This window comes from Couchioplanes azureus (assembly GCF_014648355.1).
Lineage (GTDB): Bacteria > Actinomycetota > Actinomycetes > Mycobacteriales > Micromonosporaceae > Actinoplanes > Actinoplanes azureus.
The window spans coordinates 976063-1033733 of record NZ_BMQY01000001.1 but is presented as its reverse complement, the minus strand read 5'-3'; the positions used below and the strand labels follow the sequence as shown (position 1 = coordinate 1033733).

The 57671-nt window shown below is 73.1% G+C and carries 50 protein-coding genes and 1 tRNA gene (1 of these 51 running past the window's edge); 35 read left to right on the top strand and 16 right to left on the bottom strand.

The window, feature by feature from the left end:
* A protein-coding gene (locus IEY99_RS04810; protein WP_189199616.1) for a hypothetical protein crosses the window boundary here: on the top strand, nt 1–1071 show its 3' portion. The gene continues 366 nt to the left of window position 1, outside the view; only the last 1071 of its 1437 coding nucleotides appear in the window; the start codon falls outside the window, past its left edge; its stop codon occupies nt 1069–1071.
* 56 nt (nt 1072–1127) lie between these two features.
* Here the strand turns inward: IEY99_RS04810 and IEY99_RS04805 are convergent, their stop codons facing one another.
* Nucleotides 1128–2252, bottom strand: coding sequence for an NADH-quinone oxidoreductase subunit D (locus IEY99_RS04805; protein ID WP_189200636.1), 1125 nt, complete (start codon nt 2250–2252; stop codon nt 1128–1130).
* A gap of 74 nt (nt 2253–2326) precedes the next feature.
* Nucleotides 2327–3289 carry an SAM-dependent methyltransferase gene (locus IEY99_RS04800; protein WP_189200634.1) on the bottom strand — a complete coding sequence of 321 codons (963 nt, stop codon included), beginning with the start codon at nt 3287–3289 and terminating at the stop codon, nt 2327–2329.
* A gap of 138 nt (nt 3290–3427) precedes the next feature.
* On the opposite strand from IEY99_RS04800, the gene IEY99_RS04795 reads away from it, so the two are divergent.
* The 9 genes from IEY99_RS04795 (at nt 3428) to IEY99_RS04755 (ending at nt 15219) form a co-directional block, all read left to right on the top strand.
* A complete protein-coding gene (locus tag IEY99_RS04795) occupies nt 3428–4321 on the top strand; it encodes a Rossmann-like and DUF2520 domain-containing protein (protein WP_189199614.1) in 894 nt (297 codons plus the stop codon).
* Nucleotides 4318–5151, top strand: coding sequence for a pantoate--beta-alanine ligase (gene panC / locus IEY99_RS04790; RefSeq protein WP_189199612.1), 834 nt, complete (start codon nt 4318–4320; stop codon nt 5149–5151). The genes IEY99_RS04795 and panC overlap by 4 nt, the downstream gene beginning before the upstream one ends.
* Nucleotides 5151–5579 (top strand): aspartate 1-decarboxylase, encoded by a 429-nt coding sequence (panD, locus tag IEY99_RS04785; RefSeq protein WP_189199610.1) that lies wholly within the window; start codon nt 5151–5153, stop codon nt 5577–5579. Before panC ends, panD begins: the two co-directional genes overlap by 1 nt.
* A gap of 118 nt (nt 5580–5697) precedes the next feature.
* Nucleotides 5698–6756, top strand: coding sequence for a septum formation family protein (locus IEY99_RS04780; protein WP_229798113.1), 1059 nt, complete (start codon nt 5698–5700; stop codon nt 6754–6756).
* Between the two features lie 62 nt (nt 6757–6818).
* A complete protein-coding gene (locus IEY99_RS04775; protein WP_189199608.1) occupies nt 6819–8465 on the top strand; it encodes an L-aspartate oxidase in 1647 nt (548 codons plus the stop codon).
* The gene (gene nadC, locus IEY99_RS04770; RefSeq protein WP_373293283.1) at nt 8462–9343 is read left to right on the top strand and encodes a carboxylating nicotinate-nucleotide diphosphorylase; all 882 of its coding nucleotides are present in this window, start codon (nt 8462–8464) and stop codon (nt 9341–9343) included. The genes IEY99_RS04775 and nadC overlap by 4 nt, the downstream gene beginning before the upstream one ends.
* A 428-nt stretch (nt 9344–9771) precedes the next feature.
* Nucleotides 9772–10533 (top strand): type III pantothenate kinase, encoded by a 762-nt coding sequence (locus IEY99_RS04765; protein WP_189199606.1) that lies wholly within the window; start codon nt 9772–9774, stop codon nt 10531–10533.
* Between the two features lie 1270 nt (nt 10534–11803).
* A complete protein-coding gene (locus tag IEY99_RS04760; RefSeq protein ID WP_189199604.1) occupies nt 11804–12157 on the top strand; it encodes a histone-like nucleoid-structuring protein Lsr2 in 354 nt (117 codons plus the stop codon).
* Nucleotides 12158–12696: 539 nt separating this feature from the next.
* Entirely contained in the window at nt 12697–15219 is a 2523-nt protein-coding gene (locus IEY99_RS04755) for an ATP-dependent Clp protease ATP-binding subunit (protein WP_189199602.1), read from the top strand.
* An 86-nt stretch (nt 15220–15305) separates the two neighbouring features.
* Here the strand turns inward: IEY99_RS04755 and IEY99_RS04750 are convergent, their stop codons facing one another.
* Both IEY99_RS04750 and IEY99_RS04745 read right to left on the bottom strand, forming a co-directional pair.
* Complete coding sequence (locus tag IEY99_RS04750; protein ID WP_189199600.1) at nt 15306–15518, bottom strand: hypothetical protein; 213 nt, start codon at nt 15516–15518, stop codon at nt 15306–15308.
* Nucleotides 15519–15528: 10 nt separating this feature from the next.
* Nucleotides 15529–16431 carry an HhH-GPD family protein gene (locus tag IEY99_RS04745; protein WP_189199598.1) on the bottom strand — a complete coding sequence of 301 codons (903 nt, stop codon included), beginning with the start codon at nt 16429–16431 and terminating at the stop codon, nt 15529–15531.
* A gap of 25 nt (nt 16432–16456) precedes the next feature.
* On the opposite strand from IEY99_RS04745, the gene IEY99_RS04740 reads away from it, so the two are divergent.
* The 4 genes from IEY99_RS04740 (at nt 16457) to IEY99_RS04725 (ending at nt 19051) form a co-directional block, all read left to right on the top strand.
* Nucleotides 16457–16960: a glycine cleavage system transcriptional repressor gene (locus IEY99_RS04740; RefSeq protein WP_189199596.1), complete on the top strand. Its 504-nt coding sequence runs from the start codon at nt 16457–16459 to the stop codon at nt 16958–16960.
* Complete coding sequence (locus IEY99_RS04735) at nt 16957–17508, top strand: peptide deformylase (protein ID WP_189199594.1); 552 nt, start codon at nt 16957–16959, stop codon at nt 17506–17508. Before IEY99_RS04740 ends, IEY99_RS04735 begins: the two co-directional genes overlap by 4 nt.
* An 81-nt stretch (nt 17509–17589) precedes the next feature.
* A complete protein-coding gene (locus IEY99_RS04730) occupies nt 17590–18324 on the top strand; it encodes an adhesin (protein ID WP_189199592.1) in 735 nt (244 codons plus the stop codon).
* Between the two features lie 19 nt (nt 18325–18343).
* On the top strand, nt 18344–19051 hold the full coding sequence (locus IEY99_RS04725) for an MOSC domain-containing protein (protein ID WP_189199590.1): 708 nt from the start codon (nt 18344–18346) through the stop codon (nt 19049–19051).
* On the opposite strand, the gene disA is transcribed toward IEY99_RS04725, so the two are convergent.
* From disA to IEY99_RS04705, 4 genes are all read right to left on the bottom strand, one after another.
* A complete protein-coding gene (disA, locus tag IEY99_RS04720) occupies nt 19028–20131 on the bottom strand; it encodes a DNA integrity scanning diadenylate cyclase DisA (protein ID WP_229798111.1) in 1104 nt (367 codons plus the stop codon). The genes IEY99_RS04725 and disA overlap by 24 nt on opposite strands.
* Before the next feature lie 211 nt (nt 20132–20342).
* Nucleotides 20343–21752 carry a DNA repair protein RadA gene (gene radA, locus IEY99_RS04715; protein WP_373293282.1) on the bottom strand — a complete coding sequence of 470 codons (1410 nt, stop codon included), beginning with the start codon at nt 21750–21752 and terminating at the stop codon, nt 20343–20345.
* A gap of 38 nt (nt 21753–21790) precedes the next feature.
* Nucleotides 21791–22570 carry a hypothetical protein gene (locus IEY99_RS04710; protein ID WP_189199584.1) on the bottom strand — a complete coding sequence of 260 codons (780 nt, stop codon included), beginning with the start codon at nt 22568–22570 and terminating at the stop codon, nt 21791–21793.
* 98 nt (nt 22571–22668) lie between these two features.
* The gene (locus IEY99_RS04705) at nt 22669–23505 is read right to left on the bottom strand and encodes a UbiA family prenyltransferase (RefSeq protein ID WP_189199582.1); all 837 of its coding nucleotides are present in this window, start codon (nt 23503–23505) and stop codon (nt 22669–22671) included.
* 46 nt (nt 23506–23551) lie between these two features.
* Between IEY99_RS04705 and IEY99_RS04700 the strand changes: the two genes are divergently transcribed.
* From IEY99_RS04700 to IEY99_RS04690, 3 genes are read left to right on the top strand one after another with little or no spacing between them, the layout of a single operon-like run.
* Complete coding sequence (locus IEY99_RS04700) at nt 23552–24289, top strand: methyltransferase domain-containing protein (protein ID WP_189199580.1); 738 nt, start codon at nt 23552–23554, stop codon at nt 24287–24289.
* Entirely contained in the window at nt 24286–25443 is a 1158-nt protein-coding gene (locus tag IEY99_RS04695; protein ID WP_189199578.1) for an acyl-CoA dehydrogenase family protein, read from the top strand. The genes IEY99_RS04700 and IEY99_RS04695 overlap by 4 nt, the downstream gene beginning before the upstream one ends.
* Before the next feature lie 44 nt (nt 25444–25487).
* Complete coding sequence (locus IEY99_RS04690) at nt 25488–26549, top strand: type III polyketide synthase (protein ID WP_189199576.1); 1062 nt, start codon at nt 25488–25490, stop codon at nt 26547–26549.
* A gap of 19 nt (nt 26550–26568) precedes the next feature.
* Here IEY99_RS04690 and IEY99_RS04685 read toward each other — a convergent pair whose 3' ends face one another.
* Nucleotides 26569–27348 (bottom strand): hypothetical protein, encoded by a 780-nt coding sequence (locus IEY99_RS04685; RefSeq protein ID WP_189199574.1) that lies wholly within the window; start codon nt 27346–27348, stop codon nt 26569–26571.
* A gap of 334 nt (nt 27349–27682) precedes the next feature.
* Here IEY99_RS04685 and IEY99_RS04680 point away from each other — a divergent pair, with 334 nt between their 5' ends.
* The 5 genes from IEY99_RS04680 to IEY99_RS04660 all read left to right on the top strand — a co-directional run bounded on the left by IEY99_RS04680 (nt 27683) and on the right by IEY99_RS04660 (nt 31272).
* Nucleotides 27683–28168 (top strand): CarD family transcriptional regulator, encoded by a 486-nt coding sequence (locus IEY99_RS04680; RefSeq protein ID WP_041832964.1) that lies wholly within the window; start codon nt 27683–27685, stop codon nt 28166–28168.
* A gap of 46 nt (nt 28169–28214) precedes the next feature.
* Nucleotides 28215–28961, top strand: coding sequence for an IspD/TarI family cytidylyltransferase (locus IEY99_RS04675; RefSeq protein WP_189199572.1), 747 nt, complete (start codon nt 28215–28217; stop codon nt 28959–28961).
* A gap of 4 nt (nt 28962–28965) precedes the next feature.
* Entirely contained in the window at nt 28966–29436 is a 471-nt protein-coding gene (gene ispF / locus IEY99_RS04670; protein ID WP_189199570.1) for a 2-C-methyl-D-erythritol 2,4-cyclodiphosphate synthase, read from the top strand.
* Between the two features lie 87 nt (nt 29437–29523).
* Nucleotides 29524–29913 (top strand): PPOX class F420-dependent oxidoreductase, encoded by a 390-nt coding sequence (locus tag IEY99_RS04665; protein WP_189199568.1) that lies wholly within the window; start codon nt 29524–29526, stop codon nt 29911–29913.
* An 18-nt stretch (nt 29914–29931) separates the two neighbouring features.
* Nucleotides 29932–31272: a tetratricopeptide repeat protein gene (locus IEY99_RS04660; RefSeq protein ID WP_189199566.1), complete on the top strand. Its 1341-nt coding sequence runs from the start codon at nt 29932–29934 to the stop codon at nt 31270–31272.
* Between the two features lie 10 nt (nt 31273–31282).
* Here the strand turns inward: IEY99_RS04660 and IEY99_RS04655 are convergent, their stop codons facing one another.
* Entirely contained in the window at nt 31283–32518 is a 1236-nt protein-coding gene (locus IEY99_RS04655; RefSeq protein WP_189199564.1) for an ROK family transcriptional regulator, read from the bottom strand.
* Between the two features lie 265 nt (nt 32519–32783).
* Between IEY99_RS04655 and IEY99_RS04650 the strand changes: the two genes are divergently transcribed.
* The 3 genes from IEY99_RS04650 to IEY99_RS04640 all read left to right on the top strand — a co-directional run bounded on the left by IEY99_RS04650 (nt 32784) and on the right by IEY99_RS04640 (nt 35330).
* Complete coding sequence (locus IEY99_RS04650; RefSeq protein WP_189199562.1) at nt 32784–33632, top strand: hypothetical protein; 849 nt, start codon at nt 32784–32786, stop codon at nt 33630–33632.
* A 78-nt stretch (nt 33633–33710) separates the two neighbouring features.
* Nucleotides 33711–34169: an SRPBCC family protein gene (locus IEY99_RS04645; RefSeq protein ID WP_189199560.1), complete on the top strand. Its 459-nt coding sequence runs from the start codon at nt 33711–33713 to the stop codon at nt 34167–34169.
* A gap of 15 nt (nt 34170–34184) precedes the next feature.
* Nucleotides 34185–35330, top strand: coding sequence for an outer membrane protein assembly factor BamB family protein (locus tag IEY99_RS04640; RefSeq protein WP_189199558.1), 1146 nt, complete (start codon nt 34185–34187; stop codon nt 35328–35330).
* Here the strand turns inward: IEY99_RS04640 and IEY99_RS04635 are convergent.
* The 4 genes from IEY99_RS04635 to IEY99_RS04620 form a co-directional block, all read right to left on the bottom strand.
* Nucleotides 35327–36439: an ROK family protein gene (locus IEY99_RS04635; protein WP_189199556.1), complete on the bottom strand. Its 1113-nt coding sequence runs from the start codon at nt 36437–36439 to the stop codon at nt 35327–35329. The genes IEY99_RS04640 and IEY99_RS04635 overlap by 4 nt on opposite strands.
* 148 nt (nt 36440–36587) lie before the next feature.
* Nucleotides 36588–37664 carry a histidinol-phosphate transaminase gene (gene hisC / locus IEY99_RS04630; RefSeq protein WP_189199554.1) on the bottom strand — a complete coding sequence of 359 codons (1077 nt, stop codon included), beginning with the start codon at nt 37662–37664 and terminating at the stop codon, nt 36588–36590.
* Complete coding sequence (locus tag IEY99_RS04625) at nt 37661–38617, bottom strand: RDD family protein (RefSeq protein ID WP_189199552.1); 957 nt, start codon at nt 38615–38617, stop codon at nt 37661–37663. The genes hisC and IEY99_RS04625 overlap by 4 nt, the downstream gene beginning before the upstream one ends.
* Entirely contained in the window at nt 38614–39249 is a 636-nt protein-coding gene (locus IEY99_RS04620; protein WP_229798109.1) for an RDD family protein, read from the bottom strand. The genes IEY99_RS04625 and IEY99_RS04620 overlap by 4 nt, the downstream gene beginning before the upstream one ends.
* A 99-nt stretch (nt 39250–39348) precedes the next feature.
* Between IEY99_RS04620 and IEY99_RS04615 the strand changes: the two genes are divergently transcribed.
* From IEY99_RS04615 to IEY99_RS04605, 3 genes are all read left to right on the top strand, one after another.
* Nucleotides 39349–39834 (top strand): Lrp/AsnC family transcriptional regulator, encoded by a 486-nt coding sequence (locus tag IEY99_RS04615; RefSeq protein ID WP_189199550.1) that lies wholly within the window; start codon nt 39349–39351, stop codon nt 39832–39834.
* Between the two features lie 62 nt (nt 39835–39896).
* A complete protein-coding gene (locus IEY99_RS04610) occupies nt 39897–41216 on the top strand; it encodes a PQQ-binding-like beta-propeller repeat protein (protein ID WP_189199548.1) in 1320 nt (439 codons plus the stop codon).
* A gap of 70 nt (nt 41217–41286) precedes the next feature.
* A complete protein-coding gene (locus IEY99_RS04605) occupies nt 41287–42963 on the top strand; it encodes a fumarate hydratase (RefSeq protein WP_189199546.1) in 1677 nt (558 codons plus the stop codon).
* A gap of 133 nt (nt 42964–43096) precedes the next feature.
* Here IEY99_RS04605 and IEY99_RS04600 read toward each other — a convergent pair whose 3' ends face one another.
* The gene (locus IEY99_RS04600; protein WP_189199544.1) at nt 43097–43615 is read right to left on the bottom strand and encodes a hypothetical protein; all 519 of its coding nucleotides are present in this window, start codon (nt 43613–43615) and stop codon (nt 43097–43099) included.
* A 284-nt stretch (nt 43616–43899) separates the two neighbouring features.
* Between IEY99_RS04600 and IEY99_RS04595 the strand changes: the two genes are divergently transcribed.
* The 6 genes from IEY99_RS04595 (at nt 43900) to IEY99_RS04570 (ending at nt 55782) form a co-directional block, all read left to right on the top strand.
* Nucleotides 43900–46848 (top strand): AfsR/SARP family transcriptional regulator, encoded by a 2949-nt coding sequence (locus IEY99_RS04595; RefSeq protein ID WP_189199542.1) that lies wholly within the window; start codon nt 43900–43902, stop codon nt 46846–46848.
* 44 nt (nt 46849–46892) lie between these two features.
* Nucleotides 46893–48302, top strand: coding sequence for a class II fumarate hydratase (locus tag IEY99_RS04590; protein ID WP_189199540.1), 1410 nt, complete (start codon nt 46893–46895; stop codon nt 48300–48302).
* 66 nt (nt 48303–48368) lie between these two features.
* On the top strand, nt 48369–50018 hold the full coding sequence (locus IEY99_RS04585; RefSeq protein WP_189199538.1) for a S8 family peptidase: 1650 nt from the start codon (nt 48369–48371) through the stop codon (nt 50016–50018).
* 93 nt (nt 50019–50111) lie between these two features.
* Complete coding sequence (gene cysS, locus IEY99_RS04580; protein WP_189199536.1) at nt 50112–51530, top strand: cysteine--tRNA ligase; 1419 nt, start codon at nt 50112–50114, stop codon at nt 51528–51530.
* Entirely contained in the window at nt 51530–52645 is a 1116-nt protein-coding gene (gene rlmB, locus IEY99_RS04575) for a 23S rRNA (guanosine(2251)-2'-O)-methyltransferase RlmB (protein WP_189199535.1), read from the top strand. The genes cysS and rlmB overlap by 1 nt, the downstream gene beginning before the upstream one ends.
* 194 nt (nt 52646–52839) lie before the next feature.
* Nucleotides 52840–55782: an Hsp70 family protein gene (locus IEY99_RS04570; protein ID WP_189199533.1), complete on the top strand. Its 2943-nt coding sequence runs from the start codon at nt 52840–52842 to the stop codon at nt 55780–55782.
* Nucleotides 55783–55830: 48 nt separating this feature from the next.
* Here the strand turns inward: IEY99_RS04570 and IEY99_RS04565 are convergent, their stop codons facing one another.
* Nucleotides 55831–56916: an ABC transporter ATP-binding protein gene (locus IEY99_RS04565; RefSeq protein ID WP_189199531.1), complete on the bottom strand. Its 1086-nt coding sequence runs from the start codon at nt 56914–56916 to the stop codon at nt 55831–55833.
* A gap of 182 nt (nt 56917–57098) precedes the next feature.
* On the opposite strand from IEY99_RS04565, the gene IEY99_RS04560 reads away from it, so the two are divergent.
* A tRNA-Thr gene (locus tag IEY99_RS04560) sits at nt 57099–57172 on the top strand.
* Nucleotides 57173–57671: the final 499 nt, after the last annotated feature.

Below are 57671 nucleotides of genomic sequence, written 5' to 3'. Positions count from 1 at the left end.
GCCTCCGCCTCGGTGTCCCCGCCCGTGGCCGGCGCGGTCCCTCCGCCGCCCGTCGCCACGGCAACCGTTCCCGGCGCGGCGCCTCTTGCGCCGGTCGCCACGGCGACCGTTCCCGGCGCGGCCCCTCTTGCGCCGGTCGCCTCGGCAACCGTTCCCGGCGCGGCGCCTCTCGCGCCGGTCGCCTCGGCCACCGTCGCCGGGGCGGCTCCGGTTGCGACGGCTGCCGTGGCCGGGATGGCGCCTCTGCCGCCGAAGCCCGCGTCGGCGGTCGTCAGCGCGGCGGCGGTCATCGGAGCCGCGGCGCCTCACCGGCAGCGGGGTGCGGCCTCGGTTCCGGCGCCCCGGACGGGATCGTTCCGCGACCATCTTCCGCACGCCGCCGCTCCCGAACGCCGGTCCCGGCGGCGGCACGCGGCCCCGGACACCGGCACGGACATCGCCGGCTCGGGTTCGGTCACCGGCCCCGGTCACGGCTCCGACGCCGAGCCGGCCTGGTCCCGGACCGCCGGGGACGGTTTCGAGCCGGACGTACGCTGGTCCCGTTCCGGACAGGCTTGGCCCGGCCATTCCACTGAGGAGCCGGGCGGGCCGGCGGGCGCCTACGGCCTCACCACCGGCACCTTCGGCTCCCCGGCGGACGAGGCCGCGGCGCCGGGCGGCTACGACCACGGCTACCCGGCAGAAATCTACGACAACGACGGCGCGGGATACGGCACGAGCTACGGCGACGGCGGCGCAAGCTACGGCAACGGGGATGTGGGCTACGGCGACGGCGGCGCGGGCTTCGGCCATGGAAATGCGGGTTACGGCGACGGCGGCGTGAGCTACGACGACGGGAATGCGGGCTACGGCGACGGCGGCGTGAGCTACGACGACGGGAGTGCCGGCTACGACGACGGGAGCGCGAGCTACGACCGGGGCAGCGGGAGCTACCGCGGTGGGGCGGGCTACCGGGATGGTGGCGTCGGCTACGGCGGGGCGGGCCACGGCTACGGGCGGGTGGGCGGTAACGCCGACGGCCTCGGCCGGCGCTACGTCCCGGACAACGATCGGCGCCGCCGCGGCTGGTGATCCACGGGCGTCCCCCGCGCTGCGGCGCCGGCGGGACCGGCGCCGATTCCCGCCGCCTACTTGTCGATGTCGCCGACCACGAAGAACATCGAGCCGAGGATCGCGATCAGGTCCGGCACGAGACACCCGGGGATCAGCGTCGCCAGCGCCTGGACGTTCGCGTACGACGCGGTGCGCAGTTTGAGCCGCCACGGCGTCTTCTCGCCGCGGGACACCAGGTAGTACCCGTTGATGCCGAGCGGGTTCTCCGTCCACGCGTACGTGTGGCCCTCGGGCGCCTTGACCACCTTGGGCAGCCGCACGTTGACCGGCCCGCCGATGCTGTCCACCCGGTCCAGGCACTGCTCCGCCAGGTCGAGCGACACGTAGACCTGCTCCAGCAGCACCTCGAACCGGGCGTGGCAGTCGCCCGCGGTCCGGGTCACCACGGGCACGTCGAGCTCGCCGTACGCCAGGTAGGGCTCGTCGCGGCGCAGGTCGAGGTCCAGGCCGCTGGCGCGGGCGACGGGTCCCGAGGCGCCGTACGCCGCCGCCTGTTCGGCGGTCAGCACGCCGACGCCCACCGTACGCGCCAGGAAGATGTCGTTCCTGCGGATCAGGCGGTCGATGTCCGGCATCCGGCTGCGGACCAGCGCGATGGCCTCCCGGGCGCGGCGCGTCCAGCCGGCCGGCACCTCTTCCTTGAGGCCGCCGACCCGGTTGAACATGTAGTGGATCCGCCCGCCGGAGACCTCCTCCATGACGGCCTGCAGCGTCTCCCGCTCGCGGAACGCGTAGAACATCGGGGTGATCGCCCCGATCTCCAGCGGGTACGACCCCAGGAACATCAGGTGGTTGAGCACCCGGTTGAGCTCCGCGAGCACCATCCGCAGCCAGGTGGCGCGCTCGGGCACCTCGATGCCCATCAGCCGTTCCACGGCGAGGACGACGCCGAGCTCGTTGGAGAACGCCGACAACCAGTCGTGCCGGTTGGCGAGCACGATGATCTGCCGGTAGTCGCGGACCTCGAACAGCTTCTCGGCGCCGCGGTGCATGTAGCCGACGATCGGCTCGCACTCGACGACCCGTTCGCCGTCGAGCTTCAGCCGGAGCCGGAGCACGCCGTGGGTGGACGGGTGCTGCGGACCGATGTTGAGCACCATGTCGGCGGTGTCGAGCCCGGCGCCGGTTCCGACCGTCATCTCCCGCAAGTCACTCACGGCTCAGATCGTCCCACGAAGCTCACCGCCGCTGCCTGCGGCAGCCGCCGAGCGGCTCAGATCGTCCCACGAAGCTCGATGCCCACCTCGTGCAGCAGCCACCAGTGGCCGCCCAGCCCGGCCGGGTCGGTCAGCTCCGCGGCCGCGCCGGCCGCGCCCAGCGCGCGCAGATAGCCCGCCGGGTCGGTGCGGGCAAGATCCAACGGTGGCCGGGCGCCGTCCACCCCCAGGGCCCGGAGCGCCGCCCGCTGCGTCATGATCCGGTACGGCGTCCCGCCGGCGGCCGCGGCCGAGTCGAGGGCCACGTGCGCGGTCACGTCGCAGCTTCCGTCGGGAACGGGGTCGACCTCCCGCCCGTCGCGGAATCCGGTGAGCGTGCCGAACGCCGGTCGCGCGCCGCGCAGGTGCCCGTAGTCGACCGCCAGGGCGCAGCCCCGGCGCACCGCGGCGACCGCGTCCGCCCAGACCACGTCGCGGGGCCAGCCGATCTCGACGCGGTCGCCCAGCCCGGCCCCGGGCCACCAGCGGGCGAGCCAGAACCGGTCCGCGGGGTTCACGTCGGCGCCCAGCGACTCCGCGCCGGTGACGAGATCGACCAGCAGCCGGCGTGCGCGTCCGTCGGAGTCGATCTCCGCCACGTCGAGCGGGACGTTGTCCAGCCATTCGGTGGCGAGCAGCACGCCCTCGATGGCGGAGGGGATGCCGGACCGCCAGGCGATCGCGTCCGGGAGCCCGGCGGGCCGGGGCGCCAGCTCGACGCCGGTGAACCGGACCCGGCCCGCGAGCGGCGTCCCGGCGGTCGAGGCGGCCAGGGCGGCGAGCAGTTCCCCGCGTCCGGCCCCCACGTCGACCACCTGCAGGACCGGGGGCCGGCCGAGCCGCGCGTCCACCGCCTCGATCAGGCGCAGCAGGGCGCCGGCGAACAGCGGGGACGCGTGCACGCTGGTCCGGAAGTGGTCGGCCGGGCCGGAGGCCGGGCCCGTGAAGAACCCCTCGGGGCCGTACAACGCGTGTTGCATGGCGAACCGCCAACCCACCCTGGTCACAGGAAGCAATCTACGGGCGGTGCAGTTGTTCACACGCCCTTGTCACGGGTGTGTTACGGGGGCGCATACTTTCCCTCGACCGGTACCCCTTGTCGAGGACTGGATCTGCATATGAGCGCAGTGCCGCGTGTCGCCTCGCGCGCGTACCCGCTGGTCGTCGGCGTCGTCGGCGCGGGCCGGGTGGGTGCCGTCCTCGGCGCCGCCCTCGCCGCGGCCGGGCACGACGTGGTCGCCGCCGCGGCCGTCTCCGCCGCCTCCCGGGAACGAGCCCGCCGCCTGCTGCCGCGGGCCGAGATCCTGCCCGCCGACGAGGTCGCCCGCGCCGCCACCGACCTGCTGCTCCTCGCCGTGCCCGACGACGCGCTCGGCGGCGTCGTGGCCGGGCTGGCCGCGACCGGGGCGCTCGATGACCGTACGGTCGTCGCGCACACCTCCGGTGCCCACGGCCTCGCGATCCTCGGCGACGTCGACGGCATCGCGCTGCATCCGGCGATGACCTTCACCGGCGCGGACGGCGACCTCGACCGCCTGCCCGGCATCGCGTGGGGCGTGACCGCCCGCGACCGTGCCTTCGCCGCACGCCTGGTCACCGACCTGGGCGGCGTCCCGGAGTGGATCGCCGAGGACGCCCGGCCGCTGTACCACGCAGCGCTGGCGCACGGTGCCAACCACCTGGTCACGCTCGTCAACGAGGCGGCCGACGTGCTGCGCGCCGCCGGGGTGCGGCACCCGGCGACCGTGCTGTCGCCGCTGCTGCACGCGGCCCTCGGCAACGCCCTCGAGCTCGGCGACGCCGCGCTCACCGGGCCGGTGTCGCGGGGCGACGCGGGCACCGTACGCAAGCATCTCGACCGGCTGGCGCCGGAGTCGGCGCCCGCCTATCTCGCCCTGGCCCGGCGCACCGCCGACCGGGCCGTCGCCGCCGGACGCCTGCGCCCGCAGGACGCGGCCCTGCTGTTGGATGTCCTGGCCTCCGCCCACGCGACCGTTGGGAGCCCGTCATGACCGTTCTCGTCCATACCCGGGCCGGGCTCGCCGCCGCCCGCGCCGCCGCACCGGGCCGGGTCGCCGTGGTGATGACCATGGGCGCCCTGCACGAGGGGCACCGGCAGCTCATGCGGCAGGCCCGCGAGCGGGCCGACTACGTGATCGTCACGGTCTTCGTGAACCCGCTGCAGTTCGGCCCGAACGAGGACTTCGACAAGTACCCGCGCACGCTTGCCGCCGACGTCGAGGCGTGCACGGCGGAGCGCGCGGACCTGGTGTTCGCCCCGGACCGCGAGGAGATGTACCCGGGCGGCACGCCGTCGGTGACCCTCGATGCGGGCGCCCTCGGCACGATCCTCGAGGGTGCCAGCCGGCCCGGCCACTTCTCCGGCATGCTGACCGTCGTCGCCAAGCTGCTCCAGCTCACCCGCGCCGACGTCGCGTTCTTCGGCGAGAAGGACTACCAGCAGCTCGCGCTGATCAAGCGCATGGTCACCGACCTGGAGATCGGCGCCGAGATCGTGGGCGTGCCCACCGTACGCGAGCCCGACGGCCTGGCCATGTCGAGCCGTAACCGGTACCTCTCGGCCGAGCAGCGCGAGGCCGCTCTCGCCCTCTCGCACGCGCTGCGCGAGGGGGCGCTGCAGGACGACGGCAGGCGCATCCTCGAGGCGGCGAGGAAGATCCTCGACGACGAGCCCGGCGTCCAGGTCGACTATCTTGCGCTGACCGACCCGCTGCTCGGGCCCGCGCCCACGACCGGCCCCGCCCGCCTGCTGGTGGCGGCGAAGGTCGGCACCACCCGCCTGATCGACAACGTTCCGCTGCTCCTGGGAGAGGCCGCCTGATGCTCCGCACCATGCTCAAGTCCAAGATCCACCGGGCCACCGTGACGCAGGCCGACCTGCACTACGTGGGGTCGGTGACCGTGGACCTCGACCTGCTGGAGGCGGCGGACCTGCTGCCGGGCGAGCAGGTCGCGATCGTGGACGTGACCAACGGCGCGCGCCTGGAGACGTACGTGATCCCGGGCGAGCGCGGCAGCGGCGTGATCGGCATCAACGGCGCGGCGGCCCACCTGGTGCACCCGGGCGACCTGGTCATCCTCATCTCCTACGGGCAGATGGACTCGGCGGAGGCGCGCTCGTACCAGCCGCGGATCGTGCACGTGGACGCCGACAACAAGATCATCGAGCTGGGCGCGGACCCGGCGGCCGCCGTCGAGGGCATGGCCGACGATCTGGTACGGGGCGATCTGACGCTGTCCGCCCGCTGAGGGCGGTCCGGTCCTCCTCGCGGGGACCGGCCGGTCTCCCGAACGGCGCCTGACGCCCGGGTCGATTGCCATATCATCGGCAAATCGGACATCGTGCGGCGCTCGGGGGGCTCGGTTCATGCGTCACTTCTCCCGGCGGCACTCCGGGCGGAACATCTCCCGGTGGCTCGCCGGGCGGCACTCCGGGCGGAACGCCTTCGGGTGGCTCGCCGGGCGGCACTCCGGGCGGAACGCCTTCGGGTGGCTCGCCGGGCTGCACCCCGGGCGGACGCGCCGGTGGGGCGTCGCCGGGGCGCTGAGCCTGCTGGTGGCCGCGTCCCTCGCCGGGTGCGCCAACCCCGCCGGGGTCGACGGCAACCTCACCAACCAGTGGGCCGCGCTCGGCGTGCCGACCGGTTTCACCCCGACGGCCGGAACCTGCCACCTCGCGAACTTCTCCACCTCCGGCCCGCGGGCCTCGTACGAAGAGGTCGACTGCCAGATCAAGCACCGCACCGAGACGGTGCACGTCGACACGTATCCGAGCCCGGCCGCGGAGGCGCCCGAACCTCCGGCGAACGCGTCCGCGGCGGCGCGCGCGGCGTACGCGACCTGCGACAAGAAGACCACCGAGTACGTCGGCGGGCCGTGGCGCACCGCCCGGCTGTGGATCGGGGTGACCCAGCCGACCCGGGCCGCCTGGGCCGGGGGCGCCCGCTGGTTCCGCTGCGAGGTCGTGGTCAGCAGCTCGGTCGAGGACGACGGCGGGCTCGTCCAGCGGGTCGGGAGCCTGCGGGGGGCGCTGGCGGAAGTCGCGTCGCCCCTGCTGCTCACCTGCTACACCGTGAAGCTCGGCAAGGACGGTGAGATCGGCACGATGCCCGCCGCGCCCTGCCACGCCCCACACAACGCCGAGTTCGTCGGGGTCTGGGACGCCGGCGACCGTCCGTACCCGAAGACCGCCAAGCAGTGGGACGAGTACCACGACGGGTGCCGTGGCCTGATCGCCTCGTACGTCGGGGTACCCGACGACGCCGACCTGCAGTACCGGGCCGGCGTGGTGTCGCTGCCGGGCGGAGACGACGTGTGGGAGCTCGGCGACCGGGGTGTGCGGTGCTACCTGTGGGTGGACACGAACAAACTGAAGTCTTCGGTCAAGGGCAAGGGCCAGAAGGCGCTTCCGGTCCAGTACCAGTAACGCTGAGCACTTCTTGGCGCCCCGGCCGTGATTTCGTCGTACGGGCGGGGTTGACTGATCACATGTCGCATCTCGCCGGCCTGCCGGCGCTACCCCGCCGCCTGGCCGCCCCCGAACCGGGCTGGAGCGAGTCCACCGACGTGCTGGTGGTCGGCTCGGGGATCGCGGGCCTGACCGCCGCGCTGCACCTGCGGGAGCAGGGCCTGCACGTCACGGTCGTCACCAAGGTCAACATCGACGACGGCTCCACCCGCTGGGCGCAGGGCGGCATCGCCGCCGTGCTGGACCCGCTCGACACCCCCGAGGCGCACGCCTTCGACACCGAGATCGCCGGCGTCGGCCTCTGCGACCCGGCGGCCGTGCGCGTGCTGGTCGAGGAGGGGCCGACCCGGATCAAGGAGCTGATGCGGCTCGGCGCGGAGTTCGACCGCAACGCCGACGGCTCGCTCATGCTGACCCGCGAGGGCGGCCACCGCGCCGACCGCATCGTGCACGCCGGCGGCGACGCGACCGGGGCCGAGGTCCAGCGTGCCCTGCACGCGGCGGTGCGCCGGGACCCGTGGATCCGCCTGGTCGAGCACGCCCTCGTGCTCGACCTGCTGCGCTCCGCCGACGGCCGGGCCTGCGGCCTCACCCTGCACGTCCTCGGCGAAGGCAGCGAGGACGGCGTCGGCGCGATCCTGGCGCGGGCGGTCGTGCTGGCCACCGGCGGCATGGGCCAGATCTTCGCGTCCACCACCAACCCGGCCGTCTCCACCGGCGACGGCGTCGCGCTCGCGCTGCGCGCCGGCGCCACCGTCACCGACGTGGAGTTCGTCCAGTTCCACCCGACTTCCTTCGTCACCGCGAGCGTGACCTCGGTGCAGCGGCCGCTGATCTCCGAGGCGCTCCGGGGCGAGGGCGCCCACCTGGTCGACGAGGCCGGCAAGCGGTTCATGGTCGGCCAGCACGAGCTGGCGGAGCTCGCGCCCCGCGACGTCGTCGCCAAGGGCATCCACCGCGTGCTGCGGGCCGCCGGCGAGGACCACGTCTATCTGGACGCCCGCCACCTCGGCAAGGACTTCCTCGAGCGGCGCTTCCCGACCATCGTGGCGTCGACCCGCGCGGCCGGCGTCGATCCGGCCACCGAGCTCATCCCGGTGGCACCCGCGGCCCACTACGCCTCCGGCGGCGTCCGCACCGACCTCCACGGCCGTACCTCCATCCCCGGCCTGTACGCCTGCGGCGAGGTCGCCTGCACCGGCGTGCACGGCGCCAACCGGCTGGCCAGCAACTCCCTGCTGGAGGGGCTGGTCTTCTCCCGCCGCATCGCCGACGACATCGCCCGCCACCTGCCGCCGCAGGCCGACCCGGCCCCGCGGGCCGGCGAGCCGGGCTGGGTGGCGCATCCGGAGATCCGCGCCAAGCTCCAGCGCGCGATGACCCTCGGTGCGGGCGTGCTGCGCTCGGCCGAGTCCCTGGAGAGCACGGCGGGCGAGCTCGGCCGCCTCGGTGAGCAGCGCGGCGAGCCCCGCAACGCCGCGTGGGAGGCGACCAACCTGCTCACCGTGGCCGCCGCCCTGGTCGCCTCGGCGCACGCCCGCCGGGAGACCCGCGGCTGCCACTGGCGCGAGGACCACCCGAACGCGGCCGACGAATGGCGCGGGCACCTGCTGGACTCGGTGGACCGGCACGGCATGCTGGCACAGACCTTCGAGGAGATGGCATGACCGACGAGATCCCGCAGGCGGCAATGGTCGAGGGCCTGAACCTCGCCGAGGTGGAACGCGTCGTCTACACGGCGCTCGCGGAGGACCTCGGCGATCCGCCGCGGGACGTGACCAGCGAGGCCACCATCGGCGCCGAGCAGACCGGCACCGCCGAGCTGGTGGCCCGCGCGGACGGGGTCGTGGCCGGGCTGCCGGTCGCCGCCGAGGTCTTCGCGGTGACCTCGGGCGGCACCGCCCGCTTCGACCAGCGGGTGCCGGAGGGCGCCCGGGTCACCCGCGGCGACGTGCTCGCGGTGGTCACCGGACCGACCCGCGCGCTGCTGACGGCGGAGCGTACGGCGCTCAACCTGCTGTGCCGCATGTCCGGCGTGGCCACGCACACCCGCAAGTGGGCCGACGTCCTCGCCGGCACGAAGGCGACCGTGCTGGACACCCGCAAGACCACCCCGGGCCTGCGCGCCCTGGAGAAGTACGCGGTCCGCGTCGCCGGTGGCACCAACAAGCGCATGGGCCTCTACGACGTCGCGATGATCAAGGACAACCACAAGCTGGCGGCGGGCGGCATCGCGGCGGCATACCGGCTGGTCCGCGAGAAGTTTCCGGACGTCGCCGTGCAGGTCGAGGTGACGACCGTCGCCGAGGCGGAGGAAGCGGTCGAGGCCGGAGCGGACTTCCTGCTCTGCGACAACATGAGCCCGGAGCTGCTCCGCTCGGTCGTCGACCGGGTCGGCGGCCGCGCCGAGCTGGAGGCCACCGGCAACCTGACCCTCGAAACGGCGACCGCCTACGCGGCGACTGGGGTGGATTATCTCTCGGTGGGTGGTTTGACGCATTCCTCCCCGATTCTCGACATCGCCATGGATTTGCGAGTCGACTGACGCCGGCTCGGCGGGACGGCTTGAGGCGGCGGCCGGCTGCTGGGGGCGGCGACCGGGCTGCTGGAGGCGACCGGGCTGGGCTGCTGAGACGGTGAGGCGGCCGGGCGGCTGAGGCGGCCGGGCGGCCGGGCGGCTGAGGCGGCCGGGCGGCTGAGGCGGCGCCGGGGCCGCTGAGGCGCGGTGCGGCGGCTGAAGGAGGCTGCTGTGCCTTCGGTGCTCTGCCACCCTCACGGGTTTTGCCGTGGCGCGGCGAGCTGCCGGAGGAGTGGCACGGGGATGTAGCCCGGCAGTGAGGGCGATGGGCTCGCGGCGGGGGCTGCGTGTGCCGGTGGGGGTGGTGTTGCGGTTGTGGGCGCCAACGGCCGTACCCGGAACGGTTTAAGGTTTTGATCGTCGCCCGGACCCGTCCCCCACCTAAGGTTCTGATCGTGCTTCTCTGCATCGACATCGGTAACACCAACACCGTCCTCGCCACCTTCGACGGCGACAAGCTGGTGCACAGCTGGCGGATCAAGACCGACGCCCGGTCGACCGCGGACGAGCTCGGTCTGATGTTCCGCGGGCTGCTGGCCGGGGACGCGGTGGAGATCAGCGGAGTGGCGGCCTGCTCGACCGTGCCCGCCGCGCTGCGGTCGCTGCGCACGATGCTGGCGCGCTACTACGGCGATCTGCCGAACGTGATCGTCGAGCCCGGCGTGAAGACCGGCGTGCAGCTCGCGATCGACAACCCCAAGGAGGTCGGCGCCGACCGGGTGGTCAACACGCTGGCCGCGCACGCGCTCTACGGCGGTCCGTCGATCGTCGTCGACTTCGGTACCACCACCAACTTCGACGTGATCAGCGCCAAGGGGGAGTTCCTCGGCGGTGCCTTCGCGCCCGGGATCGAGATCTCCTTCGACGCCCTCGCCGCGCGGGCCGCGCAGTTGCGCAAGGTGGAGCCCACCAAGCCGCGGTCGGTCATCGGCAAGAACACGGTCGAGTGCCTGCAGTCCGGCCTCTATTACGGCGTCGCCGGGCAGGTCGACCGCATCGTCGAGCTGATGACGGCCGAGCTGGGCCCGGTGCGGTCGGTGATCGCCACCGGCGGGCTGGCCTGGCTCGTCAAGGACGAATGCCGGACCATCACCGCGTTCGAACCGATGATCACGCTGATCGGCCTGCGCATGGTCTATGAGCGCAATGTCGGTTGATCGGATGGTCCGGCCCTGATCGCGCTGATCGTCCCGATCGCGCGCCGCGGGCTTCTCGCCGGGGCGGCCGCCCGGCGTATTAATTGCGGTCAGAACAGATCCTCCGGCCAGGGTTTGTAACGCACAGCGACGCGTTGTTCACGGATCTCTATCTTTTCGGCCGGTGGAGCGGTTGATCATCGTTGCAATTGCACCAACCCGAGGCATGTCGCATGCGGCCGTGGGACGGGAAGTTGCCGATTTCCCGGGCGCGGGATCGGCACGCGCCGACGACCTGCTTTCGCGGGGGCGGGGGCGAGCTGCTTTCGCCGGGCCGGGCCAGCTGCTTTCGCCGGGCCGGGCCAGCTGCTTTCGCCGGGCCGGGCGAGCTGCTTTCGCCGGGCCGGGCGAGCTGCTTTCGCCAGGCCGGGCGACCTGCTTTCGCCAGGCCGGGCGAGCTGCTTTCGCCGGGTCAGGCCACCTAGTTTCACGGATCCTCGGCGACTGTCGGTGACTTCGCCGGATTAGGTCTCGGTCGTTTACCTCGGCCGGCGGCCCCGACTTGCACGCATGGCAGCTTGCCGGGGAGCAAGCGGGCGCACGGGAGCGGATGGCCGGGAGCAGCCTGCCTGGAACGACGGCGCCGGGCCGAAACCCGGGCGGAAAGCCGGGGTCGGCAGCCGGCCGGAAGGCCGGCGTTCGGTGTGCGGCCCGGCACTCGGCGTGCAGCCACGCAGTCGGCGTGCGGCCCAGCGCTCGGCGTTCGGCGTGGGGCCGGGCGTGTGGCCGTCCTGGGTGGCGCTGGGCGTGGGCCGGGCGTGTGGTCGTCCGGGGTGGCGCTGGGCGTGGGGCCGGGCGTGTGGTCGTCCGGGTGGCGCTGGGCGTGGGGCCGGGCGTGTGGCCGTCCGGGGTGGCGCTGGGCTTGCGTCCGGGCGTGTGACGTCCGGGATCGCGTTCGGTGTGCGGCCGGGCGTGTGGCCGTCCGCGGTGGCGCTGGGCTTGTGGCCCGGCCTGTGGGCCGTCCGGGATCGCGCTCCGCGTCTCGGCGGGTGGCCCTCCCGGGTCTCGCTCGGCGCGATTTCCGGGGCCCGCACGGGAATCGGCGGCCCAGGCCCCGCCGGAATGGGGAAACGGGCCGCTCGCTGAGCCGGGCATTCACGAAACACTCCGTTCGATGCCGGTGCGCGTTCAAGTCGATATCGAGGCCCGCATTGACGGAACACGCGGGCATAGCGTTATTGTTCTCCACAGGGCTTTGTCTGAGAACCTGTGTTCGGAAGGATAACGGCGCGTGGCCAAGCAGATCATTCACAAGCTGGTCGACGATCTCGACGGTGGTGATGCCGACGAGACCGTCAAGTTCGCCCTCGACGGCATTCAGTATGAGATCGACCTGTCCGACAAGAACGCGGCGAAATTGCGGGAAGTCTTCGCGCAGTACGTCGCCGCCGGATCGAAGGTCGCCCGTGGCGGGGTGGTCGTGGGCGGTCGGGCGGCCCGGGGCCGCGGCGGCGCCACCGCCGACCGCGAGCAGAACAAGGCCATCCGCGAGTGGGCCAAGAAGAACGGCAAGGACATCTCCGACCGGGGGCGGATCCCGCAGGAGATCGTGGACGAGTTCCACGCCAAGGGGCCGGGCCGCTGAGGCTCGTCGCTCCCGGCCTGCCCGAGCTCGGCCGCCGGCCCTCATCCGGGGTGGGCCCGGCGGCATCGAGGTAGGGCCGGCCGCCGGGGTGGGTCCGGCGGCGCCGAGGTAGGGCCCTCATCCGGGGTGGGCCCGGCGGCATCGAGGTAGGGCCGGCCGCCGGGGTGGTCTCCCGGCACACCGCTTTCCACAGGGTTCGTAGCGCTCCGGCGCTGCGGACCCTGCTGCTTTTCACTCCTTCCGCGCTCGGCGTGCGTAAGTTATCCACAGGGGTGTACGGCGTTGTCCACAGGCTGTGGACAGGGTCGCCGCCGCCGATGATCGCGCCTGGGATTTCGCTGTCCGCGTACTCCGCGGGGGTGGGGAACAGCCGTTGAGCGTGCGAAGTTGGGGAAATCATCGGCGCAGGACGTCCCGAGAGGGCTCGAGGGCCCAGCAGAGTCACCCGGCGGCGATAGAGTTACAGCACGGGTATCACCGATGCCCGTGCGCTGGCCCCGCCAGTTCATTGGCGCACGGCACGTGAGGAGCACGAGGGCATGTTCGAGCGGTTCACCGACCGAGCGCGACGGGTTGTCGTCCTGGCCCAGGAAGAGGCCCGGATGCTCAACCACAACTACATCGGGACAGAGCACATCCTGCTCGGCCTGATCCACGAGGGTGAAGGTGTCGCTGCCAAGGCTCTGGAGAGCCTGGGCATCTCCCTCGAGGGTGTGCGCCAGCAGGTTGAGGAGATCATCGGCCAGGGTCAGCAGGCGCCCAGCGGGCACATCCCGTTCACGCCGCGGGCCAAGAAGGTGCTGGAGCTGTCGCTGCGCGAGGCTCTGCAGCTGGGCCACAACTACATCGGCACGGAGCACATCCTGCTCGGGCTGATCCGTGAGGGCGAGGGCGTGGCCGCGCAGGTGCTGGTCAAGCTCGGCGCCGACCTGAACCGGGTCCGCCAGCAGGTCATCCAGCTGCTCTCGGGTTATCAGGGCAAGGAGCCGGCCGCGGCCGGTGCGGCGGCGGGCGAGGCCGCGCCGTCGACGTCGCTGGTGCTGGACCAGTTCGGCCGTAACCTGACCCAGGCCGCCCGGGAGGGCAAGCTCGACCCGGTCATCGGCCGGGAGAAGGAAATCGAGCGGGTCATGCAGGTGCTGTCGCGCCGGACGAAGAACAATCCGGTGCTGATCGGCGAGCCGGGTGTCGGCAAGACCGCGGTCGTCGAGGGGCTGTCGCAGTCCATCGTCAAGGGTGAGGTGCCCGAGACGTTGAAGGACAAGCAGCTCTACACCCTCGACCTGGGCGCGCTGGTCGCCGGCTCGCGCTACCGCGGTGACTTCGAGGAGCGCCTCAAGAAGGTGCTCAAGGAGATCCGCACCCGCGGCGACATCATCCTGTTCATCGACGAGATCCACACCCTGGTCGGTGCGGGTGCCGCCGAGGGCGCCATCGACGCGGCGTCGATCCTCAAGCCCATGCTGGCCCGCGGCGAGCTGCAGACCATCGGCGCGACCACCCTGGACGAGTACCGCAAGCACCTCGAGAAGGACGCGGCCCTCGAGCGCCGCTTCCAGCCGATCCAGGTGGGCGAGCCGTCGCTCGCGCACACCATCGAGATCCTCAAGGGTCTGCGGGATCGTTACGAGGCACATCACCGGATCAGCATCACCGATGCCGCGCTGGTGGCGGCGGCGACGCTGGCCGACCGCTACATCTCGGACCGGTTCCTGCCGGACAAGGCGATCGACCTGATCGACGAGGCCGGTGCCCGGATGCGGATCCGCCGGATGACCGCGCCGCCGGACCTGCGCGACTTCGACGAGCGCATCGCCCAGGTGCGCCGGGACAAGGAGTCCGCGATCGACGCGCAGGACTTCGAGCGGGCCGCGCAGCTGCGCGACAAGGAGAAGCAGCTGCTGGGTCAGAAGGCGCAGCGGGAGAAGGAGTGGAAGGCCGGCGACCTGGACGTGGTGTCCGAGGTCGACGACGAGCAGATCGCCGAGGTGCTGGGCAACTGGACCGGTATCCCGGTGTACAAGCTGACCGAGGAGGAGACCTCCCGGCTGCTGCGCATGGAGGACGAGCTCCACAAGCGGGTCATCGGCCAGGAGGACGCGGTCAAGGCCGTGTCGAAGGCGATCCGGCGTACCCGTGCCGGTCTGAAGGACCCGAAGCGGCCCTCCGGCTCGTTCATCTTCGCCGGCCCCTCGGGTGTCGGTAAGACCGAGCTGTCCAAGGCCCTCGCGGAGTTCCTGTTCGGCTCCGAGGACGCGCTGATCCAGCTGGACATGTCGGAGTTCCACGACCGGTACACCGTGTCGCGGCTGGTCGGTGCGCCGCCCGGATACGTCGGCTACGACGAGGGTGGCCAGCTGACCGAGAAGGTGCGTCGTAAGCCGTTCTCGGTGGTGCTCTTCGACGAGATCGAGAAGGCGCACCCGGACGTGTTCAACACGCTGCTGCAGATCCTCGAGGACGGCCGGCTCACCGATGGTCAGGGCCGCATCGTGGACTTCAAGAACACGGTGATCATCCTGACCACCAACCTGGGCACGCGGGACGTGGCCAAGGCGGTGTCGCTGGGCTTCCAGGCCTCCGAGGCCGAGGAGTCCAACTACGAGCGGATGAAGGTCAAGGTCAACGACGAGCTGAAGCAGCACTTCCGCCCGGAGTTCCTCAACCGCATCGACGACACGATCGTCTTCCACCAGCTGCGCCAGAACGAGATCCTGGAGATCGTCGACATCTTCACCTCGCGGATCGAGACCCAGCTCAAGAACAAGGACATGGGCCTCGAGCTGACCGACAACGCCAAGAAGTACCTGGCGAAGAAGGGCTTCGACCCGGTCCTGGGCGCCCGGCCGCTGCGCCGTACGATCCAGCGCGACCTGGAAGACACCCTCAGCGAGCAGATCCTGTTCAACGAGCTGCGCCCCGGCCAGATCGTCGTGGTCGACTGCGAAGGCGACCCGGAGAACACCGACAAGTCCAAGCTGGTGTTCAAGGGAGCCGACCGCGGATCCGTGGTGCCCGACGCCGTCCCCGCCGACCTCGGCGCGGCCGCATCGGACGAGTAGCCGAGCACGACACAACCGAGCACGACGCAACGGCCCGGCGCGAAAGCGCCGGGCCGTTGCGCGTCCACCCTCGTCGGTGGCGGTGGTCAGTGCCGGCGATGCCGGGAGGGGTACCAGATGACGATGTTGCGCACCTTGCGCGTGCGCAGGAACGTCTCGGCGCCGCCGACCCAGAACGCCGCTCCGTCGAGCTCGCAGGCGAGCGGCACCACGTCCGGTTGGTCGTCGTCGCCGAGTGTCGCCATCCGTACCAGCGGCCGGGACCGGGTGAACTCGATCTCCCGGTCGTCGAAGCCCATGGCCGGGAACCTAGCCGATGGCCGGGTAGCGGGGCGGGTGGTCGCCGGCGAGCACGAAGCGGTCCGCGTCGGAGTCCAGGGGTTCCACCAGGCCGTCGGTGACCAGCCCGGCGAGGGCGCGGGCGCGCTGCACGTCGTCCGCCCAGACGACGTCGATGCGCTGCCGCGGCACCGGCCCGGTGGCCTGCCGCAGCACTTCGAGGATGAGGCCGCGGACCTGGCGGTCGGTGCCGGCGTACCGCTGGGGCCGGCGGGTCGGACCGGCCGGCGCCGGGGCCCCGCTCTGCCGCCACGCGCAGACCGGCTCGAACGGGCACTCGGCGCACCGCGGCCACCGTGCCGTGCAGACGATGGCGCCGAGCTCCATGAAGGCGATGCTGGCCCGGGCTGCCCGGGCCGGCTCCTCGGGCAGCAACTCGGCCATGGCGGCCAGGTCGGCGGCCGTGGTCGCCGGGCCGGCGTCCGGATCGCCGGCCACCGCCCGGGAGACGACGCGGCGCACGTTGGTGTCCACGACCGGGTGACGCTGGCCGTACGCGAAGGTGGCCACGGCCCGGGCGGTGTACGTCCCGACGCCCGGCAGCGCGAGCAGCTGGTCGAGGTCGTCCGGCACCCGCCCGTCGTGCCGCTCGACGAGCGCGACCGCGCACGCGTGCAGCCGCATGGCCCGGCGCGGGTAGCCGAGCCGGCCCCACATCCGGATCGCCTCGGACGGCGGGTCCTGCGCCAGGTCGGCCGGGGTCGGCCAGCGGTTCATCCAGGCGTGCCAGGCGGGCTCCACGCGCACCACCGGGGTCTGTTGCAGCATCACCTCGCTGACCAGCACCGCCCAGGCGCTGGTTCCGGGGACCCGCCAGGGCAGGTCGCGGGCGTTGCGGTCGTACCACTGGATGGCTGAGTCGGCGAGCGTCATAACCGGGCAAGCTTAAGATGCCGGCATGAACGAGCTCGCCATCACCGTCATAGGCCCGGACCGCACCGGCATCATCGCCGACGTCTCCGAGGCCCTCGCCGGCGTCGGAGCCAACCTCTCCGACTCCACGATGACCAGGCTGCGCGGCCACTTCGCCATGACGCTGATCTGCACCGGGCCGTCCGCCGAGGACGTCGAGAAGGCGCTGGAGCCGCTCAGCGGGCTGCTGGCCACGGTGCGGGCGGTCGAGCCGGAGGCGGAGGCGGGGGCGGCCGGCGAGCCGTACCTGGTGAGCGTGCACGGCGCGGACCGGCTCGGCATCGTCGCCGCGGTCACCCGGGTGGTGGCGGCGGCCGGCGGCAACATCACCGACCTGACGACCCGGCTCAGCGGCCCGCTGTACGTGCTGGTCGCCGAGGTGGACCTGCCCCCGGGCAGCGCCGACGAGCTGGCCGTACGCCTCGCCACCGCGGCCGGCGAACTGGGCGTCGACGTGACGTTGCGCCGAGCCGAGACGGACGTCCTGTGAGCGACGCCCTGGCCGGCTGGAAGCCCGACCTGCTCGGCGTCGACGGCCGGGTGCTGCCGGTCGTCACCGCCCCCGCCGAGGTGCTGAGCCGCCCGGGCGCCGAGGTCGATCCCGCCGACCCGGAGGTCGTCCAGCTCGCGGCGGACCTGGTCGCCACGATGCGGGTGTCGCCCGGCTGCGTGGGCCTGGCCGCGCCGCAGGTCGGCGTGGGTGCCCAGGTCTTCGTCGTGGACGTCACCGCGCATCCCAAGGCCGCCACGTCGCACGGCACGTTCGTGTTGTGCAACGCCCGGGTGGTGGAGGCGAGCCGCTGGCGGCCGGGCCGGGAGGGCTGCATGTCCGTGCCGGACCTGACCGGCGACGTGAAGCGCGCCGGCCGCATCGTGGTCGAGGCCGTCCTTCCGGGTACGGGCGAAGCCGTCCGCCTGGCCACCGATGCCTTCGAGGCCCGCGCCCTGCAACACGAGATCGACCACTGCGCGGGAAAACTCTTTCTGGACCGGGTGGCCGGCGCGCACGCCGTCTACCAGCGCAAGGTCTATCTCTAACGATCAGTAAACGAGTCCGTGTCGCATAACCGGCGCGTCGCGGCCGTGTCGGCGCCCGGACGGCGATACGGTGCTCCCATCATGCGTACGACGGTTGGTCCGCTTCCCGCCGCCGTGTACTGGCGGCGTCGAGCTGTGGTGCTGGGTGCACTGCTGCTCGGCGTCATCGTGCTGTTCGTCTCCTGCTCCGGCGGCGACGACAGCGGCGACAAGCAGGCCACCGGCGCCGCCCGGGGCCCCGCCTCGACGCCGGCCTCCGCGGCGGCGGAGCCCGAGCCGTCCTTCGAGGACGCGCCGCCCGGGGCGGGCACCCCGTCGCGGCCGAGCCCGGAGGAGATCCGGTCCGAGGCCCCGGCCGGTCAGCCCGACACCGAGGATCCGCAGGCCGGCACGGACACCAACGTGACCGTGCCGACCGACGGCTCCTGCACCGACCAGGAGATCTCGGTGACCCCGATCCCCGCCGGCACGACCGCCCGCCGTGGCGCCCCGGTCGAGATCCGCCTGAAGATCAAGAACGTGTCGGCCCGTACGTGCTCCCGCGACGTGGGCGCGGACCTGCAGGAGCTCTACATCGAGTCCGGCGCGCAGAAGCTCTGGTCGTCGGACACGTGCAGCAACGCCAAGGGCTCCGACGTCCGCGACTTCCCGCCGAACGGCGAGCGCGAGTACAACGTGACCTGGAACGGCCGCCAGTCGAACAAGTGCGCGGCCGGGCTGGCCGCGGGCACGGCCCCGCCCGCGGGGCAGTACCAGGTGCGCGGCCGCCTCGGCGCCAAGGTCAGCGCGCCGGTCCTGCTGACCCTCACCCCCTGACGGTGCGAGCCGCCGGGTCGTGAAGGTCGCCGAGGTTCGTCGTTTTCCGGTGAAGTCCATGCTCGGCGAGGTGGTGCCGGACGTCCGGGTCGACCGGCGCGGCGTCGTGGGGGACCGGTTGTGGGCGGTGCGCGACCCGGACGGCAAGCTCGGGAGCGGCAAGAACACTCGCCGATTCCGCCGGATGCCGGGTCTCCTGGGGTTCCAGGCCCACTCCGGCGCGAACGTCCCCGTGGTGGAGCTGCCCGACGGACGCCGCTTCGCCGCCGACGACCCGGCCGGGCATCAGGTGATCGGGGAGGTGCTCGGTCGTACGGTGACGCTCGTCGCCGAGACGGCGGTTCCGCACCACGACGAGGGCCCGGTCAGTCTGATCTCCACGGCCGCGCTGCGCGCCCTGACCGGGATGTGCGGCGGCGAGCCGGGCGGCGGGGGCGTGGATCCGCTGCGGTTCCGGGCGAACTTCCTCGTCGAGGTGCCGGGGAGCGGATTTCCGGAGGACGGCTGGTCCGGGCGCCGGCTGCGCGTCGGGCCCGACGTCGTGCTGCGCGTGGTCCGGCCGCTCACCCGCTGCGTGATGATCGACATGGCGCAGGCCTCCGCCGCCGGGCGCAACGACCTGCTCAAGGCGCTGGCCGAGCGGCACGAGATGACCTTCGGCGTGTTCGCCACCGTGGAACGGCCCGGCCGGGTCGCCGTCGGCTCAGACGTAGCGTTCGAGGATTGACGCCTCGGCGAGCCGGGACAGGCCCTCGCGGACGCCGCGGGCCCGGGCGTCGCCCACGCCCTCGACCGCCTGGAGATCCTCCACCGTGGCGCCCAGCAGCCGCTGGAGGCTGCCGAAGTGGTCGACCAGCCGCTCGACGATCTGGGCGGGAAGCCGGGGCACCTTGGCCAGCAGCCGGAAGCCACGGGGGCTGACCGCCGCGTCCAGCGCGTCGGAGGCGCCGGCGTAGCCGATGGCCTTGGCGACCGCGACCAGGTCGATCATCTCGGTCGCGCTGAGCAGGTCGAGCTCGACCAGGGCCTCGTCGAGGGTGCGCGCCTTGCGGCCGGTGGGCAGATAGTCGCGGATGACCAGGGTGCGGTCGGAGTCGACGCCGGCCATCAGCTCGTCGAGCTGCAGGGCGAGCAGGCGGCCGTCGGTGCCGAGCTCCACCACGTATCCGGAGATCTCGTCGGCGATGCGGCGCACCATTTCGAGGCGCTGCACGACCGCCACCGCGTCACGCACGGTCACGAGGTCTTCTATCTCCAGCGCCGACAGCGTGCCCGACACCTCGTCGAGCCGCAGCTTGTAACGTTCGAGCGTGGCCAGCGCCTGGTTGGCGCGGGAGAGGATGGCGGCCGAGTCGTCCAGGACGTGGCGCTGGCCGTTGACGTAGAGGCCGATGATGCGCATCGACTGGCTCACCGAGATCACCGGGAAGCCGGACTGCTTGGCGACGCGCTCCGCGGTGCGGTGCCGGGTGCCCGACTCCTCCGACGGGATGCCGGGGTCGGGCATGAGGTGCACGGCCGCGCGGACGATGCGGGTGCCGTCGCTGGAGAGCACCACGGCGCCGTCCATCTTGCACAGCTCGCGCAGCCGGGTGGCGGAGAACTCGACGTCGAGCGGGAAGCCGCCGGTGCAGATGCGCTCCACGACCTCGTCGTGGCCGAGCACGATGAGGGCGCCGGTCCGGCCGCGCAGGATCCGCTCCAAGCCGTCGCGCAGGGCGGTGCCCGGGGCCATCAGAGCGAGGTTGGCGCGCAGCGGATCGCCGCTGAGTCCGCCGCCGGTGAGACCGGGCGCGGTGGGGGTCATCGGACGCGCTGCCGATCCGCTGATGCCCGGGGCAGCCCCGTTGGCAGGACGGTTGGTGGAGGCATCGCGGTCGAGCGGCACCTGTACATCCTACGGACTGTCATCCAGCTCAACGACCCGCGGTTCGGCCGATGCTCCATAGCGTGATCGGTGCTCACTCTCCGTGATAGAAGCGGCCGCCCGGCCATGGTGGCGGGGGCCCCGGTGATCGTCATTCCGCGGAGGCCCGGGCCGCCCACTGGACCGCGGTCTGCAGGTCGCCGACCTCGACGACGCGCATCCCCTTGGGCGGGCTGTCGCCCTCGGCCGGACCGCAGCCGGGCGGCACCAACGCGAAGCGGAAGCCCAGCCGGGCCGCCTCGGCGAGCCGCCGGCCGACCGCGCCGACCCGGCGCACCTCGCCGGTCAGGCCGACCTCGCCGATGGCGACCAGGTGCGGCGCCATCGCCAGGTTGAGCGCGCCGGAGGCCACCGCCAGGGCCATCGCCAGGTCGGCCGACGGCTCCGTCACGCGGATGCCGCCGACCGTCGCGGCGAAGACCTCGCGGTCGTGGAGTTTGATCTTCTCCATCCGGCGCTGGAGCACGGCCAGCACCATGGCCAGCCGGGCGCTGTCCAGGCCGGAGACCGTCCGCCGCGGCGAGCCCTGGACCTGCGCGCCGATCAGCGCCTGCACCTCGGTCACCATCGCCCGGCGGCCCTCCATCGCGACCGTGACACAGGTGCCCGGCACGGGCTCGTTGTATCGGGTCAGGAACAGCCCGGAGGGGTCGGCCAGGCTGACGATGCCGCTCTCGTGCATCTCGAAGCAGCCCACCTCGTCGGCCGCGCCGAAGCGGTTCTTCACGCCGCGCACCAGGCGCAGCGACGAGTGTTTGTCGCCCTCGAAGTGCAGGACGACGTCGACGAGGTGCTCCAGGACCCGGGGGCCGGCGACCGAGCCGTCCTTGGTGACGTGACCGACGAGGACGGTGGCGATGCCGCGCTCCTTGGCGACGCTGACCAGGGCGGCCGTGACCGCGCGCACCTGGGTGACGCCGCCGGGCACGCCCTCGGTGCCGGGAGCCGAGATGGTCTGCACCGAGTCGATGATGAGCAGGCCGGGCCGCACCGCGTCGAGGTGGCCGATGACCGCGCCCAGATCGCTCTCCGAGGCGAGGTAGAGCCGGTCGTGCAGGGCCCCGAGCCGCTCGGCGCGCAGGCGCACCTGGCTGACCGACTCCTCGCCGCTGACCACGAGGGAGGGCGTGCCGGCGCCCGCCGCCCACTGCTGGGCCACGTCGAGCAGCAGGGTGGACTTGCCGACCCCGGGCTCGCCGGCGAGCAGCACCACCGCCCCCGGCACCAGGCCACCGCCGAGCACGCGGTCCAGCTCGGTGACGCCGCTGGGCACGGCCTTGGCGGGGGCGGCGCTGATGGTCGCGATCGGACGCGCGGGCTCGGACGGCAGCCGCGAGCTGACCACCCGTCCCGACACCACCGGACCGGTCATCGTGGACTCGATCACGGAGCCCCACTCGTGGCACTCCGGGCAGCGCCCCAGCCACTTGGGCGGCTGGTGCCCGCACGCGTCACATTGGTAGGCCGGGCGCGGGTCCGTGCGGGTGCGGGAAGTCGTCACAGGCGCCACGCTAGCCCGACCGTATGACAATCCCGGGACTACTCGTGGGTGTTGTCCTGCTCCTCACTCTCGGCGTGCTCGCCCGGGACGGCCGGTCCCCGGGAGGCAGGCGAGAGCGGGATGCTGACCGGCGCCTGGACGACGAGCGGCTGCGCGCCGTTGCTGAACTCGAACACCAGGGTGAGGGCGTTGCCCGGCATGAGCTTGCCGGTGAGGCCGATGGCCGTGAGCTGCTCCGTGTCGCCCGGCTGGAAGGTCACCGAGCCCAGCGGGGCGATCTCGATGCGCGCCGGGCGGGCCGCCGCGGCCGGGGCCGCCGGCGCGGTGCTGGGCGTCTGACCGGGCGCCGGAGCGCTCGCGTCCGCCGACGGGACCTGCTCGCCCTCGTCCTCGAGCTCGGTCGCGGGCGGGCGGCTGCCCGACGGCTCCGGGATCGCGGTGGTGGGCGCGGACGGCTTGGCGGCGGCACCGCCGACGAGACCCACCTGCCGCGCCGAGACCAGACCCTTGCGGTTCGCCTGGTCGGCGCTGGGCCGGCTGCTCACCATCACGGTGACGGGCTGCTTGGTCTGGTTGTAGATGCCCAGCTCCAGGGGCGCGTTCGCACCTGCCGCATATCCGGTGACGCCCGGATACTGCACCGTGAGGTTGCGGATGCTGACGGTCCGGTCGGAGTTGTCGACGTTGACGCCCGGGTTGGAGGTCCGCTTGAGGGCGGTCTCAGCGACCTGACCGGCGCTGCAGCCGGTGAGCGCGATCGCGGCCACCGTGGCGACACCCGTGGCCAGGAAGGCGCGGCGGGTTCCCAGCGAGCGCATCACAGTCCTCCAAGAAAATCGAGAATCCTCCGCCGATCAGCCTAGAGGGCCGAGATCCGGCGCGTACGCCGACCCGTCCATCCGCCCCGCGGCCAGGCTCAGACGACACGTCCGCTGCCCACCAGCAGCGCGACGTCCAGCAGCGCCACCACGATCACCGAACGGAACATGGCCACCTGACGAGTGCCCCGCCGGCGCGCCCGCCTTCCCGCGTACCAGCCGAGCGGCAGGACCACGACGGCGGCCGCGGCGGCCGCGATGCCCGGCCACGACGGCGGCCCGGGGGGTCCGAAGACCAGGGTGAGCGTCGCGGCCAGCAGCAGAGCGCCGGCGGCGACCTGCGACCAGGCGGCCCCGAGGCGGTGCGGCAGCCCCACCACGCCGGTCGCGGCGTCGTCGGCCAGGTCGGGCAGCACGTTGGCGAAGTGCGCGCCGCCGCCCAGGAGCGCACCCGCCGCGACCAGCCACGCCGGCGGCCACGGGTGACCCGGCAGGGCGAGCACCACGAAGGCCGGCATCAGCCCGAACGCCACGAGGTACGGCACGACCGACAGCGGCGTCGACTTGAGCGGCCAGTCGTAGAGCAGCGCGAAGACGCCGACGAGCGTGATGCAGGCGGTCGCCGCGGCGCCGAAGGGCAGGCCCAGCACCGGGATGGCCGCCGAGGCGAGCAACCCGGCGATGCCGACCGTACGCCGGGAGACCGCCCCCGCCGCCACGGGCTTGTCCCGGCGTCCCGTGGCGCGGTCCCGGTCCGCGTCCAGCCAGTCGTTGACCCATCCCACCGAGAGCTGCGTCGCGCCGACCGCCGCGGCGACCCCGGCCACCGCCCACCCGCGGTGCCCGACGCCGACGGCCAGCAGGGTCATGGCGAGGGTGACGGCGCCACCCGGTTCGGCGTGGGACGCCCTGAGGAGAGCGACAAGATCGGGCATGAGTGCAGTGTGGTGGTTGCGCCGCGTACGTGCCACGCTCGATCACATGTCCCGCCTCGCGCGCAACGACCCCCGTCAATACGACGACCTCGCCGGCGAGTGGTGGCGCCCGGGTGGCGGGTTCGAACTGCTGCACTGGCTGGCGGCGGCGCGCGGGGCGCTGGTGCCCGCCGCGTCCCGGGCCGGCGCGGTCCTGGTCGACGCCGGATGCGGCGGCGGCCTGCTGGTCCCGCACGTCGAGCACCTCGGCTACCGCCATGTCGGCGTCGACCTGCGGCGCTCGGGCCTGGAGCAGGCGGCGTCCCGCGGGGTGGCCGTGCTGGCCGGCGATGTCGCCGCGCTGCCGCTGGCCGACGAGTCCGCGGACGTGGTGGTGGCGGGCGAGATCCTCGAGCACGTGCCCGATCTGCCGGCCACCGTGGCCGAGCTGTGCCGGGTGCTGCGGCCGGGCGGCCTGCTCGTGCTGGACACGATCAACGCCACCCGGCTCGGGCGATTGATATCCGTCACACTCGGCGAGCGGTTCGGCGCCGCGCCGGTGGGCATCCATGATCCCGAGTTGTTCGTCGATCCGAGGGACCTGACCATGCATTGCGCGAAGCACGGTGTGCGGTTGCGGGTCCGCGGGATCCGGCCGAGCGTTCCCGGCCTGATCCGCTGGCTGGCGCTGCCGACCGGCACCGTGTCGGGCCGGCTGGGCCGGATGGTGCCGACCCGCTCCACGCAGGTGCTCTATCAGGGGATCGGCCGCAAACGGGGTTCGCACGGGGAGGTGCAGGTGTGACGGCCGACGAGGCTCGCAGACTGGCGCCCCGGTTCGCGGCCCGGGCCGCCGAGTACGACCGGAGCGGCTCGTTCCCCGTCGAGGACTTCGCCGACCTGCGCCGCTCGGGGCTGTTCGGCCTGATGGTCCCGGCCCGGCTCGGCGGCATGGGCGCGGGCTTCGCCGACTATGCGGCGGTCGCGTACGAGCTGGCCCGCGGCAACGGCGCCACCGCGCTCGTCTTCAACATGCACGCCTCCGTCACGGGCGCGCTCAGCGGCGTGACGGACGAGCTGGCCGACGCCCTGGGGCTGCCGCCCGAGGCCCTCGAGGCCCGCGACAACTACCTGCGCGCCGCCGCCGAAGGCAGCTGGTACGCCGTGGCGATGAGCGAGCGCGGCGCGGGCTCACGGCTCTCCGAGATGGCGACCCGCTACGAGCGGACCGCCGACGGCTACCACATCAAGGGCGCCAAGACCTTCTGCTCGGGCGCGGGGTACGCCGACGCGTACCTGGTCGCGGCCCGCAGCGCCGCCGACCCGTCCCAGGTATCGCAGTTCCTGGTGCCGGCCGGGGAGGGGGTGGCGGTCGAGCCGACCTGGGACGCGCTCGGGATGCGCGCCACCGGCTCGCACGACGTCCACGTCGACGTCACCGTCGCCGAGACGGCGCTGCTGGGCGGCGTGGAGGGCCTCGCGCTCGTCGTCGCGCAGCTCGCTCCGCACTGGATGGTGGCCAGCTATGCGGCCGTCTACGTGGGGGTGGCCCGGGCGGCCGTGGACGCCGCCGCCGCGCACGTCGAGGCCCGCAAGCTGGGGCACCTGCCGGCCGTACGCGCGCGCCTCGGCCGGGCCGACGCGGCCGTCGCGGCCGCCCACCTGACCGTCATGGAGGCCGCCCGCCGGGTCGACGAGGCGCCCGGCGACGCCGAGACCAACCGCTGGGTGTGGCGGGCCAAGCTGGTCGCGGGCACGACCGCGGCCGAGGTCGCCGCCTCGATGCTGGAAGCGGCCGGCACGTCGGCGATGCGCCGCGGCCATCCGCTGGAACGCCTCTACCGGGACGCGCGGGCGGGCTCGCTGCAGCCCGCGACCTCGGACGTCTGCGCCGACTGGCTCGGCGTCGCGGCGCTGGGCGGAGATCCGGACTCGCAGGGCACCGCCCCGCGTTGGTGATCGACCGGCGTGGGTATGCACGGGGTCGGCCTGGGGAGGCGCATGTGAACGGAAGTGGTCAGGCGGTCGTCGCCGGCATCGGCGTGGCGCTGCCGCCCTCGACGGTGCAGGACGAGCTCTGGGACGGGTACTTCGCCCGGCACTACGCGGCGGGCGGCCGGCGCGGCCTGGCCCGGCGCATCTTCGCGAACTCCGGCGTCCGCACCCGGCAGGCCGCGGTGAGCCCGCTGCTGGAGGACGTGTCGGACTGGTCCACCGAGCGCCGGATGCGCCGCTACCAGGTCGAGGCGGTGCCGCTGGGCAAGGAGGCGGTCGGCCGCGCGCTCACCGACGCGGGCGTCGCGGCCGACGAGGTCGGCCTGTTCGCGGTCTGCTCGTGTACCGGCTACGCCACGCCCGGCCTCGACATTCTGCTCGCCCGCGACATGGGCATGTCCCCGGCGCTGCAACGCCTCTTCGTGGGGCACATGGGCTGCTATGCGGCGCTGCCCGGCCTCGGCACGGTGGCGGACTTCGTGGCGGCCCGCGGCCGGCCGGCACTGCTGCTCTGCACCGAGCTGACCAGCCTGCACCTGCAACCGCCGGACAGCCGGGCGGACATCCAGCAGATCGTCTCGCACGCGCTCTTCTCGGACGCCGCGGCCGCCGTCGTGCTCACGCCGGGTGCCGTCGGCGGGTACGCGGTCAGCGACGTCACCGCCCTCACGGACACGACCACGGCCGGGCACATGACCTGGGACGTCACCGACCTGGGCTTCCGCATGGGGCTGTCGGCCCAGGTCCCGGACGTGCTGTCGGTGCACGTACGCGCGCTGGTCGAGGACCTGCTGCGCCGCAACGGGCTGGCGGTGGGGGAGGTGGACGGCTGGGCGGTGCACCCTGGCGGCCCGCGGATCCTCGACGTGGTGCAGGAACGCATCGGCCTCACCGACGACGACCTGGCGGCGTCCCGCGGGGTGCTGGCGGCGTACGGGAACTGCTCCTCGCCGACGGTCCTGCTGGTGCTGGAGGAACTGCGCCGCAGGCGTGAGCCTCCCCGGCACGTGGTGATGCTGGCCTTCGGCCCCGGCCTCACTCTCTACGGCGTCCTGCTCCGCCGGGTCTGACGGCTCCCGCGGGGAACCGCTATCCGGCGGGGAGCCGGGCCAGGTCGGGCTCGAAGACGGCGACCGTGGCCGCGCGGGGGACTTTCCGGACGATCTCGCCGGTGCGGCCGACCAGCAGCACCGCGGCGGTGCCGTCCGGGCGGTTCAGGTCGGTGGCCGAGCGCAGCCCGCCGGCGGGATCGCGGAGTTCGAGCACGGTCTTGCCCTGTGCCTGGGGCGTCGCGTTGGTGGCCGGGGTGTGCCTGGTGGCCGCCGGCGCCGGCCCGTGGACCGTCACGACCGCGATCCCGGCCTGCACGGCGGCGATCGTCTCCGCGACGAGCTTGTCGCAGTCGCAACCCTCGGTGAGCAGGATGACCGCCGGGAGCTGGCCCCGTAGCGGCACCGGCTGCCCGTCCGTGCCGATCAGCTCGAGGGCGGGCAGCATCTCCGGGCCCTCGTCCGTGGTGTTCGCGCTGCGCTGGGTCGCCGGGGACCGGGACGGCCCGGACCAGGCGGAGGCGAAGAGGCTGGCGATCGTCACGACGATCGCCATGGAGATGATGAGCACCGGCGCGCGCAGGCCGGCCGCGCTCAGCCGGCGCAGAACCCGGATGCCCGGGCGGTCGGCGAACCGCTGCCACCGGGTCTGCCGCCGGGCCCGGTGCAGCTCCGCCTGAACGGCCGTGACCTCGTCGGACAGCTCGGACAGGTCGTCCGGGACGACGATGACGCCCCACTCCTCGGGAAGGCCGGGCAGGCCGTCGGGGGAGCCGCCGTCGCCCGGCCAGCCGCCGCCGTTGTCGCTCAAACTGCCCATGGCTCACCCTCCCCTCTGCCGCAGAGTCTCACGTGCTGCGGGGACCGTGCACCCAGCCTCCCCCACTCAGGGCCCCGACCGCCAGTGGTGGGACGTTCCGGCCGCTAGCGATAAGCTTGACCTCACAAAAGCTCCAGGTCCGGAATATCCGACTCGCTGAGTCCGGTGGTCACGAACTCATCACGCTGGGTGACTGAGGCAGTTCTTCGGCCGCATGTCAAGCGGTAGAAAGACGGCTCACAGGGCCCCTGAGCTGCACTAACAGTCACCGTCTGGGTGGGACATCGCTGCCTGAGCGTGTTACCCTAGACACAGCGAAAGGGGTTTCGAACCTATGGTTTTCAGTGTCGGCGAGACCGTTGTTTACCCCCACCACGGGGCCGCACTCATCGAGGCAATCGAGACTAGAACGATCAAGGGCGTGGAGAAGCAGTACCTCGTCCTGCGGGTCGCCCAGGGCGATCTGACGGTCCGCGTGCCCGCTGAGAACGCCGAGATCGTCGGCGTGCGCGAAGTGGTCGGCGAGGAAGGCCTGGGCAAGGTCTTCGACGTCCTCCGCGCACCGCACACCGAGGAGCCGACCAACTGGTCGCGGCGTTACAAGGCCAATCTCGAGAAGCTCGCCTCCGGCAACCCGCTCAAGGTTGCCGAGGTTGTTCGTGACCTCTGGCGTCGCGAGCGCGAGCGTGGTCTCTCGGCAGGGGAGAAGCGCATGCTCGCCAAGGCCCGCGACATCCTCGTCGGCGAGGTGGCCCTCGCCGAGAAGAGCACCAAGGACGAGGCGGAAGTCCTCCTCGACAAGGTGCTCACCGAGGCCTGACGTTCCACCACCTCTCCAGCACCATCTCCGAACTGAGGACCGCGACGTGACCGCGCAGCTGAATGCTCGCGGTGACGTCGCGGTCCTCATTCCGGCGGCGGGTTCCGGACTCCGCCTCGGGCCGGGAGCCCCCAAGGCCCTCCGCCCGCTCGCCGGCGAACCCCTCCTCGTCCACGCGGTCCGCCGCGTCGCGGCCGCCCCCTCGGTGCGCATGATCGTCGTCGCCGCCCCGGCCGCCGAGGTCGGCGCCGTCCGTGCCCTCCTCGCGCCGGTCGCCCCGGTCGTCGTCGTGCCGGGCGGCGCGGAACGTCAGGACTCGGTCGCCGCGATGCTCGCCGCGGTGCCGGCCGAGACCGAGATCGTCCTCGTGCACGACGCGGCCCGCGCCCTGACGCCGTCCGAGCTGGTCGAGTCCGTGGCCGCGGCCGTACGGTCCGGGCATCCGGCGGTGATCCCGGTACTTCCGGTGGTCGACACGATCAAGGAGGTCGGCCCGGGCGAGACCGTCCTCGGTACGGTCGACCGCTCGGTCCTGCGCAGCGTGCAGACCCCGCAGGGCTTCCGGCACGACGTCCTCGCCGCGGCGCACGGGCTGGGGCCCGACGCCCGGCTCGGCGCGGCGGGGCCGGTCGGGCCCGTCGGCGACGGCGGGCGGGTCAGCCACACCGACGATGCCGGGATGGTGGAGAAGGCGGGGACGCCGGTCGTCTGCGTACCGGGCTCCGACCTCGCCATGAAGATCACCCGCCCCCTGGACCTCGTGATCGCCGAGGCGCTGCTCCGCGTAGCCTGACGGCGTGGACCAGCGCATCGGCATCGGTACGGACGTACACGCCTTCGACCCCACCCGGGTGTGCTGGGTGGCGGGCCTGATGTGGCCCGGCGAGCCCGGCCTGGCCGGGCACTCCGACGCCGACGTCGCCGCGCACGCCGCCTGCGACGCCCTGTTCAGCGCCGCCGGGCTCGGGGATCTGGGCAGCAACTTCGGCACCTCGGAGCCCCGCTGGGCCGGTGCGGCGGGCGTCGACCTGCTGAGCGAGGCCGCGCGCCGGGTCCGGGAGCACGGCTACGAGATCGGCAACGTCGCGATCCAGGTCATCGGCGCCAAGCCGAAGATCGGCAAGCGCCGCGACGAGGCGCAGCGGGTGCTCTCCGAGGCGGTCGGCGCCCCGGTCACGGTCTCCGGCACCACCACCGACGGCCTCGGCCTGACCGGCCGCGGCGAGGGCCTGGCCGCCATCGCGACCGCACTGCTCCGCGCACTCTGACAAACGCACAGCCACCTCACGCGGCTGGTTCGGTCCGGTGACGGCCACCTCAGCGCGGGGTCCCCGGGGGTGCGGCATGATCGGGGCATGACGATCTCGTTGCCCGACACCGTCCGCGCGTTGATCGACGGTCGCACGTTCGCCGTCGTCACCACGATCAATGCCGACGGCAGCCCGCAGTCGACCGTGATCTGGATGAAGCGGGACGGCGACGACCTGATCTTCTCCACCGTACGGGGACGGAAGAAGACCCGGAACATGGAGCGGGATCCGCGGGTGTCGGTGTGTGCATACGACCCGGCGCAGCCGTATTTCTACTTCACCCTGGAGGGCACGGTCACGCTCGACGAGGAGGGCGGCCCGGAGCTGATCAACGAGCTGAGCCTCAAGTACGACGACCGCCCGTGGACGTTCGACGCGCCGGATGTGGTCCGGGTGGTCTGCCGGCTCACCCCGCACAGGGTGATCACGCACTAGACGACCTACGCTCGATGGGTGTCGAGCGAGCCCACCACCCCGTCCGAGCCGGAGACGACGCCCGAGGAGTACCGGCAGAGAGCCTTGCTCCTCGCCGATCTGGGCCGTTACGACGAGGCCGCGGGGGAGATCGCGGCCGGTCTCGCTGCGGCGCCCGACGACCCCGGCCTGTTGACCACCCTGGCCCGGCTGCATGTGGCCGCCGGTCAGGCCGTGGCGGCGCTGGAGGCGGCGGACCGGGCGACGGCGGCCGCGCCCGGCACGCTCGAACCGCTCGTCGTGCGGGCCATGGCGCTGACCGACGACCGCCGGTACGCCGAGGCCGCGCACACCGCCACCGAGATCCTCACCCGCTGGCCCGCCGACGCGTTCGCGCAGCGTACGGGCGCCGCACTGCTCAGCGAGTCGCGCAACGGCCAGGAGGCGCTCAACGCCGCCTGGAACGGCGTGCGGCTGGCCCCGCGGGAGGCAGAGGCGCACCTCGTCCTCGCCGTGGTCGCCGCCCGCCTGCGCCTGTTCGACCTGGCGCAGCGGGGATACGGCGAGGCCCTGGACCTGGACGCGGGAATCGGCGACGCCCAGCGCCAGGTCGGCATCGTCCGCCTGGAACGGCGGCGCTGGGCGGCCGCGCTGGAACAGCTGGCCGACGAGGCGACGCTGCCACCGGCACCCGACCCGTCGGCCCCGCCGCCCGGCCCGCCGGCTCCGCCCTCCGATCCGACGGCCCAGCCCGGCCCGTCGGCTCACCCCTCGGACCCGACGGCCCAGCCACCCGGCCCGCCGGCGCACGGCACCGGCGCGGCAGCCCAGCCACCCGGGCCGGCAGTCCAGCCACCCGGTTCATCACCCCGGGAACCCGGTGTCGAAGGCGAGGTGCCGGGCTCGGGTGCGCCGGACTGGACGGGGCGGGCGCCGGGCTCGGCGGGGCACGGGTCCGGGTCGGTCTTCCCTTCTCCGGAGGTCAGCCTGCCGGTCGGTCCGGTGCTGGACCGCTCCCAGGCCACGGCGGATGCGATCCGGCGGGCGGTGCTCCTCGGCGCCAACGCCGTGGTGATCGCGGCCGTGGTCAGTGCCGTCATGAACGTGGCCAGTTCCGGCGTCGCCCGGATGTGGGCGGGCGTGATGGGCGTGGTCATCCTGGCCGGGGTGGCGGTGTGGCTGTCCCGGGAGCTCCGCCCCGAACCGATCGGCGCGGTGCTCCGACGCGTCGCGCGCAGACTCGCCCTCGTGGCGTACGCGACCGCCGTCGCGCCCGTCCTGCTGGTGGTGCACGCCCTGGTCGGCGGTCCCGTTCCGCTGATCGCGGCCATGGCGGTGGCCGCCGTCGCGGAGCTCGTGGTCCTCACCCGGCATGCCTGACCGGCGGTAGTCAGACCTGGTTGTCGCGGATGGCGGCGATCAGGGACTCGCGCACCGCCGTCAGCCCGGCGTCGAGGGCGCCCAGCAGGACCGCGTCCTCGGCGATCGTGGTGACGGCGATGGTGCTCTCCAGCGGGGCGGCCCGGCGGACCGCGGACCGGACGGCAGCGAGCAGGGTGTCGCCGCCGGCCTGGGCGATCGGTCCGGCGAGCACCACGAGCGAGGGGTCGAGCACGGCGATCACCGCGGCAAGGCCGACCGCGATCCGGTCCGCCAGCTGGGTGATGAAGTCTCCCGCCCGGCCCGCGTCGGTCGGCCCGGCCCGGCCCGGAGCGGTGGGGTCGCCTTCGCGCCAGGCGGTGGCGGCGGTGGTGACGATGTCGAGGGGCGTTCGGCCCGCGATGCCGTGGTCCTGGCCGAGCGCCATGATCGCCGCGCCGCCGACGAGGTCCTGCAGGTCGACCTTGCGGTGGATGGAGCCTGGGGCGTACAGCGGCATGTAGCCGATCTCGCCGGCGCCGCCGCGGGCGCCGCGCATCAGCGTGCCGGCGATGTCGATGGCCAGGCCGAGGCCCTCCTGGCCGAGCCAGAGCAGGGCGAAGCCGTCCGCGTCCCGGGCGGCGCCGCGGCGGCGCTCGGCCACCGCGGCGAGGTTGACGTCGTTGTCGACGCCGACGCGGGTGCCGAGGGCCGCGGCCGTTTCCGGGATCAGGCCCGGGCGCGCGAAGCCGGGCACGTCGACGTGGCGGATGGTCTCGGCGCGAGGGTCGTACGATCCGGCGACGGCGAGCTGGACGTGGTGGATCTTGTCGGCGGCGACGCCGGCCTCCGCGCGCAGGCCGGCCACCGCCTCCACCAGGGCGGCCCGCGGATCGGTACGCAGGAAGTCGACCCGCCGCTCGATCCGGGCACGGACCTCGCCGGTCAGGTCGCAGAGGGCGGCGACGACCGACGGGGCCCCGCTGGCGCCGATGTCGCGGACGGACAGCGCGGCGGCGTACGCCGCACCGGGGTCGACGGCATAGATTTCCGCGTTGGGGCCGGGGCGACCGCTGTGGTAGCCGACGACCGAGACCAGGCCGGCGTCGGTGAGCCTGCGCAGCACCTCGGAGATGGTCGGGGTGGAGAGCCGGGTCAGGGTGCGCAGGTCGGCCCGGGTGAGCTCGCCCTGCTCCAGCAGGTGTGCCAGGGCCGCGCTCGCGTTCATGGCGCGCAGCAGCTTGGACGATCCCGCCAGGCGTGTCACCGGCGCCTCCCCGAATCAGCAACATATTTAACAATCAGCCGGACGGTAGGAGCATACCTCGATGAAGGTCAATGTCGTTGCCCCGAAGGACGGCTATTGATTAATCAACTTAACTGACCTAGCGTGACGGCAGGGTTGCCACGAAGGTACGGCCGCGGCAACCCGGTCCGGTGTGGGTCGCCCGCCGGAAACAGGGCGCGCCGGAGGCCGGAGGCGGGGAGCCACGGGGGTTCCCCGCCCCCGCGGAGTCCACTAGGTTCAGTGCGTGTTGACCCAGGTGCCGCCGCTTTTCGCCGGGCTCGTGGACGATGCGTCCATGCTGCCGCCGGCCATGGGTGGTGTCGCCGACTCCGTGGCGGCGCATCGCAAGCACCGTGCCGCCTGGTATTCCCCGCTCGTCGGCGCCCTGCTCGTGCCCGCGTCGTTTGTGGATCTCGAAGTGTCGCCGCGCGGGCTGCCGGTGGCCGTGGTCAACGACGCCGCGATCGCCGCCCTGCCCGTCGCCATCGGCAAGCTGCGCGCCGCCGGTGCGGTGGTGACGCAGGCCGAGGCGCTGGTGGCCCGGCGGGGCGAGGATCCCCAGCCCGGCCTGGACGCGCTGCGCGACCTCGCCACCCAGGAGCAGGGCCTGCGGGTGTACGCCGAGATCCCGCTGAGCTGGGGCCTGCTCGCCGCCCTCGACACCGTCGCCGCCGCACGCGCCGACGGGGTGGCGATCCGCCCGAAGTTCCGGGTCGGGGGACTGGCGGCCGAGCTGTTCCCGACCCCGGTGGAGCTGGCCGCGGTGATCTGCGCGTGCCGGGACCGGGAGCTGCCGTTCAAGCTCGCCGCCGGGTTGCGGCACGCGCTGCGGCACACCGACCCGGAGACCGGCTTCACCCATCACGGCTTCCTCAACGTGCTCGTCGCCTGCGCGCTGGCGGTCGACGGCGGCGAGGTGGCCGACGTCGCCGAGGTGCTGGCGGCGACCCATCCGCTGCCGCTCGTCGAGCCGGCCCGGACGAGGCGGGAGGACGCGCGGCCGCTGTGGGTGGGGTTCGGCGCCGGCAACGTGCTGGAGCCGCTGACCGAGCTGATCCGGCTGGGCCTGATCAACGGCGGCGCCGAGGACTGAGCGACACCGGAGAAGGTCACCGGAACTGTCTGTCTCTGAGGGGCGACTCCCCGTACCGTGTACCCGGGAGGTCACGCAATGTCCACGGTCGCGGTGACACGGCTGGTCGAGGCGCCGGTCGACGACGTGTGGCGGGTCTTCACCGACCTGCCCCAGCGGTGCGAGTGGCTGTCCACGGTCACCCGCGTCGAGCTGCTGACCTCCGGTGCGTTCGCCGCCGGCACGGTGTGGCGGGAGACCCGCACCATGGCCGACGGCGAGGAGATCACCGAGGAGTTCCGGGTGCGCGAGTGCGTCGCTCCGGAGCGGTTCGTGGTGGCGTCCCCGGGCATCGGCGCCGAATACCGGATGACCTACACGTTCGAGCCGGTGGTCGAGGGACGGCATCGCGGCGCCACCACGGTCACCGTGGTGCAGGACGGCGAGCCGACCGCCCCGGCCGGGCGGTTCCTGGCGCTGGTCTTCGGCGGCCTGGCCGCGCGTACGGTCGAGGGCGCGCTGCGCCGCGACCTCGACGACCTCGCCGCGGCCGCCTGAATTACTGTGCCGGGGGTGACCCGGAACCTGCTGCGCGCCCTCGCCGCGGTCGTCGTGCTCGCGGCCGCCGCCCTGATCGGCTGGCGGGTGCTCGGACCCGCCGAGGTGCTCGAGGCGGCCACCGAGCCCTATCCGGTGGCGGCGGTCCGGCCCCCGGGCGTCACGGGCAAGACCACGCAGGCGCCGCTGATCGTCGACGGCCGGATCCGGGTGTACGCCGGCAAGCGCCTGGTGAAGGCCGACGGCCCGGTCGACTCCCGGACGATGCTCACCCCACGATGGTCCTTCCGGCGGTGGCCGGCTCAGGTCAGCGGGGTGGTGGCGATCGGCACCACGGTGGTGAGCCGGTGGACCGACGGGGAACTGGTGGCGCTCGACGCGCGTACCGGCACGGTCGCCTGGCGGGCCGAGGGTCCCGCCGGTCCGGGTTTCGCCGGACGCACCGGGGCCGAACCGGTGTGGGCGCCGCCGGGCCTGCACGTCGCGGGCACCAGCGTGCTGGTGGCGGCCGGGCGCAGGCTGCTCGCGTGGTCGGCCGCGGACGGCTCACCACGCTGGACCGCGGAGCTGCCCCCGGGGTGCGCGGACGACTCGTTCGTCACCGCCGGTGGGCGCTTCGTCTGCGGCGCGGGCGCCTGGGACGTCCTCTCCGGCGCGGCGGTGCGCGGCTGGCCGCGCGGCCCGTCGATCCCGCTCGGCTGCGACGTGGCCCGGTCCGCGTGCGGCGGGCTGCGCGACGCCTCGGGCCAGGGCTGGCTCGTCGGCGACCGCCGCCCGCGCCGCGCCGCCGCCCTGGACCGGCCCGACACCACCGCCGCGGGCGATCTCGTCCTGGCCACCTCGGGAGGCGCCGTGACGGCCTCCGGCGGGGCGTCGTGGAGCTGGCCGGGGGACGCCCGGATCCTCGGCGTACGCGCGAACAAGGTCGTGCTGCTCACCTCGGCCCTGGAGCTGGTGACCCTGGACGCACGGACCGGCGCGCAGCTCGCGCGGTTCCCGGCGTACACGGACAACGAGCGGGTCGAGCCGTGGAAGCCGCATCTGTGGCAGGTGACCGACACCGCCGTCGCGCTCGAACGGCTGCGGCCGGGCGCGGGCGCCGACCCGGACGAGCACGACCACTACTACACGATCGACCCCGACGTCCTGGCCGCGATCTAGACGAGGTTCGCGAGCAGGGCGGTCCACGCCTCCTCGGCCGCGCCGGCCAGCGGGCCGTCGTCGCCGAGCGCCGCCGCCAGCACCGGCGGAGGCGCCGCACGGCGGAAACCCATCAGCCCCGCCCGGTACGCCTCCTCGATCCGGTCCGGGGCCGCGGCCAGCAGATCCACGCCGAGCCCGCCGAGCGTGACGAGGTCCGGGTCCAGGCCGTTGACGAGTCCCGCGATGCCCCGGCCCAGGGCGGCCGCCACCGTCGCCGTCGCGTCCCGGGCGGCCGCGTCCGTCGCCGCGACGACCCGGCGGGCGTACGAGACCGGGTCGCGGGGCTGCTCGTGGCCGAGGAGGCGGGCCAGGGCGGAACCGGCGACGGCGGTGCCCCAGCAACCGCGGGCGCCGCACGGGCACAGCACCGCCGGGTCGCCGAACGGCATGTGCCCGAACTCCCCGGCCGCGCCGAGGGCGCCGACGAGGACCTGGCCGCCGTTGACCACCGCGCCGCCCAGGCCGGCCTCGATCCGCAGGTGCAGGGCCACCGACGCGCCGACCGCCACACCGCGGTGCGACTCGGCCGAGGCGGCCAGCGTCGCGTCGTTGCCCGCCACGAAGATCTCCGCGCCGGGCCACGCGGCGGCGAGGTCGACGTCGTGCCAGCCGAGGTTGCTGGCGTCGAGCATGAGATCGCGGGAGACGGTGCCGGGAACCGAGATGCCGATGCCACGGATCCGGCCCGCGAACCGGGTACGCAGCGCGGCGACCGCCGTACCGATCGCCGCCACGACCTCGTCGCCGCCGCGGCCGTCGAGATCCTCGCCCACGGTGGCCAGGATGCCGCCGCCGAGCTCCACGACGTCGGCCCGCCAGGCCTCGTGGGTGATGGACGTCGCCGCGATCAGCGGGCCGCGCGGGTGCGGGATGAGGGCGGTCGTGGGACGGCCGCGGGCTCCGCTCGGCGCGGCCGGACCCTCCGCGAGCAGCTCCGCCTGGCCGAGCCGCCCGACGAGCTCGGTGGTCGCGCCGGTGCCGACGCCGATCAGCCGGGCGGCGTCGGCCCGGGTGACGCCGGGCCGGGCGTGCACCACCCGCAGCAGCTCGGTCGCGCGCGTCGTCACACCGTTCCCCCTTCTCGTGCTCCCCTTTCCCATCCTCGCGCCGCCCCGGCTGATCCGGGCGACGACGCACGGTGTGTCCGGTTCGCCGACTTTGCGGGCTCGCTCCGGCGGGGGAACGGCTCGCCCGGCCGGGGGAACGATGCCGGACTCAGAGGGCCGTCTCGGCGGCCGCCAGGAACGCGTCGTTCTCCTCCGGCGTACCGATGGTGACCCGCACGCCGTCGCCCTGGAACGGGCGGACGATCACCCCGCGCTGCTCGCAGGCGGCACCGAAGGCCGCCGCCCGGTCGCCCAGGGGCAGCCAGACGAAGTTCGACTGGCTCGACGGCACCTCGGGCAGCAGCTTGCGCAGCGCCTCGGTGACCCGCTCGCGCTCGGCGACGACGAGGGCGCAGCGCCGCTTGACCTCGTCCTCGGCGTCCAGGGCGGCCAGCGCGGCGGCCTGGGCGACGAGACTGGTCGAGAACGGGGTCAGCACCTTGCGGATCGCCACCGCCACGTCGGGCTGCGCCACGAGGAAGCCGACGCGCAGGCCGGCGAGCCCCCAGGCCTTGCTCATCGTCCGCAGCACCACCACGTTGGGCCGGTCGCCGTACGCGGCCAGGCCGTCCGGGATCGTGTCGTCGGTGACGAACTCGCGGTAGGCCTCGTCCAGCACCACGAGGACGTCGTCCGGGACGGTGTCGAGGAAGCGGTCGAGCTCGGCCCGGCGGACGCTGGTGCCGGTCGGGTTGTTCGGGTTGCAGACGATCACCAGGCGGGTCCGGTCGGTGATCGCGTCGGCCATCGCCGGCAGGTCGTGCCCGTGCTCGGCGGTGTTGGGCACGCGCACGCTGGTCGCGCCCACCCCGGCGGAGATGATCGGGTACGCCTCGAACGAGCGCCACGAGTACACGATCTCGTCGCCGGGCAGGCAGGTCGCCTTCGCCAGGTGCTCGGCGAGCGCGACCGAGCCGCAGCCCGTGACGATGCGGTCGGGACTGACGCCGTACCGCTCGGCGAGCCGGTCGCGGAGCTGCACCACGCCCATGTCCGGGTAGCGGTGCGACTGGGTGACCGCCTCCGCGACCGCCTCGGTGACGCCGGGCAGCGGGCCGAACGGCACCTCGTTGCTGGCCAGCTTGATCGCCTCGGCGATGCCGAGCTCGCGGGCCAGGTCGGCGACGTTGCGCCCGGGTACGTACACGGGCAGCGCGTCCAGGTCCGCGCGGGTCAGCCTGGTCATCGTTCTCCTCCGGTGGAATCGTCGGCGTTCTCCGGCGTGGCCGGGACGGGGTTGGCGGTGCGGCCGGACGGCGCGGCCACCACCACGGTGCCGGCCGTCTTGTCGTGCAGGGCCTGGTGCAGCTGCTGGTCGAAGAGGACCGACCCGGAGCCGACGAGCTGGGCCAGGAACCCGATCCCCCAGCAACCCCACAGCGGCGTCCACATGCCGAGCCGGCCCCAGCGCCGGAAGGCGCGGCCGAAGCCCAGCGAGGTGGTGTCCTCCAGCTTGACCACCTTGACCCCGAGCAGCCGCTTGCCGAGGGTCTGACCACTGTTGGCGAGCGCCGGCACCTCGTAGGCGAACCACAGCGCGGTCGCCACGAGCAGCATGGTCATCATGATCCACTGAGAGCGCACGGAGGCGGGCTCCGGCGTGGCGAGCCGGTCGGTCATGGCGGTGCGCACGAGCGGTTCGACCTCGAGCCACCACTGGTACGCGAGCCAGCCGTTCACCACCACGTTGAGCAGCAGCACGACGGCGATGTCGACGAGGCGCGCGACGAGCCGCCGGCCGAGCCCGGCCAGGGCCATGCCGTGCGGCCGGGCCTGCACCGGGTAGGGATACATGAAGCCGGGCGGGGGCTGCCAGCCCGGCGGGGGCGGCGGGTAGCCCGGTGGCGGTTGCCACCCCGGCGGGGGCGGCGGGTAGCCGGGCGGGGGCTGCCAGCCGGGCGGCGGTGGCGGGTAGCCGGGCGGCGGACTCCAGACCGGCGGCGGCTGATCGGTGCCGGGCGGAGTCGCGGGCACGCCCGGCAGGGAGGGTTCCTGCGGGGGCTCCTGCGCGGGCGGCGGCCCCTCCGGCGGTTCCTGGTCCGCCGGTATCGGGCTGCCCAGCCAGCCCTCGCCGTCCCACCAGCGCTGGGTCGACGGATCGGCCGGGTCCTTGTACCAGCCGGCGGGAAGCGCACTCATGGCGCAACCTTTATCACGATGGTCTTGGCGGCCTTGTCGTGCAGGGTCTGCTGGTAGGGCTTGTCCCACAGCTGCCAGAGCCCGTCCAGCAGGCCGAGGAACGGCACGAAGGAACCGGCGACGCACTCCACGAGGTAGCGCCGCGTGGCCATGCCCCGGGTCAGCGTGGCGCCCGGCGAGAGCGGCACCACCTGGAGCTTCATCAGCTTCTTGCCCAGCGTCCGGCCGCTGCGGAACATCATCTCGACGTAGTAGACGTAGTAGCCGACCAGCAGGAACACGAACATGCCGAGCTCCAGCAGCAGGAACGGCACGAAGAACTCGCTGAACACCTGCTCGGGCGGCACGACGACGGGCGTTCCGGGTTCGCCCGGATCGCTGCGCGCGGCGATGTCGGACATCCCGCGGACGACGAGCCACATCATCGGCGGCAGGAAGAGGATCGTCGCGACGGCCCCGACGATCGCCGCGTCGATCATGTATGCGAGCAGGCGCGTGCCGAAGTCGGCGAGCGGGCGGCCGTCCGGGCCCAGCGGCACGGGCGGCGGCCCCCACCCGGGCGCGGGCCGGCCCGGTGGCCCGTAGCCCGGCGGTCCGTAGGCCGGCGGGACGTGATCTCTTGCTTCGGTCACGAGGACAGTGTTACAGGTTTTGGCGCGTCACCCGCTCCCGCTCGGCGGCTGGGGTTCTCCGGTGGCCAGGCTGCGCATTCGGTAGGGTCTGAAGGCATCATGACTGTGCAAGATGTCCACCTCGACGCCCTCGACGGCCGGATGCTCGCGTTGCTGGCCGCCGAGCCGCGGATCGGCGTCCTCGAGCTGTCCCGCCGCCTGGCCGTGGCGCGGGGCACGGTCCAGGCCCGGCTGGACAAGCTGATCGCCCGCGGGGCCATCCGCGGCTTCGGGCCGGACGTCTCGCCGGCGGCGATCGGCTACGGCGTGATGAGCTTCGTGACCCTGGAGATCTCCCAGCGCTACGGCCACACCGCCGTCACCGAGCACCTCGTGGAGATCCCGGAAGTGCTGGAGGCGCACACCATCACCGGCAGCGGAGACCTGCTGTGCCGGATCGTGGCCCGATCGAACGCCGACCTGCAGCGCGTGATCGACAACGTGCTGGCGTACGAGGGGATCATGCGCGCCTCGACCATCATCGCGCTGGCCGAGCAGGTGCCGTACCGGACGACGCCGCTGGTGCGGGCCGCCAGCGGGATATAAGGCATCGACACGGTCTTATCGGGCTGACCGGCGCGTCCTGTTGATCTCGTTACCGTGTCGGCGTGGCTTCCGGCGGTCCGAACCCCAAGAGCATCGCGCTCGTGGGCCTCGTGGTCGTCATCGTCCTGGCCACCACCGGCGTGTGGAACCCCTTCCCCCGGCTCTGGTCGTGGATCACCCGCAGCGACCCGATCGCCGAGGGGGTCGCGAGCTGGCAGACGGCGATCGGCGGCTCGCCGCAGAGCGTCACGATCACCGGCGGCACGGCCGTCGTGGAATACCGCACGTCGGTCGAGGCGTACGGGCTCACCGCCGGCGTGCGGCTGTGGAAGTCCGACGCCGACTGGGCCGGCGTGGCCGGCACGGGATCCGACGCCGTCGTCGTGGTCGGCCGCCTGTTGACCAAGGGCTACGAGGTCCTCGACCCGGCCACCGGCGCGGTGCGGCGCAAGGACGCCGCGGCCACGGCCGTCTGGACGTACGCCGACGCGATCCTCGACCTGCGCTGTCCCGAGTCGGGCGAGTGCGAGCTCAGCGCCTGGGAGCCGCACGGCAGCAAGCCGATGTGGACGGTCGCCACCCCCGGCATCGGGTTCGTCCTCAACGCCTCGAACCCCGACCTGCCGGACACCCGGCCGCTGGCCGCCGAGCGGGTCGACGCCCGGGCCGGCGGGCCCCTGCCGCTGCCGCACCTCATCGGGCTCCCCGGCGACGGCAAGGTGCAGATCGTCGACACCGCGCAGGGCCGGGTCGCGCAGACCCGTACGCCCGGCCGCCACCAGCGCGTCGCGGTCGTCGGCAGCCGGGTGCTGACGGTCAACGGCGAGGCACGGGACGGCACCTGCTACTACGAGGTGATCGCCCACGACCCGCCCTCGGGCCGGCCGGTGTGGCAGCGTGACGGGCTCAACCTGCGGACGGCCGACAACGGCGCCGACTGCAAGCAGGAGCGCGACCCGGCGGGCGGCTCGGACGTGGTGCTCGGCGTCGACCCCACCGGGCGCCAGCAGCTGATCGCCGCGCACGACGGCCGGGACCTCTGGCGAGGCCAGAAGGGGCAGAGCGTGCTCGCCGTGGACAACGCGTACGCGCTGATCCGCAGTGCGGACGCCAAGACGCTCAGCGCCCGCTCCTTCAGCCGCGGGTCGGTGGTGTGGAGCCGGGGCGTCGGCGCGGGGGCCGCGGCGGCGCTCACCCCGTACGCGACGATCGTGACGGAGGAAAAACCGGCCCGGGTCGTCGCGCTCGGCCCGGGCACCGGCAAGGTGCTGACCGAGGCCCGCACCGACGCGACGGTCTTCGCGGCCGGCCCGGAGGGCCTGATCCTGGTCTCCGGACGCGACATGGCCTACCTTGCGTACGGGTCGGCGACCGCACGGTGATCGAACCGGAATGTGGGCAGGACCCCGCGGGTTCGCACAGGGGGCATGCGCTGGCCTAGGCTAGCCCGTCATGAGCAGAGCCGCCGCTTTCTCGTACTCGCCGCTGTTGCCGACCGGCGAGGACACCACCGAGTACCGACTGCTCTCGGACGAGGGCGTGGACGTGGTCGACGGTCCCGGCGGCCGCCGGTTCCTCACCGTCGACCCCGGCGTGCTCACGCACCTGACCTCCGAGGCGATGCACGACATCGCGCACTTCCTGCGCCCGGCGCACCTCGCCCAGCTGCGGGCCATCATCGACGACCCCAAGGCCTCGGCGAACGACCGGTTCGTCGCGCTCGACCTGCTGCGCAACGCCAACATCGCCGCCGGCGGCGTGCTGCCCATGTGCCAGGACACGGGTACGGCGATCGTCATGGGCAAGCGTGGCCGGCACGTGCTGACCGACGGCACCGACGAGCAGGCCATCGCGCTCGGCGTCTACCAGGCGTACACCCGGCTGAACCTGCGGTATTCGCAGCTCGCCCCGCTGACGATGTGGGACGAGAAGAACACCGGCTCCAACCTCCCCGCGCAGATCGAGCTGTACGCGGAGGACCCGGGCGGTCAGCCGGACGCGTACAAGTTCCTCTTCATGGCCAAGGGCGGCGGCTCGGCCAACAAGTCGTACCTCTACCAGGAGACCAAGGCGCTGCTGAACCCGGCGCGGCTGATGGCGTTCCTGGACGAGAAGCTGCGGCTCATCGGGACGTCGGCCTGCCCGCCGTACCACCTGGCGGTGGTGATCGGCGGCACCAGCGCCGAGCACGCCCTCAAGACCGCCAAGCTGGCCAGCGCGAAGTATCTGGACAACCTGCCGCGCGAGGGCTCGATGACCGGGCACGGCTTCCGCGACGTCGAGCTGGAGGCCGCGGTCCTCGAGCTGACCCGCGACTTCGGCATCGGCGCGCAGTTCGGCGGGCGCTACTTCTGCCACGACGTACGGGTGATCCGCCTGCCCCGGCACGGCGCCTCCTGCCCGGTCGCCATCGCGGTCTCCTGCTCGGCCGACCGGCAGGCGCTGGCCAAGATCACCCCGTCCGGGGTCTGGCTGGAGCGGCTGGAGCCGGATCCGGCCCGGTTCCTGCCGGACGTGACCGACGAGACGCTGGAGACCGACGAGGTCGTCCGGGTGGACCTCAACCAGCCGATGGACGCCATCCGCGCCCAGCTCGCGAAGTACCCGGTCAAGACCCGCCTGTCGCTGTCCGGCCCGCTGGTCGTGGCCCGCGACATCGCCCACGCCAAGATCGCCGAGCGCCTCGACGCGGGCGAGCCCATGCCGCAGTACCTGCGCGACCACGCCGTCTACTACGCCGGACCGGCCAAGACGCCCGAGGGCTACGCGTCCGGCTCGTTCGGCCCGACGACGGCCGGCCGCATGGACGCGTACGTGCAGAAGTTCCAGGCGGCCGGCGGCTCGCTGGTGATGCTGGCCAAGGGCAACCGCTCCAGCCAGGTGACCGAGGCGTGCCAGGCCCACGGCGGCTTCTACCTCGGTTCGATCGGCGGCCCGGCGGCCCGGCTCGCGCAGGACTGCATCCGACACGTCGAGGTCCTCGAGTACCCGGAGCTCGGCATGGAAGCGGTCTGGAAGATCGAGGTGGAGGACTTCCCGGCCTTCATCGTCGTGGACGACAAGGGCAACGACTTCTTCGCCGAGGTGACCCGCCCCCAGCCCGTCCTGCAGATCGCCAAGGGAGCCTGACCACACCCGGGGACGGCCGGCCCCGGGCCTCAGCCGCCAGTGGCCGGCCCGGGCCTCAGCCGCCAGAGGCCGGCCCGGGCCTCAGCCGCCAGAGGCCGGCCCGGGCCTCAGCCGCCAGAGGCCGGCCCGGGCCTCAGGCGCAGCGGCCGGCCACCGGGCTCAGCCAGTTCGTCATGGCGCTCTGGAGGACCTTGTCGAGGTCCTTCTCGGCCTTGATGCCGTCGAAGAGCTTGGTGTCCGTGGCGCTCTTGGCGAGGCGGGTGGCCGTGGAGGCGCCCGCTTCCTCGAGCTTCGGGTCCTGAGCCGCGGCGGTCTCCTTGCGTACCTTCGCGGCGGCCTCCTTGAGCTCCTTGCCCGCCGCCTGCTGCGCCGCCTTCGCGTTGTCGGCCTGGTCGGCCTCCTTGTACGCGATCATCTTGCCCAGCTCGGTGCCGAAGCCCTTCAGGGCCGCGTCGAAGATCTTGTCGACGCGGTCGCAGATCCTCTTCGTGTCCGCCGAGTAGTCCGGCGGCGGCGTAGTGGTCGCCGCGGTGGAGGAGGCCGCCGGAGCGACCGGGGCGGGCGCCGCGGACTCCGTCGTGTCGTCGCTGCCGCAGCCCGCTCCGGTGAGGAGGAGGCCGCCGAGGGCGGCGGCGAGAAGGGTGCGTCGCATGACAAAGATCCCGTTCGTCAGGGGTTGCAAACCCTCGGGACGATACTTCCGGCACGGGGAGTCGTCCAACCGGCGTAGTCCCCCGAAGACGTGAACAGCTCGCCCGCCTGAGGCGGACGAGCTGTGCATCCCCGTTACGGCCGCCCCACTCCGAAAGGGGGGTGACCTTGTCACGGAGCGGAACAGCCTGAGCAGAAGCATGCGGTGCCGCTCTCTCATCCGGCTGTCGGTCCGCTATCGCGGGTATCTTCGGGGGTCGATCGCTTTCGGGGGAGGGGCCTTCGGTGCAATTCGGCATTCTGGGGCCGCTCACCGTCGTGGACGGCGGCGTCGAGGTCGCCGTCACCGCGGGCCGGGACCGGACGATGCTGGCGATGTTGCTGCTGCACGAGGGCCGCATCGTCAGCCTGGACGACCTGATCGACGCGGTGTGGGAGGACGACCCACCGGCCACGGCCCGGGCCCAGGTGCACACGTGCGTGTCCCGGCTGCGCCGGCTGCTGCCGCCCGGGGCGATCCGGACGGATCCCGCCGGGTACGGCATCGTGGTGGGTGCCGACGACCTCGACCTGCACACGTTCACCCGGCTGACGAGCCGGGCCCGCTCCGACGGCACGCCTCGGGAGCAGGCCGCGGCGCTCCTGCGGGAGGCCCTCGCGCTGTGGCGGGGCCCCGCGCTGGCCGGCCTCGGGGCGCCGGTGCTACGCGGTTTCGCCGCGGTCCTCGACGAGGAGCACGGCACCGCCGTCGAGGACTGGATCGAGCTCGAGCTGGCCGGCGGAAACGCGCGGGAGATCGTCGGCGAGCTGACCGGGTTGGTCGAGCGCCATCCGCTGCGCGAACGGTTGCGGGCCCAGCTGATGCTCACCTTGCACCGGCTGGACAGGCAGGCCGACGCGCTCGCGGAATACCGCCGGGCGGGCACGCTCCTGCGCAGGGAACTCGGCGTCGAGCCCGGTCCAGCGCTGCAGGACATGCACCGGCGGATCCTGCGCGGAGAGGTGACGCCGGAACCGGCCGCGCGGCTGCCGGCCGTACCCGTGTATCGCCTGCCCCGCGGCGTCGAGGACTTCACCGGCCGGACGGAGATGGTGACCCGGCTCCTGCATGCCGCCGCCAGGACCAACGTGCTGGTCATCGACGGCATGGCCGGAAGCGGCAAGACGACGCTCGCCATCCGGCTGGCGACGCTGCTGCGGAGCGACTATCCGGATGGTCAGCTCTTCCTGGACCTGCAGGGTCACAGTGAACGGGATCCGCTCACGCCGGGTGCCGCACTGCTGGCTCTGCTGCGGCAGCTCGGCGTGGAGCCGAGCCGCATCCCGCCGGATCCCGAGGACCGGGCCGCGCAGTGGCAGTCGGAGCTGGTGCAGCGCCGGATCCTGGTGGTACTGGACAACGCGGCGTCGAGCGCCCAGGTCGCACCGCTGCTGCCGGCCACGGCGACCGGTCTCTGCCTGATCACCAGCCGGCGCCGACTGGCCGGCCTCGACGGCGGGCATCCGGAGTCCCTCCCGGTGCTGGACGAGCAGGAGGCACTCAGGCTGCTCCGGAGCATCGTCGGCGACCGGGTGGCGCGCGAGCCGGAAGCCGCTCGGCAGCTGACGCGGTTGTGTGGCTACCTGCCACTGGCCATCCGCCTGGCCGGCGCCCGCCTGGCCCATCGGCCCCGGTGGGCGGTGGCCGACCTGGTGCGGCGTCTGGACGAGGCGGTGCTTCCGGAGCTGGCGGCCGAGAACCGGACGGTGGCGAGCGCGTTCGCTCTCTCGTACGGCCAGTTGAGCGAGCCGACCCAGCGGCTCTTCCGGCTGCTCGGCCTGCACCCGGCCGGGCAGTTCGGGGCCGTGTCGGCCGCGGCGCTGGGCGGTCTGTCCCTGCGCGACGCCCAGGACCTGCTCGACGAGCTGGTTGATGTGCACCTGGTGGAGGAGCCCGCACCGGACCGCTATCGGCTGCACGACCTCGTCCGCCGGTACGCCGCCACCCTCGCTGACGCCCTGTCCGAAAAGGAGCGCCACGAAGCGGCGTCGGGGTTGATCGATCTCCACCTGTACGCGGCCGCCCGGTTGAACGGCCCGGGCGAGACCGAGAGCGCCACCCACGACTATCCCACCGGTCCCGTGCTCCGCCCGGACCTCGTCGAACGGGCAGTCGCCGACGCGGACTGGCTGGAGGAGCAGAGACCCCTGCTGCGAGCGCTGGTCCGGACCGCCGCCGCGATCGGCGAACCGGAGCGCGCCTGGCTGCTCGCCCGCGTCAGCTGGCCGTTCCTCTATCACCGCAACTACTACGACGACCTGATCGCGGTGCACACCGAAGGAATGACCGTCGCCGAGCAGGCCGGCGACGAGCGCGGGGTCGCACTGCTGAGCAACTATCTGGCGTCCGCCCTCTACCGCACCGGCCGGTACCGCGAGGCGCTGCGGCGGCTGTCGACCATGCTCGAGTACCAGAAACGAATCCGCGACGTGCGGGGCGAGGCACGGGTACGCGCGAACATCGCCGGCCCCCTCATCCGACTCGGCCGGCCCGACGAGGCCATCAGGCAGACTCGGCTGACCCTGGTGACCTGGCGGAGGCTGGGCTACGGGCGCAACATCGCCGCACGTAACTCCGACCTCGCCGGCATGCTCAACGAGTGCGGCCGTCACGAAGAGGCGCTCCGGCATGCCCGGTGGGCTCTGCAACTGTCGGTGGAACTGGGGTTCGACCGGCTCGTCGGGATCTGCCTGCGCGACATCGGCCATGCGCGGACCGGCCTGGGCCAGGTCGACGCGGCCGATCGGGCTTTGACCATCGCGCTGCGGTTGTTCCGGCAGTACGGCATGCGCTCCGAGGAGACTCAGGTGCTGCGGATCCTGGGCCTGCTCGAACGGCGCCGGGGACGGTCGGAGCGGTCGGTGGAGTCCTTCCTGGCGGCCCTCGCCATGGCGCGCGAGGTGGGTCATGCCCCCGCGGTCGCGGCCATCTCGAACGACCTCGGTGCCGTCCTGCTCGCCATGGGTGACGTCTCGGGTGCCCGACAACTGCACCGCGACGCCCTGGCGATCGCCCGGCGGGTCGGTTATGCGATGGAGGAGGCCCGGGCGCTGGACGGCCTGGGGGCGTGCGTGACGGAGGCCGACCCGGACGCCGCGCGCCGTTACTGGCGGCAGGCGCTGGCGCTCTTCGAACGGATGGGTCTGGCCGCGCGGGACGAGGTGGCGGGTCGGCTGGCCCGGCTCGGCGACTGAACAGTGGTACGGATCAACTGCGTACCGTCCGCGGCGGGGGCAGGATGGAAGCCGTGACGACGACTGATGAGAGCGGATTCCGGATCGAGCGCGACACGATGGGTGAGGTCCGGGTGCCGGCCGCTGCGCTGTGGCGGGCGCAGACCCAGCGGGCGGTGGAGAACTTCCCGATCTCCGGGCGCGGGCTGGAGCCCGCGCACATCCGGGCGCTGGCCCGGATCAAGGGGGCGGCTGCGCAGGCCAACGCCGCGCTGGGGGTGCTGGAGGACGATCTGGCCAAGGCCATCGCGACCGCGGCGGCGCACGTGGCGGACGGCGGCTACGACGACCAGTTCCCGATCGACGTGTTCCAGACCGGGTCCGGGACCTCGTCGAACATGAACACCAACGAGGTGATCGCCACGCTGGCCTCGCGCGAGCTGGGCCGGCCGGTGCACCCGAACGACCACGTCAACGCCTCGCAGTCGAGCAACGACGTGTTCCCGTCCTCGATCCACCTCGCCGCCACGGAGGCGGTCACCGGCGACCTGCTGCCGGCGCTGGAGCATCTCGCGGCCGCACTGGGCGCCAAGGCCGAGCAGTGGGCCGAGGTCGTCAAGTCCGGTCGCACCCACCTGATGGACGCCACGCCGGTCACCCTGGGCCAGGAGTTCTCCGGGTACGCCGCCCAGGTGCGCCACGGCATCGACCGGCTCACCGCCACCCTGCCGCGCCTGGCCGAACTGCCGCTCGGCGGCACCGCGGTGGGCACCGGCGTGAACACGCCGCCGGGCTTCGCCGCCGCGGTGATCGAGCGGCTGCGGGAGACGACCGGGCTGCCGCTCACCGAGGCCGGCAACCACTTCGAGGCGCAGGGCGCGCGGGACGGCCTGGTGGAGGCGTCCGGGCAGCTCCGGGTCGTCGCGGTCAGCCTCTACAAGATCGTCAACGACATCCGCTGGATGGGCTCCGGGCCGCGGACCGGCCTGCGCGAGCTGCGCCTGCCGGACCTGCAACCCGGGTCGTCGATCATGCCGGGCAAGGTGAACCCGGTGGTCCCCGAGTCGGTGCGCCAGGTGGTCGCGCAGGTCATCGGCAACGATGCGGCGGTGGCGTTCGCCGGCACGCAGGGCGACTTCGAGCTCAACGTCATGCTGCCGGTGATGGCCCGCAACGTACTCGAGTCGATCAAGCTGCTGGCCGCGGCGGCGCGGATGCTGGCCGACCGCTGTGTGGCCGGCCTGGAGGCCGACGAGAAGGTCACCCGGGCGTACGCGGAGGGCTCGCCGTCGATCGTCACGCCGCTCAACCGGTATCTCGGCTACGACGAGGCCGCCGCGATCGCCAAGCAGGCGCTCAAGGAAGACAAGACCATCCGGGCGGTCGTCATCGAACGAGGACATGTCGCCAACGGCACCGTGACCGAGGAGCAGCTGGATGCCGCGCTGGACGTCCTTCGGATGACCCGGCCGTAACCGAACGGGGGCAGAATGAAACGATCAACTCTTGTGGATGATCGTCTTCTTCGATGGAATGCGGGGATGAGAAGACGCTTGACGGCCGGGGCCGTCGCCACCGCGACGAGCCTCGCCGCCCTCCTCGTCGGTCTGCCCACCACGCCGGCGGCCGCCGCCACCACCACCGAGTACACCGTCGTCGCCGATGACGGCGTCGCGGCCGCCGACGCGATCGCCGCGATCACCGCCGCCGGCGGCACGGTCGTCGCCAGCAACACGGCGATCGGCACATACAAGGTCACCTCGTCCGCCGCCGACTTCACCACCCGCGCCGCGCGCGCCGAGGCGCTGATCGGCGCCTCGGCCCGCAAGCCCGTCGGGCACGCGCCCAAGGTCTCGCCGGCCGTCGAGCAGCCGGTCACGGAGGCGCCGCGCGGCCGCAAGCCGCACGGAGTCAAGACCCCGGACCCGCTCGACGACAGGCTCTGGGGCCTCAAGATGGTCAAGGCCGACAAGGCCCGGGCCATCGAGAGGGGCGAGCGCGGCGTCACGGTCGGCGTCCTGGACACCGGCCTCGACGCGTCCAACCCGGACCTCGCGGCCAACTTCAGCGCCAAGCTCTCCCGCAACTTCGCCCCCGACCTGGTCGACGTGGACGGACCGTGCGAGGTCGAGGGCTGCCTCGACCCGGTCGGCACCGACGACGGCGGCCACGGCACCCACGTGGCCGGCACCATCGCCGCCGCGGCCAACGGCTCGGGGCTCTCCGGCGTCGCGCCGAACGTCACCCTGGTCGAGCTCAAGGGCGGCCAGGACTCCGGCTACTTCTTCCTCGACCCGGTGGTCAACGCCCTCACGTACGCCGGTGACGCCGGCCTCGACGTGGTCAACATGTCGTTCTACGTCGACCCGTGGCTCTACAACTGCAAGGCGAACGCGGCGGACTCCCCCGAGGCGCAGGCCGAGCAGCAGGCGATCATCACGGGCATGAAGCGGGCGCTGAACTACGCCCACAAGCGCGGCGTCACGCTGGTGGGCGCGCTGGGCAACCAGCACGACAACCTCAACGACCCGCAGGTCGACACGACCAGCCCGGACTACGGCGGCACGCCGTACGAGCGGCCGATCGACAACAAGACCTGCTTCTCGCTGCCCGCCGAGGGCCCGCACGTCATCGGCGTCTCGGCGCTCGGCCCGTCGAAGTCGAAGTCGCACTACTCCAACTACGGCACCGAGCAGATCGGCGTCAGCGCGCCGGGCGGCTTCACCAAGGACTTCTTCGGTACGCCGCAGTACAACAGCGCGACGAACAACATCCTGTCCACGTACCCGCTGAAGGTGCTGCAGGAGAAGGGGACGGTCGACGCGGACGGCAACCCGACCAGCCCGAACGTCTTCAAGGAGTGCACCGCGGACGGGAAGTGTGGCTACTACACCTACCTGGCCGGCACGTCGATGGCGTCGCCGCACGCGGCGGGTGTCGCGGCGCTGATCGTCAGCCGGTACGGCCACCGCGACTGGTGGCGCGGCGGCCTGACGATGAACCCGAAGCTGGTCGAGGCCCGGCTCTACCGCACGGCGGAGAAGACCGCGTGCCCCGAGCCGCGCCTGCGCAGCTACGCGAACGAGGGTTACCCCGCGGAGTTCGACGCGTACTGCGACGGTGACAAGAACTTCAACAGCTTCTACGGGCACGGCATCGTCGACGCGTACAAGGCGGTCGGCGGGCGCTGAGCCCGCACCTGTGGACAACCCTGTGGATAACCGCCCCGTCCGGGCACTCGGACGGGGCGGTTATCGACTTCTCCGGGTCGGTACCCTGGTACGGTGACGCTGAGGCTGCATGACACCGCGACCCGATCCGTCCGGGACTTCGTCCCGAAGACGCCCGGTCAGGCCGGCATCTACCTCTGCGGTCTCACGGTCCAGTCCGTGCCGCACATCGGCCACCTGCGCAGCAGCGTCAACTACGACGTGCTGCGGCGCTGGCTGACCCACTCCGGCTACGACGTCACCTTCATCCGCAACGTCACCGACGTCGACGACAAGATCCTGGTCAAGTCGCTGCAGACGGGCCGGCCGTTCTGGGCCATCGCGTATGCGAACAAGATCGTCCTCGACGCCGACTACCGTGCGCTCAACGTGCTGCCGCCGACGTACGAGCCGCTCGCCACCGGCCACGTTCCGGAGATGCACGAGCTCATCGGCACGCTCATCGAGCGCGGCCACGCCTACGAGTCGTCCGAGAAGAACGGCGACGTCTACTTCGACGTGCCGACCTACGCCGACTACGGCGCGCTCTCCGGGCAGAAGCCCGAGGACATGCTCTCGGCCGGCGAGGCGCCGGAGCGCGGCAAGCGGCACGCCGAGGACTTCGCGCTCTGGAAAGGCGTCAAGGCCGACGAGCCGGCCGACGCCTCCTGGCCGTCGCCGTGGGGCCGCGGCCGCCCGGGCTGGCACATCGAGTGCTCCGCGATGGCCCGCCGCTACCTCGGCGACGAGTTCGACATCCACGGCGGCGGGCTGGACCTGACCTTCCCGCACCACGAGAACGAGATCGCCCAGTCGCGCGCGGCCGGTCTGCCGTTCGCCCGCTACTGGGTGCACCACGCGCTGCTCAACCTCGGCGAGGCCAAGATGAGCAAGTCGCTGGGGAACGTCATCGACGTCGAGGCCGTGCGCGCCATGGGCATCCGGCCGGTCGAGCTGCGCTACTACCTCGGCGTGCCGCACTACCGCTCGCGCATCGACTACTCCGACGACGCGCTGCGCGAGGCGGCCACGGCATACCGCCGGATCGAGGGCTTCGTGCAGCGGGCCGTCGAGGTGGTCGGCCCGGGCCGGCCGAAGGAGGTGCCGCCGGCGTTCACCGCGGCGATGAACGACGACCTCAACACCTCGGCGGCGCTCGCGGTCGTGCACGACACGATCCGCGAGGGCAACACCGCGCTGGCCGGGGGCGACGAGACCGGCGTCCGTGCGGCGCTGACCGAGGTGCGGGCCATGCTCGGCGTGCTCGGTCTGGATCCGCTCGACGAGGCCTGGGGCGGCGGCACGGAGTCGGGCGGCGACCTCAAGCCGGTCGTCGACTCGCTGGTCGCGCTCGCGCTGGAGCAGCGCGCGCAGGCCCGCACACGTAAGGACTGGGCGGCGGCCGACTCGGTCCGCGACCAGTTGAAGAACGCGGGAATTCAGGTGGAGGACACTCCGACCGGGCCGCGCTGGACGGTAGGAGAGCAGCACTGATGCCAGGAAACTCCCGTAACGCGAGCAAGCGCGTCACCTCGAAGAAGGGCGCCTCGGTCGGCTCCGGCGGCAAGAACCGGGCCGGTCTCAAGGGCCGCGGCAAGACCCTGCCGGCCGACGAGCGGCCGTGGCACAAGGGCTACTCCGGCACCGAGAAGCTGCCCGAGAAGACGGCCCGCAAGCAGGAGAAGGAGCGGCGCGCCGCGGCGGCCGAGGGACGGGCCCCCAAGGTCGGCGTCCCGGGCACCAAGGACACCACCTGGGGCCGCGGGGGCGGTCGCGCCACCGGGCGCCCGGCTCCCCAGCGCGGCGGCCGGATGCAGAGCCGCGGCCCGCGGGTCGCACCGGGCCGGCGCTCCAACCCCACCAAGGAAGGCCCCGAGCTGCTGCTCGGCCGCAACCCGGTGGTCGAGGCCCTGCGCGCCTCCGTCCCGTCCACCGCGCTGTACGTGGCCCAGGGCATCGACATCGACGACCGGGTCACCGAGATCGTGCGGACGGCCGGTGACCGCGGCATCCCGATCCTGGAGATCAGCCGCAACGAGCTCGACCGGATGACCGGCGGCGTGCTGCACCAGGGCATCGGCCTGCAGGTGCCGCCGTTCGCGTACGAGAACTTCGACGACCTCGTGGCCGCGGCGATGGAGCAGACCGCGCCGCTGCTGGTGGCTCTCGACGGGGTGACCGACCCCCGCAACCTGGGCGCGGTCATCCGGTCCGTGGCCGCCTTCGGCGCGCACGGCGTCTTCATGCCCGAGCGCCGCGCGGCGGGCATCACGGCGACCGCCTGGCGCACCAGCGCGGGCGCGGCGGCCCGGGTGCCGGTCGCCCAGGTGGTCAACCTGACCCGGGCGATCAAGGCGGCGCAGCAGGCCGGGTTCACCGTGATCGGCCTGGACGCCGACGGCGAGACGGACCTCTACCAGCTCGAGGCGGCGGTCGGTCCGCTGATCGTGGTGGTCGGCTCGGAGGGACGCGGGCTGTCCCGGCTCGTGGGCGAGACGTGCGACATCCGCGTGAGCATCCCGATGGTCTCCACGGTGGAGTCGCTCAACGCGAGCGTCGCGGCCGCGGTGACGCTGGCCGAGGTGGCACGCCGCCGCACCTACGGCTGACCCGCGGCTGGCCCGGCTGACCCGCGGCCGGCCTGGCTGGTCTGCCGCGGCCGGCCTGGCTGGTCTGCCGCGGCCGGCCCGGCTGGTCCGCCGCCGGCGGCGCGGCTGACCCGCCCGCACTGGCGTGACGGCGGGTGGGCCGGGCGGCCCTGTAACGTGGCGGGCCGAGTCGTCCGTCGGTGGAGGGGCAGCGCATGCTCGGTGTGGACCTGGGCACGTCCCACACGGTCGCCATGCTGCGCTGGCCGGACGGGCGGGTCCGGCCCCTGCTCTTCGACGGCCGGCCGCTGCTGCCGTCCGCCGTCTTCCGGGACGCCGACGGGCGCCTGCATGTCGGTCAGGACGCGGTCCGGCTCGGCTACGCGGAACCGGCCCGGCTCGAACCGCACCCCAAACGGCACGTCGACGCCGAGACCGTCCTGCTCGGCGACGCCGAGGTGCCGGTGCCCGAGCTCTTGGCCGCCCTGCTCGAGGCCGTCGCCCGGGAGGCCGTCGCGGCCGCGGGTTTTCTGCCCCCGGCGGTGGTCACCCACCCCGCGGCCTGGGGTACGGCGCGTCGCGAGGTGCTGACCCGCGCGCTGGCGCTGGCCGGCTGGCCACCGGCGACCCCGCTCGTCCCCGAGCCGGTCGCGGCGGCCCGCTACTTCGCCGAGGTGCTGCGGCGCCCGGTGCCGGTCGGTGCGGCGCTGGCCGTCTTCGACTTCGGCGGCGGCACCCTGGACATCGCCGTGGTGCGCAACGAGGGCACCGCGCCGGACGGCCGGGGGCGGTTCGAGGTGGTCGCCTCCGGTGGGCTGGACGACCTCGGCGGCCTGGATCTCGACGCGGCCCTGGTCGACCACCTCGGCATGGACCTGGCCACGTCCGAGCCCGCCGCGTGGGCGGCGCTGCGGGAGCCGGTCACCCTGGCCCAGTGGCGAGCCCGGCGGCACTTCTGGGACGACGTCCGCGGGGCGAAGGAGATGCTCTCCAGGACCGCGCAGGCCCCCGTGGCGGTCCCGGGGCTGGAGCACGCCGTCCACCTGACCCGCGGCGAGCTGGAGCTGGTGTCGGCGCCGCTGGTGCGCCGCGGCGTCGCCGAGGCCGGCGTGGTGATCAAGGCCGCGGGTCTGGCCGCGGCGGACCTGGCGGGGCTGTTCCTGGTCGGCGGCTCGTCGCGGGTGCCGCTGGTGGCGCGGCTGCTGCACAGCGAGCTGGGCGTCGCGCCGACGGTGCTGGAGCAGCCCGAACTGCCCGTCGCCGAGGGAGCGATCCTGACCGCGGAGGATCCGGGGACCGCGCCCGCGCCGACCGCGCCGCCGCAGGCCGCGCCGACCGCGCCGCCGCAGGCCGCGTCGCCCGCGCCCGCGCCGCCGCAAGCTGCGCCGACCGCACCCTCGGCCGCCCCGGCGCAGGCCGGGTCAAATGTGCCCGCGCCGTCGCAGGCCGGGCCAAATGCGGCCGCGCCGTCGCAGGCCGCGCCGACCACACCCGCATCCGCGCCGGCGCCGCCGCAGGCCGTGCCTTCCGGGGCTCCGTCGCCGCTGCGGGACGACCCGGCCGAGGCTCCCACCGCGCCGCAGACGACCCCGGCGGCGCCCGTGCCGCCGTCGGCCGAGCCGACCTATGCCGAGCCGGTCGACCCGTGGGCCACCGGCGAGGCGGTCGCCCTGGCCGCCGTCCACGGCGATCACTTCACGTTGCCCACCCCCGAGGTCCCCGTATCGCCCACGCCCATCCAGCCGCCGGGCGAACCGTGGCTCGTGTCGTCACAGCCGCCGCCGGAACCGGCGCTTCCGCCGTACCGGAGGAAGGGTTTGTGGTTGGCCTCGGCCGCGACCGTCGTCGTGCTGGGCGTGGCCGCGACCATCGTCGCGCTGTTCTGGCCGCGCTACTCCGCGCTGGACTACCGGCCGCTCGGCGAGCCGCGGCGGATCGCCCCCGCGGTGCCGGTGACCTCGTCCTTCTCCGCCGCCGCGCTGCGTGACGGGCGGGCCTACTTCGCCGGCGCGGACGACAACGGGCAGCTCGGCGTCGTCGCGGCCGCGGCCGGCAGCGGCGCGAAGCTGTGGAGCAGCACGGAAGCCGGTGCCGCCGACCGCTGGGAGTTCTTCTTCACGCTGCCGCACGCGGTCGTCGCCATCACCGCCACCGACTCCGACACCCGGGACCGGCGGATGGTCCTGCTCGACCCCGGCGATGGTCACAAGATGTGGGAACGCCGGATCGCGAGCGACGACGGCATGCTGTTCACCGGAGACACCGCGGTCCTCGTCGACCGGGCCGAGGGCCGGGTCGTCGGGCTCCAGGTCCGCGGCCGCGGCACGGCCGCCTGGGACCACGAGAACCCGAAGTCCCAGTACGGCCAGAGCACCACCAAGGTCGTCACGGCCACCACCTCCGGCGACCTCGCCGGGGCCGCCACCACCGGCGGCGTCCCGTTCGCCGGGCCGATGGACGACGACGAGCGGCTCGTGCAGATCGGCGCCGACCGCTCCGCCCGCGTGTTCGACGCCGGCACCGGTGTGCAGGTGGCCGGCCCCCGGGCCGGCGTCGCCGACCCGGACGACGAGGTCGTCGCCCACCACGGGCGGCTGATCGTGGCCGAGTCCGGGGAACCGCGCCGCATCGTCGTCTACGACCTCGGCAGGCTGGGCGGGCCCGAGATCCGGTACACCGCGCCGGACAACAGTCAGATCACCCACCTCACCGCCTGCGGGGACGACCGGGTGTGCTTCGTGCAGACGACCGGGTACGACGCCAAGACCGCCCAGGTGGTGGCGGTCGACGTGGCGAAGGGCAGCGCCCTGTGGTCGCGGCCGCTGCCGCAGGCGGAGCAGTTGGTGCCCGTCGGCGACGCCGTACTCGCCACCCAGAACACCTCACCGGGTCAGGTGTCGCTCCTCGACGGCGGCGGCGCGGTCGTGTGGACCCGGGTCGGTGCGGCCGGCCGGCTCGACGGCGGCAATCTGCTGCACTTCTCCAAGGCGCTGTCCACGTCGCCCGACGACCCGGGGCTCTCCGGCGAGCACGTCGGCGACCCCAAGGTGCCGCTGGGCACGCTTTCGGGCGTACGGTCGGCGACCTGTGCGTGGGATCAGAAGCACCTGGCCTGCGTCGCCGAGAAGGACTTCGTCCTGCACACGTTCGCGTCCTGAGACGCGGCGAGGGCGGCCCCCAGCGGGAGGCCGCCCTCGTCATGAGCGTCAGATGCGCTGGCCGGTCTCGGCGTGGAACAGGTGCACGTGGTCGGCCTGCGGCTTGATGAACACCGTCTCGCCCATGGTCGGCATGCCCCGCCGGTCGGTGCGGACCACGAAGCGCTCGGATCCGCCGTCGAGGGCCGCGTGGCCGTAGACGTTGGCGTCCGAGCCCAGGTCCTCGACCAGGTCGACGACGATCGGCAGCCCACCCGCGGTCGGCGAGACCAGGTCGGTGGCCTCGGGCCGGAACCCGACGGTGATCTTGCCGCCGCCGGACTGCGCGGCGGCGGCCTGCTCACGGGTAAGCGGCACGGCCAGCGGGCCGAAGTTGGCGCCCGCCTCGGCCAGCGGCACGGTCTTGATGTTCATGGCCGGCGAGCCGATGAAGCCGGCGACGAAGACGTTGCCGGGGGTGTCGTAGAGGGCGCGCGGGGTGTCGCACTGCTGGAGCACGCCGTCGAGCATGACCGCCACCCGGTGGCCCATCGTCATGGCTTCGACCTGGTCGTGGGTCACGTAGACGGTGGTGATGCCGAGCTTGGCCTGCAGCGTCGCGATCTGCGAGCGCGTCTGCACGCGGAGCTTGGCGTCGAGGTTCGACAGGGGCTCGTCCATGAGGAACACCTGCGGCTCCCGGACGATGGCCCGGCCCATGGCGACGCGCTGCCGCTGACCGCCGGAGAGCGCCTTCGGCTTGCGCGACAGATACTCCTCGAGCTGCAGGAGCTGGGCGGCCTCCTTGACCCGGCGGTCGATCTCGGACTTCGGGGTCTTCCGCAGCTTGAGGGCGAACGCCATGTTCTCGTACACCGACATGTGCGGGTAGAGGGCGTAGTTCTGGAAGACCATCGCGATGTCGCGCGACTTCGGGGGCAGGTTGGTGACGTCCTTGCCCTCGATCAGGATCCGGCCGCGGTCGACGTCCTCGAGGCCGGCGAGCATGCGCAGGCTGGTGGACTTGCCGCAACCCGAGGGGCCGACCAGGACGAGGAACTCGCCGTCGCCGATCTCGAGGTTCAACTCGTTGACGGCGGGGCGCTCAGCACCGGGATAGATCCGGGAGGCTTTGTCGTAGGTGACCGTAGCCATGGGGAATCGACTTCCTTTCCACCGGCAGGAACGTGCCGGACGATCCGAGTGGGAGGAACTGGCGGTGTGGCACACCACACACGCCCCGCCACCGTAAAGGTTTCTTCATGTTTTGCCAAGGACGAGCCGGGCGCCGGGCGTTTCCGCCAGTACGGACGTCAGCGGCTATGCTGGGGCCTCGCGCCCCTGTAGCTCAGTTGGCCAGAGCACCTGTCTTGTAAACAGGATGTCGTCGGTTCGATTCCGACCGGGGGCTCAGCACAAGGCCCTGACCAGCGCGAGCGCTGACCAGGGCCTCATATCTATCTATGTGATTTTGAATCGGCCCCCGAAAACCCCCCGATAATGCCGGTGAACGATCAGGTTCGCCGCGCGTGCGCCGAGACCCGCTGTCCTCGGCTGTCTGCCCGTGCTGGGGCGCTGCCTGATACCGCCAGTGACGGACCTGCCGTCGCTGGTCCCATGACCGACGGCGCGGTGCAGCCGCTCATTCGAGTAGGTCAGTGAGGGCGTAGACCGCGTTCGGGGTTTCGCACTTGTTCACGTCTTCTCCCGCAGCACCCCGCTGTGCAGCCACTGCACCAACGCGGCGGCCAGGTGTAGTGCGGCTTCTGCCTCCGCGCCCGGGAGGTGACGAGGACGAGTCCCACGTCGTGGCGGGCAGCGGGGTGGCGGTTTCGGGAGCCTGGTGGTCCGAGTGCCAACCCGAGTTGCGGGCGCTGAGGTAGCGGTGCCGGCCCGAGCCCACCCTCCTA

Bases quoted from the DNA above. Each gene is read 5' to 3' on its own strand.
- IEY99_RS04745 (WP_189199598.1), bottom strand. From the start codon at position 16,431: ATGACGCTCGCCGACTCAGCCATCCAGTGGTACGACCGCAACGCCCGC.
- IEY99_RS04700 (WP_189199580.1), top strand. From the start codon at position 23,552: ATGTCCCGCCTCGCGCGCAACGACCCCCGTCAATACGACGACCTCGCC.
- IEY99_RS04565 (WP_189199531.1), bottom strand. From the start codon at position 56,916: ATGGCTACGGTCACCTACGACAAAGCCTCCCGGATCTATCCCGGTGCT.
- IEY99_RS04570 (WP_189199533.1), top strand. From the start codon at position 52,840: ATGCTCGGTGTGGACCTGGGCACGTCCCACACGGTCGCCATGCTGCGC.
- IEY99_RS04755 (WP_189199602.1), top strand. From the start codon at position 12,697: ATGTTCGAGCGGTTCACCGACCGAGCGCGACGGGTTGTCGTCCTGGCC.
- IEY99_RS04615 (WP_189199550.1), top strand. From the start codon at position 39,349: ATGACTGTGCAAGATGTCCACCTCGACGCCCTCGACGGCCGGATGCTC.
- IEY99_RS04780 (WP_229798113.1), top strand. From the start codon at position 5,698: ATGCGTCACTTCTCCCGGCGGCACTCCGGGCGGAACATCTCCCGGTGG.
- nadC (WP_373293283.1), top strand. From the start codon at position 8,462: ATGACCGACGAGATCCCGCAGGCGGCAATGGTCGAGGGCCTGAACCTC.
- IEY99_RS04740 (WP_189199596.1), top strand. From the start codon at position 16,457: ATGAACGAGCTCGCCATCACCGTCATAGGCCCGGACCGCACCGGCATC.
- IEY99_RS04600 (WP_189199544.1), bottom strand. From the start codon at position 43,615: ATGCGACGCACCCTTCTCGCCGCCGCCCTCGGCGGCCTCCTCCTCACC.
- panC (WP_189199612.1), top strand. From the start codon at position 4,318: ATGACCGTTCTCGTCCATACCCGGGCCGGGCTCGCCGCCGCCCGCGCC.
- IEY99_RS04685 (WP_189199574.1), bottom strand. From the start codon at position 27,348: ATGGGCAGTTTGAGCGACAACGGCGGCGGCTGGCCGGGCGACGGCGGC.
- IEY99_RS04680 (WP_041832964.1), top strand. From the start codon at position 27,683: ATGGTTTTCAGTGTCGGCGAGACCGTTGTTTACCCCCACCACGGGGCC.
- IEY99_RS04665 (WP_189199568.1), top strand. From the start codon at position 29,524: ATGACGATCTCGTTGCCCGACACCGTCCGCGCGTTGATCGACGGTCGC.
- hisC (WP_189199554.1), bottom strand. From the start codon at position 37,664: ATGACCAGGCTGACCCGCGCGGACCTGGACGCGCTGCCCGTGTACGTA.
- IEY99_RS04800 (WP_189200634.1), bottom strand. From the start codon at position 3,289: ATGCAACACGCGTTGTACGGCCCCGAGGGGTTCTTCACGGGCCCGGCC.
- IEY99_RS04750 (WP_189199600.1), bottom strand. From the start codon at position 15,518: ATGGGCTTCGACGACCGGGAGATCGAGTTCACCCGGTCCCGGCCGCTG.
- IEY99_RS04590 (WP_189199540.1), top strand. From the start codon at position 46,893: ATGGAAGCCGTGACGACGACTGATGAGAGCGGATTCCGGATCGAGCGC.
- IEY99_RS04585 (WP_189199538.1), top strand. From the start codon at position 48,369: ATGAGAAGACGCTTGACGGCCGGGGCCGTCGCCACCGCGACGAGCCTC.
- rlmB (WP_189199535.1), top strand. From the start codon at position 51,530: ATGCCAGGAAACTCCCGTAACGCGAGCAAGCGCGTCACCTCGAAGAAG.
- disA (WP_229798111.1), bottom strand. From the start codon at position 20,131: ATGACCCCCACCGCGCCCGGTCTCACCGGCGGCGGACTCAGCGGCGAT.
- IEY99_RS04730 (WP_189199592.1), top strand. From the start codon at position 17,590: ATGCGTACGACGGTTGGTCCGCTTCCCGCCGCCGTGTACTGGCGGCGT.
- IEY99_RS04795 (WP_189199614.1), top strand. From the start codon at position 3,428: ATGAGCGCAGTGCCGCGTGTCGCCTCGCGCGCGTACCCGCTGGTCGTC.
- IEY99_RS04775 (WP_189199608.1), top strand. From the start codon at position 6,819: ATGTCGCATCTCGCCGGCCTGCCGGCGCTACCCCGCCGCCTGGCCGCC.
- IEY99_RS04625 (WP_189199552.1), bottom strand. From the start codon at position 38,617: ATGAGTGCGCTTCCCGCCGGCTGGTACAAGGACCCGGCCGATCCGTCG.
- IEY99_RS04805 (WP_189200636.1), bottom strand. From the start codon at position 2,252: ATGACGGTCGGAACCGGCGCCGGGCTCGACACCGCCGACATGGTGCTC.
- panD (WP_189199610.1), top strand. From the start codon at position 5,151: ATGCTCCGCACCATGCTCAAGTCCAAGATCCACCGGGCCACCGTGACG.
- IEY99_RS04705 (WP_189199582.1), bottom strand. From the start codon at position 23,505: ATGCCCGATCTTGTCGCTCTCCTCAGGGCGTCCCACGCCGAACCGGGT.
- IEY99_RS04645 (WP_189199560.1), top strand. From the start codon at position 33,711: ATGTCCACGGTCGCGGTGACACGGCTGGTCGAGGCGCCGGTCGACGAC.
- IEY99_RS04605 (WP_189199546.1), top strand. From the start codon at position 41,287: ATGAGCAGAGCCGCCGCTTTCTCGTACTCGCCGCTGTTGCCGACCGGC.
- IEY99_RS04710 (WP_189199584.1), bottom strand. From the start codon at position 22,570: ATGCGCTCGCTGGGAACCCGCCGCGCCTTCCTGGCCACGGGTGTCGCC.